The 57,671-nt window shown below is 59.5% G+C and carries 45 protein-coding genes (2 of these 45 only partly in view); 23 read left to right on the top strand and 22 right to left on the bottom strand.

What is annotated here, in order from left to right; genetic code table 11:
• The 7 genes from QYH43_RS01830 to QYH43_RS01800 form a co-directional block, all read left to right on the top strand.
• On the top strand, window positions 1-318 hold the 3' portion of the coding sequence (locus QYH43_RS01830) for a glutamate/aspartate ABC transporter substrate-binding protein (RefSeq protein ID WP_095058663.1). The gene continues 597 nt to the left of window position 1, outside the view; only the last 318 of its 915 coding nucleotides appear in the window; the start codon falls outside the window, past its left edge; its stop codon occupies window positions 316-318.
• Window positions 319-512: 194 nt separating this feature from the next.
• Window positions 513-1,259: an amino acid ABC transporter permease gene (locus QYH43_RS01825; protein ID WP_053162189.1), complete on the top strand. Its 747-nt coding sequence runs from the start codon at window positions 513-515 to the stop codon at window positions 1,257-1,259.
• Window positions 1,259-1,930: an ABC transporter permease subunit gene (locus QYH43_RS01820; RefSeq protein WP_095058662.1), complete on the top strand. Its 672-nt coding sequence runs from the start codon at window positions 1,259-1,261 to the stop codon at window positions 1,928-1,930. Before QYH43_RS01825 ends, QYH43_RS01820 begins: the two co-directional genes overlap by 1 nt.
• On the top strand, window positions 1,927-2,661 hold the full coding sequence (locus QYH43_RS01815; protein ID WP_007975082.1) for an amino acid ABC transporter ATP-binding protein: 735 nt from the start codon (window positions 1,927-1,929) through the stop codon (window positions 2,659-2,661). Before QYH43_RS01820 ends, QYH43_RS01815 begins: the two co-directional genes overlap by 4 nt.
• 156 nt (window positions 2,662-2,817) lie before the next feature.
• Window positions 2,818-4,713, top strand: coding sequence for a sensor histidine kinase (locus QYH43_RS01810; protein WP_095058661.1), 1,896 nt, complete (start codon window positions 2,818-2,820; stop codon window positions 4,711-4,713).
• Window positions 4,710-6,038, top strand: a complete 1,329-nt coding sequence (locus tag QYH43_RS01805; RefSeq protein WP_095058660.1) for a sigma-54 dependent transcriptional regulator — start codon at window positions 4,710-4,712, stop codon at window positions 6,036-6,038. The genes QYH43_RS01810 and QYH43_RS01805 overlap by 4 nt, the downstream gene beginning before the upstream one ends.
• A 158-nt stretch (window positions 6,039-6,196) precedes the next feature.
• A complete protein-coding gene (locus QYH43_RS01800) occupies window positions 6,197-11,446 on the top strand; it encodes a DUF6543 domain-containing protein (protein ID WP_095151978.1) in 5,250 nt (1,749 codons plus the stop codon).
• Window positions 11,447-11,490: 44 nt separating this feature from the next.
• Here QYH43_RS01800 and QYH43_RS01795 read toward each other — a convergent pair whose 3' ends face one another.
• The 3 genes from QYH43_RS01795 to metE all read right to left on the bottom strand — a co-directional run bounded on the left by QYH43_RS01795 (window position 11,491) and on the right by metE (window position 15,895).
• Window positions 11,491-12,156, bottom strand: a complete 666-nt coding sequence (locus QYH43_RS01795) for a DsbA family oxidoreductase (RefSeq protein WP_095151977.1) — start codon at window positions 12,154-12,156, stop codon at window positions 11,491-11,493.
• Between the two features lie 181 nt (window positions 12,157-12,337).
• Complete coding sequence (locus QYH43_RS01790; RefSeq protein WP_095151976.1) at window positions 12,338-13,372, bottom strand: alpha/beta hydrolase; 1,035 nt, start codon at window positions 13,370-13,372, stop codon at window positions 12,338-12,340.
• Window positions 13,373-13,582: 210 nt separating this feature from the next.
• Window positions 13,583-15,895: a 5-methyltetrahydropteroyltriglutamate--homocysteine S-methyltransferase gene (metE, locus tag QYH43_RS01785; protein ID WP_301156055.1), complete on the bottom strand. Its 2,313-nt coding sequence runs from the start codon at window positions 15,893-15,895 to the stop codon at window positions 13,583-13,585.
• Window positions 15,896-16,002: 107 nt separating this feature from the next.
• Between metE and metR the strand changes: the two genes are divergently transcribed.
• Entirely contained in the window at window positions 16,003-16,920 is a 918-nt protein-coding gene (gene metR, locus QYH43_RS01780; protein WP_095058655.1) for a transcriptional regulator MetR, read from the top strand.
• 120 nt (window positions 16,921-17,040) lie between these two features.
• On the opposite strand, the gene QYH43_RS01775 is transcribed toward metR, so the two are convergent.
• Together QYH43_RS01775 and QYH43_RS01770 are read right to left on the bottom strand one after the other, a co-directional pair.
• Entirely contained in the window at window positions 17,041-17,679 is a 639-nt protein-coding gene (locus QYH43_RS01775) for a LysE family translocator (protein WP_095058654.1), read from the bottom strand.
• Between the two features lie 22 nt (window positions 17,680-17,701).
• Entirely contained in the window at window positions 17,702-18,136 is a 435-nt protein-coding gene (locus tag QYH43_RS01770) for an NUDIX domain-containing protein (protein WP_095151973.1), read from the bottom strand.
• A 262-nt stretch (window positions 18,137-18,398) separates the two neighbouring features.
• Here QYH43_RS01770 and QYH43_RS01765 point away from each other — a divergent pair, with 262 nt between their 5' ends.
• Entirely contained in the window at window positions 18,399-20,018 is a 1,620-nt protein-coding gene (locus QYH43_RS01765; RefSeq protein ID WP_095058652.1) for an FMN-binding glutamate synthase family protein, read from the top strand.
• Between the two features lie 18 nt (window positions 20,019-20,036).
• Here QYH43_RS01765 and QYH43_RS01760 read toward each other — a convergent pair whose 3' ends face one another.
• Genes QYH43_RS01760 through QYH43_RS01750 form a run of 3 tightly spaced genes read right to left on the bottom strand, consistent with a single transcriptional unit; the run spans window position 20,037 to window position 22,859 of the window.
• Window positions 20,037-21,545: a glucosyltransferase domain-containing protein gene (locus tag QYH43_RS01760; RefSeq protein WP_095058651.1), complete on the bottom strand. Its 1,509-nt coding sequence runs from the start codon at window positions 21,543-21,545 to the stop codon at window positions 20,037-20,039.
• A gap of 1 nt (window position 21,546) precedes the next feature.
• On the bottom strand, window positions 21,547-22,488 hold the full coding sequence (locus tag QYH43_RS01755) for a glycosyltransferase family 2 protein (RefSeq protein WP_095151970.1): 942 nt from the start codon (window positions 22,486-22,488) through the stop codon (window positions 21,547-21,549).
• Window positions 22,485-22,859 carry a GtrA family protein gene (locus QYH43_RS01750; RefSeq protein WP_095151969.1) on the bottom strand — a complete coding sequence of 125 codons (375 nt, stop codon included), beginning with the start codon at window positions 22,857-22,859 and terminating at the stop codon, window positions 22,485-22,487. Before QYH43_RS01750 ends, QYH43_RS01755 begins: the two co-directional genes overlap by 4 nt.
• Before the next feature lie 241 nt (window positions 22,860-23,100).
• Here QYH43_RS01750 and QYH43_RS01745 point away from each other — a divergent pair, with 241 nt between their 5' ends.
• From QYH43_RS01745 to QYH43_RS26880, 4 genes are all read left to right on the top strand, one after another.
• Entirely contained in the window at window positions 23,101-24,261 is a 1,161-nt protein-coding gene (locus QYH43_RS01745) for an OpgC family protein (protein ID WP_301156052.1), read from the top strand.
• 295 nt (window positions 24,262-24,556) lie between these two features.
• Window positions 24,557-25,015 (top strand): transposase, encoded by a 459-nt coding sequence (locus tag QYH43_RS01740; RefSeq protein WP_301156050.1) that lies wholly within the window; start codon window positions 24,557-24,559, stop codon window positions 25,013-25,015.
• Window positions 25,016-25,279: 264 nt separating this feature from the next.
• Window positions 25,280-28,393: a transglycosylase domain-containing protein gene (locus QYH43_RS01735; RefSeq protein ID WP_301156048.1), complete on the top strand. Its 3,114-nt coding sequence runs from the start codon at window positions 25,280-25,282 to the stop codon at window positions 28,391-28,393.
• A 171-nt stretch (window positions 28,394-28,564) separates the two neighbouring features.
• Window positions 28,565-29,248, top strand: a complete 684-nt coding sequence (locus QYH43_RS26880) for a DUF6543 domain-containing protein (protein ID WP_367316860.1) — start codon at window positions 28,565-28,567, stop codon at window positions 29,246-29,248.
• 886 nt (window positions 29,249-30,134) lie between these two features.
• On the opposite strand, the gene QYH43_RS01720 is transcribed toward QYH43_RS26880, so the two are convergent.
• Window positions 30,135-32,657: a CS1-pili formation C-terminal domain-containing protein gene (locus tag QYH43_RS01720; RefSeq protein ID WP_301156045.1), complete on the bottom strand. Its 2,523-nt coding sequence runs from the start codon at window positions 32,655-32,657 to the stop codon at window positions 30,135-30,137.
• Between the two features lie 81 nt (window positions 32,658-32,738).
• Window positions 32,739-33,230, bottom strand: coding sequence for a CS1 type fimbrial major subunit (locus QYH43_RS01715; protein WP_159953396.1), 492 nt, complete (start codon window positions 33,228-33,230; stop codon window positions 32,739-32,741).
• Window positions 33,231-33,744: 514 nt separating this feature from the next.
• Here QYH43_RS01715 and QYH43_RS01710 point away from each other — a divergent pair.
• Both QYH43_RS01710 and QYH43_RS01705 read left to right on the top strand, forming a co-directional pair.
• A complete protein-coding gene (locus tag QYH43_RS01710) occupies window positions 33,745-34,320 on the top strand; it encodes a PadR family transcriptional regulator (RefSeq protein ID WP_301156042.1) in 576 nt (191 codons plus the stop codon).
• Window positions 34,317-35,099 (top strand): siderophore-interacting protein, encoded by a 783-nt coding sequence (locus tag QYH43_RS01705; RefSeq protein ID WP_301156040.1) that lies wholly within the window; start codon window positions 34,317-34,319, stop codon window positions 35,097-35,099. The genes QYH43_RS01710 and QYH43_RS01705 overlap by 4 nt, the downstream gene beginning before the upstream one ends.
• A gap of 100 nt (window positions 35,100-35,199) precedes the next feature.
• Here the strand turns inward: QYH43_RS01705 and QYH43_RS01700 are convergent, their stop codons facing one another.
• Together QYH43_RS01700 and QYH43_RS01695 are read right to left on the bottom strand one after the other, a co-directional pair.
• Window positions 35,200-35,841: a Pr6Pr family membrane protein gene (locus tag QYH43_RS01700; RefSeq protein ID WP_301156036.1), complete on the bottom strand. Its 642-nt coding sequence runs from the start codon at window positions 35,839-35,841 to the stop codon at window positions 35,200-35,202.
• 2 nt (window positions 35,842-35,843) lie between these two features.
• Complete coding sequence (locus QYH43_RS01695; RefSeq protein WP_007975135.1) at window positions 35,844-36,074, bottom strand: VF530 family DNA-binding protein; 231 nt, start codon at window positions 36,072-36,074, stop codon at window positions 35,844-35,846.
• A 317-nt stretch (window positions 36,075-36,391) separates the two neighbouring features.
• Here QYH43_RS01695 and QYH43_RS01690 point away from each other — a divergent pair, with 317 nt between their 5' ends.
• From QYH43_RS01690 to cmoB, 7 genes are all read left to right on the top strand, one after another.
• A complete protein-coding gene (locus tag QYH43_RS01690) occupies window positions 36,392-37,774 on the top strand; it encodes a carbohydrate porin (protein WP_095151962.1) in 1,383 nt (460 codons plus the stop codon).
• 213 nt (window positions 37,775-37,987) lie between these two features.
• Window positions 37,988-40,396, top strand: a complete 2,409-nt coding sequence (locus tag QYH43_RS01685) for a glucose/quinate/shikimate family membrane-bound PQQ-dependent dehydrogenase (protein ID WP_301156031.1) — start codon at window positions 37,988-37,990, stop codon at window positions 40,394-40,396.
• A 296-nt stretch (window positions 40,397-40,692) separates the two neighbouring features.
• Window positions 40,693-43,110, top strand: coding sequence for an endopeptidase La (gene lon / locus QYH43_RS01680; RefSeq protein WP_095058634.1), 2,418 nt, complete (start codon window positions 40,693-40,695; stop codon window positions 43,108-43,110).
• Window positions 43,111-43,326: 216 nt separating this feature from the next.
• On the top strand, window positions 43,327-43,719 hold the full coding sequence (locus tag QYH43_RS01675; protein WP_095058633.1) for a protease inhibitor I42 family protein: 393 nt from the start codon (window positions 43,327-43,329) through the stop codon (window positions 43,717-43,719).
• Window positions 43,720-43,721: 2 nt separating this feature from the next.
• A complete protein-coding gene (locus QYH43_RS01670; RefSeq protein ID WP_095058632.1) occupies window positions 43,722-44,363 on the top strand; it encodes a lysoplasmalogenase in 642 nt (213 codons plus the stop codon).
• Window positions 44,364-44,526: 163 nt separating this feature from the next.
• Window positions 44,527-45,270 carry a carboxy-S-adenosyl-L-methionine synthase CmoA gene (gene cmoA / locus QYH43_RS01665; protein WP_301156028.1) on the top strand — a complete coding sequence of 248 codons (744 nt, stop codon included), beginning with the start codon at window positions 44,527-44,529 and terminating at the stop codon, window positions 45,268-45,270.
• Window positions 45,267-46,223: a tRNA 5-methoxyuridine(34)/uridine 5-oxyacetic acid(34) synthase CmoB gene (gene cmoB, locus QYH43_RS01660; RefSeq protein ID WP_301156026.1), complete on the top strand. Its 957-nt coding sequence runs from the start codon at window positions 45,267-45,269 to the stop codon at window positions 46,221-46,223. Before cmoA ends, cmoB begins: the two co-directional genes overlap by 4 nt.
• A 113-nt stretch (window positions 46,224-46,336) precedes the next feature.
• Here the strand turns inward: cmoB and tadA are convergent, their stop codons facing one another.
• Complete coding sequence (tadA, locus tag QYH43_RS01655) at window positions 46,337-46,834, bottom strand: tRNA adenosine(34) deaminase TadA (protein WP_301156024.1); 498 nt, start codon at window positions 46,832-46,834, stop codon at window positions 46,337-46,339.
• Complete coding sequence (locus QYH43_RS01650; protein ID WP_095058628.1) at window positions 46,834-48,210, bottom strand: multicopper oxidase family protein; 1,377 nt, start codon at window positions 48,208-48,210, stop codon at window positions 46,834-46,836. Before QYH43_RS01650 ends, tadA begins: the two co-directional genes overlap by 1 nt.
• Window positions 48,211-48,560: 350 nt before the next feature.
• Here QYH43_RS01650 and QYH43_RS01645 point away from each other — a divergent pair, with 350 nt between their 5' ends.
• The gene (locus tag QYH43_RS01645; protein WP_301156022.1) at window positions 48,561-50,633 is read left to right on the top strand and encodes a TerD family protein; all 2,073 of its coding nucleotides are present in this window, start codon (window positions 48,561-48,563) and stop codon (window positions 50,631-50,633) included.
• A 173-nt stretch (window positions 50,634-50,806) separates the two neighbouring features.
• Here QYH43_RS01645 and guaA read toward each other — a convergent pair whose 3' ends face one another.
• From guaA to QYH43_RS01605, 8 genes are all read right to left on the bottom strand, one after another.
• Window positions 50,807-52,384, bottom strand: a complete 1,578-nt coding sequence (gene guaA / locus QYH43_RS01640) for a glutamine-hydrolyzing GMP synthase (RefSeq protein WP_095058626.1) — start codon at window positions 52,382-52,384, stop codon at window positions 50,807-50,809.
• A 99-nt stretch (window positions 52,385-52,483) separates the two neighbouring features.
• Window positions 52,484-53,953: an IMP dehydrogenase gene (gene guaB, locus QYH43_RS01635; protein WP_095058625.1), complete on the bottom strand. Its 1,470-nt coding sequence runs from the start codon at window positions 53,951-53,953 to the stop codon at window positions 52,484-52,486.
• A 207-nt stretch (window positions 53,954-54,160) separates the two neighbouring features.
• On the bottom strand, window positions 54,161-54,709 hold the full coding sequence (locus tag QYH43_RS01630) for a sugar ABC transporter ATPase (protein ID WP_301156019.1): 549 nt from the start codon (window positions 54,707-54,709) through the stop codon (window positions 54,161-54,163).
• A gap of 186 nt (window positions 54,710-54,895) precedes the next feature.
• Window positions 54,896-56,077, bottom strand: a complete 1,182-nt coding sequence (gene purT, locus QYH43_RS01625) for a formate-dependent phosphoribosylglycinamide formyltransferase (protein WP_301156017.1) — start codon at window positions 56,075-56,077, stop codon at window positions 54,896-54,898.
• A gap of 87 nt (window positions 56,078-56,164) precedes the next feature.
• Entirely contained in the window at window positions 56,165-56,632 is a 468-nt protein-coding gene (locus tag QYH43_RS01620) for a VUT family protein (RefSeq protein ID WP_301156015.1), read from the bottom strand.
• Window positions 56,633-56,778: 146 nt separating this feature from the next.
• Complete coding sequence (locus QYH43_RS01615) at window positions 56,779-56,994, bottom strand: DUF1289 domain-containing protein (RefSeq protein ID WP_053162270.1); 216 nt, start codon at window positions 56,992-56,994, stop codon at window positions 56,779-56,781.
• The gene (locus tag QYH43_RS01610) at window positions 56,991-57,515 is read right to left on the bottom strand and encodes a gamma carbonic anhydrase family protein (RefSeq protein ID WP_095058621.1); all 525 of its coding nucleotides are present in this window, start codon (window positions 57,513-57,515) and stop codon (window positions 56,991-56,993) included. The genes QYH43_RS01615 and QYH43_RS01610 overlap by 4 nt, the downstream gene beginning before the upstream one ends.
• Before the next feature lie 54 nt (window positions 57,516-57,569).
• Window positions 57,570-57,671, bottom strand: the 3' end of a protein-coding gene (locus tag QYH43_RS01605) for a CoA pyrophosphatase (protein WP_095058620.1). 498 nt of this gene lie beyond the right edge of the window; the window shows 102 of its 600 coding nt (coding positions 499-600); its start codon lies beyond the right edge, outside the window; the stop codon is at window positions 57,570-57,572.

Below are 57,671 nucleotides of genomic sequence, written 5' to 3'. Positions count from 1 at the left end.
TTCATGATGGACGACGCCCTGCTGGCCGGTGAAGCGGCCAAGGCCAAGAAAGCCAGTGACTGGGCCGTGACCGGCACGCCACAGTCGTACGAAATCTACGGCTGCATGGTGCGCAAAGGCGACGAGCCGTTCAAAAAGGCTGTGGATGACGCCATCAAGGCCACCTACGCATCGGGCGAGATCAACAAGATCTACGAAAAATGGTTCATGCAGCCAATCCCGCCAAAAGGCCTGAACCTGAACTTCCCGATGAGCGACGAGCTCAAGGCCCTTATCGCCAATCCGACTGATAAAGCGGCTGACGACAAGAAGTCCTGATTTCTGACTAACCTTATCTCCTGAGAGGGCCTGCGTCCTTTCAGGAGGTTGTCACTCCCTGCTGGCATTTCTGGAAACACTCGGACCGGTGGCTGTCGAGCCGATCGTGTGTGCCTGATCTTCAAGGTTCAGGCGGGAACGGAGCTTCCCCCAAGCGGGCATTTGTATATCGATCGATCTGAGGGGAGACCCTAATGAATTACAACTGGGACTGGGGCGTGTTCTTCAAGTCCACCGGCGTGGGCAGCGAGACCTATCTCGACTGGTACGTGACCGGTCTGGCGTGGACCATCGGCATCGCCATCGCGGCCTGGATCATCGCCCTGACACTGGGTTCGATCCTGGGCGTCATGCGTACCGTGCCGAACCGCATCGTATCGGGCATCGCCACCTGCTACGTCGAACTCTTCCGTAACGTGCCGCTGCTGGTTCAGCTGTTCATCTGGTACTTCCTGGTACCTGACCTGCTGCCGGCCGACTTGCAAGAGTGGTACAAGCAGGATCTGAACCCGACCACCTCGGCCTTCCTCAGCGTCGTCGTGTGCCTGGGCCTGTTCACTACCGCCCGCGTTTGCGAACAGGTGCGCACCGGTATCCAGGCGCTGCCAAAAGGCCAGGAATCCGCGGCCCGCGCCATGGGTTTCAAGCTGCCACAGATCTACTGGAACGTGCTGCTGCCCCAGGCCTACCGGATCATCATTCCGCCACTTACCTCGGAATTCCTGAACGTCTTCAAGAACACCTCCGTGGCCTCGCTGATCGGTTTGATGGAATTGCTCGCGCAAACCAAACAGACCGCCGAGTTCTCCGCCAACCTGTTCGAAGCCTTCACCCTGGCCACGCTGATCTACTTCACCCTGAACATGAGCCTGATGTTGCTGATGCGTCTGGTCGAGAAGAAAGTCGCCGTACCGGGCCTGATTTCCGTAGGGGGTAAATGATGGAATTCGACTTCTCGGGCATCATCCCGTCCCTGCCGGGTCTGTGGAACGGCATGGTCATGACCCTCAAGCTGATGGTCATGGGCGTGATCGGCGGGATCATCCTCGGCACTATCCTGGCGCTGTGCCGTCTGTCGCACAACAAACTGCTGTCGAACCTGGCCGGCGCCTACGTTAACTACTTCCGCTCGATCCCGTTGCTGCTGGTGATCACCTGGTTCTACCTGGCGGTACCCTTCGTGCTGCGCTGGATCACTGGCGAAGACACGCCGATCGGCGCGTTCGCCTCCTGCATCGTGGCGTTCATGATGTTCGAAGCGGCGTACTTCTGCGAAATCGTCCGTGCCGGTGTGCAGTCGATCCCCAAGGGCCAGATGGGCGCTGCCCAGGCGCTGGGCATGACGTACGGCCAGATGATGCGCCTGATCATCCTGCCGCAAGCGTTCCGCAAGATGACACCGCTGTTGCTGCAACAGAGCATCATCCTGTTTCAGGACACCTCGCTGGTCTACGCCGTCGGCCTGGTGGACTTCCTCAATGCTTCGCGCGCCAGTGGCGACATCATTGGCCGCTCCAATGAGTTCCTGATTTTCGCGGGTCTCGTGTACTTCATCATCAGCTTTTCCGCCTCGCTGCTGGTCAAGCGTCTGCAAAAAAGGTTCGCCGTATGATCTCTATCAAAAGCATCAACAAGTGGTATGGGGACTTCCAGGTACTGACTGATTGCAGCACCGAGGTCAAAAAAGGTGAAGTGATCGTGGTATGCGGGCCATCCGGTTCCGGCAAATCGACCCTGATCAAGTGCGTCAACGCGCTGGAACCGTTCCAGAAAGGCGACATCGTGGTCGACGGCACGTCCATCGCCGACCCGAAGACCAACCTGCCGAAACTGCGTTCGCGCGTGGGCATGGTGTTCCAGCATTTCGAGCTGTTCCCGCACCTGACCATCACCGAGAACCTGACCATCGCGCAGATCAAGGTGTTGGGCCGTAGCAAGGAAGAAGCCACCAAGAAAGGCCTGCAACTGCTCGAGCGCGTCGGTCTGTCGGCCCACGCCCACAAGCACCCGGGCCAACTGTCCGGTGGTCAACAACAGCGTGTGGCGATTGCCCGTGCGCTGGCGATGGACCCGATCGTCATGCTGTTCGACGAACCGACCTCGGCGCTCGACCCGGAAATGGTCAACGAAGTGCTGGACGTGATGGTGCAACTGGCCCACGAAGGCATGACCATGATGTGCGTGACCCACGAAATGGGCTTCGCCCGTAAAGTGGCCGACCGCGTGATCTTCATGGACGCCGGCAAGATCATCGAAGACTGCAAGAAAGAGGAGTTCTTCGGCGACATCAGCCACCGCGCCGAGCGTACACAGCACTTCCTCAACAAAATTCTGCAGCACTAAGAAACACACCGCTCCCTGTAGGAGCCAGCTTGCTGGCGATGGCGGTGGTCCAGACGACATCAATGTCCGGGACATCGTCATCGCCAGCAAGCCGGCTCCTACAAGGGTCGGCGGTGGCTTGCAGATTTGTGTGGTGGTTGACCCAAGGCATCTGTGATGAAATGCGACCCCAATCTTTATCGCGCAGCGCCGCCATCACTCGCCGTGAAACCCCGTCTTGTTCGACAGCTGTTCCTGCCGCCGCTGATCATCGCGCTGATGATCGGATTGGGTTACATCGGCTTCTGGGTCAGTGAGCGCTACGGCATCCGCAGCCTCAGCGAAAACGGCCAGCGTCAGCTTGAGCTGCACGCCCGCGCCGTCGAAAGCGAAATCAGCAAATACACCTACCTGCCCAGCCTGCTCGAACTCGAAACCAGTGTTTCGCAGTTGCTGGCCGACCCGACCCCGGAACACCGGCAAACGGTCAACGATTACCTCGAGGGCCTGAACCGGCGCAGCCGCAGTCGGGCCATCTACGTCATGGACACCACCGGTCGCGTCATGGCCACCAGCAACTGGCGCGACTTCGACAGTTATCTGGGTGAAGACCTGTCCTTCCGTGCCTATTTCCAGAGCGCCATACGCGGTCAGCCAGGACGCTTTTACGGCATTGGCAGCACCAACGGCGAGCCCGGTTACTACCTGGCCCATGGCCTGGAAGAACACGGCAAGATCATCGGCGTCGCCGTGGTCAAGGTTCGCCTCGAAGCCATGGAAGAACGCTGGCAGCGAGCGCGCCTGGAAGCCTTCGTCAGTGACGAGAACGGCATCATCATTCTCTCCAGCGATCCGGCCCGCCGCTTGAAGTCCGTGGTGCCGCTGAGCGATGAAACCAAAGAGAAACTGGCCCGTAGCCTGCAGTACTACTGGTTCCCGCTCAACGAACTGCAACCGCTGGCCCGGGAAACCCTGTCCGAGGGCGTGGAGAAACTGACTTTCCCGGCCAACAGCGAACTGGTGTCCGACGATGAGAACATCAGCTATCTGTCGCAAACCCGGCCGTTGAGCGACACGCCGTGGAATTTCACCCTGCTGACGCCGCTGCAGGATTTGCGCCGCGAAGCGATCAACCAAGGGATTCTGGTGGCGGTGGCGTTTGCCCTCCTCGCCTTTCTGTTGATCGCCTGGAATGAGCGGCGCAAGGTGATCGCCACCCGCTTAGCGGCCCGTGAAGCCTTGCAGGAAGCCAACAATCAACTGGAGCGTCGGATTACCGAACGCACCGTCGACCTGCGCGCCAGCAACGAACGGCTCAAGGGTCAGATCCGCGAACGGCGCCACGCCGAAGAGACTTTGCGCCACGCCCAGGATGAACTGGTGCAGGCCGGAAAACTCGCGGCCATCGGCCAGATGTCCACCAGCATCGCCCATGAACTGAACCAGCCGCTGGCGGCGCTGCGTACGCTGTCCGGCAACACCGTGCGCTTCCTCGAGCGCGGGCAACTGGACGTGGCCAGCACCAACCTCAAGACCATCAATGAACTGATCGACCGCATGGGCCGCATCACCGCGAGCCTGCGCTCCTTTGCGCGACGCGGTGACGACAAGGGCCAGGCTTGCCTGGGCAAAGGTGTTGACGCGGCACTGCAATTGCTCGATGGGCGGATGAAACACACCCATCTGCACCGTCATTTCGAAGCGGTGCAGGTCCGGATCGATCAAACTCGTCTTGAGCAGATTCTGGTCAACCTGATCGGCAACGCCCTCGATGCCATGCTGGCCCAGCCACAACCTGAGCTGTGGCTCGAAGGTGAAGAATTCGATGGCAAATACCGCCTGCGTGTTCGCGACAACGGCCACGGCATCGACGCCGAAACGCGCAAGCATCTGTTCGAACCGTTTTTCACCACCAAACCCGGCGAACAAGGCCTGGGCCTTGGCCTGACCCTTTCGGCGAGCCTGGCCGCCGCCACCGGTGGACACCTGGGTGTCGAGCACCCGGCCAGTGGCGGTACCGCATTCGTCCTCAGTTTACCGTTGGTAAGCCCCACTCCCGCGAAGCCAATATGAACAACGACCTTAGTGTATTGATCGTCGAAGACGATCCCCATGTGCTGCTCGGCTGCCAACAGGCGCTGACCCTGGAAGACATTCCCTGCATTGGCGTGGGCAGTGCCGAAGAAGCCCTTGAGCGCGTCGGCGACAACTTTGCCGGCATCGTCATCAGCGACATTCGCTTGCCGGGCATCGATGGCCTGGAACTGCTCGGCCGGCTCAAGGAGCGTGATCGCAGCCTGCCGGTGGTGCTGATTACCGGCCACGGCGACATTTCCATGGCCGTCGGCGCGATGCAGAAAGGCGCCTACGATTTCATGGAGAAACCGTTTTCTCCGGAACGTCTGGTGGACGTGGCCCGTCGTGCCCTGGAACAACGCAGCCTGGCGCGGGAAGTCTCGTCCCTGCGGCGGCAATTGGCCGAGCGCGACTCGCTCGAAGGCCGGATCATCGGCCGTTCACCGGCCATGCAGAAACTGCGCGAGTTGATCGCCAACGTCGCCGACACCTCGGCCAACGTCTTGATCGAAGGCGAAACCGGCACCGGCAAAGAACTGGTCGCCCGCTGCCTGCACGATTTCAGTCGCCGCCACAGCAAACAGTTCGTCGCGTTGAACTGCGGCGGCCTGCCGGAAAACCTGTTCGAAAGCGAAATTTTCGGCCACGAAGCCAACGCCTTCACCGGCGCCGGCAAACGGCGGATCGGCAAGATCGAACACGCCGACGGCGGCACGCTGTTCCTCGACGAAGTGGAAAGCATGCCCCTGCCCTTGCAGATCAAATTGCTGCGGGTGTTGCAGGAGCGCACCCTCGAACGCCTCGGCTCGAACCAGAGCGTAGCGGTGGATTGCCGAGTGATTGCCGCGACCAAGTCAGACCTCGACGAATCGAGCAAGGCCGGCGAGTTCCGCAGCGATCTGTATTACCGCCTCAACGTGGTGACCCTGGAACTGCCGCCGCTGCGCGAGCGTCGCGAAGACATCCTGCAACTGTTCGAGTATTTCTTGCAGCAGTCGTCCCTGCGCTTCGACCGGATCGCACCGGAGCTGGACAACCAGACCGTGTCGAACCTGATGAGCCACGACTGGCCGGGCAACGTGCGCGAACTGCGCAACGTCGCCGAGCGTTTTGCCCTGGGCCTGCCGGCGTTCAAAAAGCCCGGTGCTGGCGGCAGCACTCATGGCCTGGCCTTCGCCGAAGCGGTGGAAGCGTTCGAACGCAATTTGCTCGGCGATGCCTTGCAACGCAGCGGCGGCAACCTCACGCAAGCGAGCCAGGAACTGGGCATGGCCAAGACCACTCTGTTCGACAAGGTAAAGAAGTACGGGTTGAGTCACTGAACGAGCGGATTCTCAACGCACCGTATTCACGCCACAGTGGCCGTCATGAATTGATCCACACCCCATAACTATGTACCGCCAGCACTGAAAGCGTCGCTCTTCTAATGACAGCAACGCCGGGGTTTCCCGGCCTTCCTGTCATTTGGAGCCTCCACATCATGCTTGACTCCGTTCACCCAGCGCCGGTCGACTTCGACCTCCTGCCCTCCCTCGAATCGCCTCCCACCGACCACTGCCTGTTCCTCATCGCCTGCGAACGCCTGGAGGACAGTCGCCGACGCATGCTCGAACTCGTGGCGCAACGCCATACGGACATCGAGCCCCCGCGCATCGACGCGTACTGGCGTGAGCGCGCCCCCGGCACAGCGGTGTCGCGAAAGGATCTGGCTAGCGAATTGTACCGCCAGCATTTCGAAGCAGCCTGTCAGCTGGCTTTTGCCGAGGGACGTCTGAATGTCGAGCAGATGAACGTGCTGCTGGCCATCATCGATCCACCAACCGAAGGCCTGAGGCTTGGCGACCGTACAATCTATGCCGAACAGTTGGCCCTGCAACGGGCTGACAATTCTCGCGCAATATCCGGCGCACTCGTCATCACGGTCGATATGGATCAACCCGTCACCCAGTTTTTGTATTTGCCTGCCCAGCAACCGGCATTAACGGTTTTTGAACAGCGCAGCCAGATGGAAACCTGGCTGCTGCAATATCAGCACCTTGCCGTCGTCTCAACGCAACACGAACAGGTGTTGGTTCACTACACCGCGCTGACTGATTCGCCATTGACGGCGGGGGTCGAACAACTGATTGCGAGCCCGGCGGTGACACTTCTGTCTGGCGCGCCTCCTGCACCACTCGCAGACAGTAAAGAGGTGGAGCCACTCGACGAGACGATCTCACTCTTTGGACTGCTGAACCCGGATATCCCCTTGAGCACCCGCAGACTCAGCCTGGCCCGGCAACGAACGGCGATAGAAGCCCTTTTTCGAGACAGCCTGTGGAATGTCACAGATGACCCCCGCCAGCTGAAATTCAAACAGTCGCTCGATGCGCTGGCAGCAGCCGAACAGGCCAGCCAATCGGCTGCTTCCAGGCTGCTGAATGCCAGGGATGGTCTGCGCATGCTCGAATTGCGGCAAAAACCCAATGAACATTACAGCGCCCTATATCAGGCGCGGTTGGCGGGCCTGCGCGCCGAATCGGACATCCAGTTGTTGTTGAGTCAGATCAGCACCGAGGAGCACGGGATGCTTCAGGCGATTCTCGATCATTCGGATAAAACGCAACGTAGTGCGCCGGTGGTGGTTTTCAGCCTGACCCTCACCTGCCTGAACCACGAGGGAGAAAACACACAACTGCAATCGCGGGAGCTGGAAGGTGTATTGCTCATCGCCCATCCCTCCCTCCTGATTCCCTCCTCTGCACCGCAAAGCCTGCTGCTCTACTGGCCGGGTGAGCTCGGTGGTTTGCAGCGTTTTGCTTCACTGTCGGCGCTGGAGCGCGAGCTGTTCAAGATCACGCCCAATGACAGCGAGCGGGCGCTGCAGCTTTCGGAACAAACGTCAGACCCGTTCGAGCAAAGCCTGCAAAGTCAGCTCTACGCGTGCGAACAATTGGCGGCCAAGGTGATTGCCGACAACCCGGTACCCGCCCGCGCGCAGCACCGTCTGGCGCAAATGGAAAAGTTACGAGAACAAACTCTCACCGACCTGTGCGTTGCGACGCATGCGGCCCGAGACCAGGCCTACAGCCAGATTGTCGAGCAACATCACAGCGGTGTACTGGCGCAAAAACGCCCGCAATGGCTATCCACCCTGACAGACGCGCAGCGCGTTCGACTCAAGGCCATGACCCAGGCTTTCATCGCCGCGATGAAACGGTCTCAGGCGTTACTGGAACGCGAGTTGCCACATCGCAAGGACTTCATCGAAAAGCGCACGGCGGCTCGCCTGCGCCAGGACTTCTCGCTCGAACGTGACTTCGAGATAAAACTGGATCTGCCGGATTCGACCAGTTGGCGCAAAGTAGTCACCGACGGCGCGGCACCAGGCACTCCTCAGGAGCATATTCTGATTCCCAGCAAGAACCGCAGCACCGTATCCATCGCCGAGTTTGTGCTGAACAACATCGACCAATCGACATGGGACAGGTTGGGTTTCATGAAGGTTCTGGTTCAAGCGGACGACCCGATCGAGCGGCACATTCTGCAGACCGGCATCAAACAGCATTACTTGCGCGAAATCGTGCCTGATCTGAACCTGGCGCAAAAGTATGAGGACCTGATCTTCAGTACGTTCATGGGCGCTTCAACGGCCCCGGCGTTCGACAATGCCTATCGCCGCGAATGCCTGATCGAACCCTGGCGCCTGATGCTCAAACTGCAAGGCGAATGCGCCCTCGCACAACGACAGATCAATGCGAAGGGCCGCCAGATACTCGACATCGCCATTGACGCCGACAGTCGCCAAGCCTATGCCATCAATGGCATGAACATTTCACTGCTGCCAGTGAGCCTGACCGTCGGTGGTGCGGATACCCATCAGGAAGGCCCTGCCGGCTTGGCCGGTATCACTTTCATTCATGAACTGAATTCAGGTCTCACCCTGCTTTATCTGCCCGACAGTCCCGACGGCCAACTCCTCAGGCAATACACCAGCCTGGAACATGCCCGGCGCAGCCTGTTCAATCTGTGCCAGCAGACGTCCATGGTCGAATACCTGGCGGGACGCACCTTGCATGGCGACTTTGCGCGTCATGTCAGCCGTATCAACCAGTCAGTGCTGCGGCATTTCGATGCGTTGATCGGGGTCGGCCTGGCTTGGCCAGTGACAACATCGTTGGCAGCCCATCTGCTCAATACGCACATGGGTCGTTTGATCGAGGCCCATCGCTCGACTTCGCGGTCCAACAGGAAGCTGGCGCTGGAACACCATGCGCTGGCGTCCGGTGTGATGCTCAACTATCTGAAAATGGCGCTGGGGATGGTGCCCTTCGTCGGCAGCGCCATCGCTCTTTATGACGCCTGGGACAGCGCCAACCTGAGCGTTGCCGCGTTTTTGCGGGGTGATGTCGGCAACGGACTGGCGCAACTCGAATCGGTGTTGCTGTCACTGATCGACGCCGCAATGGACATACTGCCGGGTGGGAATGCCGCCCCCTCCGCCGCTCGCTCGCTCACCCGGCAGCGGCAACTGTCAGGGCTGGCGAGGAAGGCCGGTACGTTATCCCCCACTACGAAACGAAAGGCCCTGCGCACCGCAGAACGTTTCCAGGGTTACGAATATGAGCACGACCTTTCACTGAGCAATATTCGCCCTGGCAGCAGCGGCCTGTATCGCAACGTGTATCGCCATGAACTCGGCGATTTCATCGTCAGTCAGGGTCGGATCTATCGTGTTGAGCAGAGCGGCAATCCGTCATTTTGGCGCTTGAGCGGCAGCCGCAGCAGAAGCTACAAACAACCCATCGCTCTTGATGAAAACGGTAACTGGAATACGCATTTCGCCGTTTATGGCACGCTGATCGAAGGTGGCGGGCTCGGCGGTGGCGGGGTTCTCGGCCATCATCTGGCCGAGGGCCTCGACCCGCTCTGGCCCGCCGCGATCCGGCGATGGCTGCCGCGTTGGTGGACGGACGCGACATTTCGGCATCGACTGAGGCTGGTCAATTCCGTGGATGCGGACATGCGCCGACTGCAAACGCAAAGAACTGAAATCGAAGCCGAAATCATCGTTTACGAAACAAAAAAACCTGAAGCGCGCCGCGCTCTTCAGCCGGCACTGGAACGCAAATACGTCGACCAGATCGAGCTGGCGGAATCGAACTTCCAGGAATTGAACGAACTATTGCCCCTGACCAGTGGTGAAAATCACACCAAAGTCCAAAAGCTCCGAAGCTTCTGCGCGCAAACCATCTTTGATCGCACGTTAGACCGATTGCAGTTTGCCTTCGCGCGAATTGATTGGCGACTGGAGGAGATTAGTGACCTCCTCAAACTCACGGACGCCACCCCCGCCCACGAAACCCGCCAACATCTGGCCCTGCTGCAAAAACGAAAAGACATCCGCAAGCTCATCATGTTCGAGTTCGAGCAACGAGACCTGTATATCGAACGCCTTAGTGTCTGGAAGGAAAAAATACCCGGCAAGGCGTTGAAAACGGACACGACCAAAGTTGTGCAAGACTTGACCAGCGCTGATCGTGCCGCAACCGTCAGCTACCTTAAAACGGCACATGCCGTGAGAATCATCAACCGGTACGATGTTGTCAGTGATGAGTCCTGGTTCTTTTTTTATGTTCACCACTTGAAGGCACGCGACCACGTCGAACGCGCCCTGCGTACTCAATCCGATCTGCGCAGCGTAGTGAGCAATGTAAACCAGCACAACGCAATCCTTGAAGATTGCCTTGAGGCGTATGCGAAGTTTCGTCGACATCTGATGGCGGCGAATACGGGTTATTCCGAGTATATGGACGCCGGACAGGTCGCGATATTTCTCGGCTATCTTGCAGAGATGGAAGAGTATGCCCGCCGAGCCATCAAAAAACGTCCGGCAATCTCCAACACAAAATCTGCCCGCAAACTGTTCAAGACCGAGGACGACCAGTGGCTGATGGGGAAAGAAGTGGAGGCGTCTGAAACCGCCCCCAAGCATTTCGAGGTTGAAGGTATCGAAGGGCCCGTAGAAAGATGGCTGCCGCATCCCGACGGCAAATACCGTCTCTACCAACCCACCGTTTCTTCACCCGAGACGCCAACCGTGATCAACGTGAAACCCTGGCTGGCAGAAGCCGAAAATCGTCTCGATTCACAGGATGCCTATCGCAGCAAGGTCGAGGAGTATGCCCGACAGAACATGCTGCCGATCAATCTTGAGCACCTGATGACCAGCGAGGCCGAACAGTTGCGTGCACGTGCCGAGCGAATCAAAGCTGTGAAGCCACAAGACCCTGTCATCACGCGATTGACCGACAAGGCCAGAGAGCTGAATGACGCGGGTCGTGCCCTGCGCATCAAACAAACCATGAACAGCCAGACCCCCACGCAACAGTATCTGGACTATCTGGTTGAAATGGGGCTCAAGGACCAGAAGCTCATCGAGATTCGCAAGGTCGGCGACCTGAAAGATTTGGGGCGTGGTACGAATCGTCTTCGCGACTATCTGCAGGAATACGAAGTGCTCGATCTGACGCAGCCTTCGCCCACCCCATTGTGGTACGCCCATTTTCACTACAACTCGGCAAAGTCGACATTCGATGACTTCGTCAAAGCCCATTTGAAGCTGCCGCAGCAACGTAATCTGGGATTGAAGTGGCAACAGGCACAGACTGACAGCGGCGCACAGGTTGAATCCATCTGGCGCGGCGACATTGGCAAGTTACTGGCCAACAAACACTTTGCCGATCTATAAACCGGTACCAGCGGGGCGCGCCCCGCTGACTTGACCGCAAACCATCAGTTGACCGTCCCACCGTTCGCTTCAGCCATGATCTGCCGGATCGCCCTGACGAAACTCTCGACAGGTTGCCCGCCCGTCACCGCGTACTGCCCATTGAACACAACGGTGGGCACCGAACTCACCCCGCGAGACAGCCATAGCTGTTCTTCCTCGCGGGTTTCGTGGGCGAATTCGTCGCACGCCAGTATCGCTTCGGCGCGCTGGTGGTTCAGTCCCACACTGGCGGCAATATTCGCCAATTGCTCAGGATCGGACGGATTGCCGCCATCAGTGAAATACGCTTTGAACAACGCTTCCTTGAGTTGCAATTGCATACCTTCGAGCCCCGCCCAGTACAGCAGGCGATGAGCGTCGAACGTGTTGTAGATTCGGCTGTTGCCGTCGGTGCGAAACGCGAATCCCAATTCAGCGCCACGCTCGCGGATCATTTCGCGGTTCTTTTTCGATTGCTCGGGTGATGAGCCGTACTTTTCGCTGATGTGCTCGGTGATGTTCTGCCCTTCAGGCCCCATCTTCGGGTTCAGTTCGAACGGCTGAAAACGGATCTCGGCGCGGACTTCGTCACGCAAGATGTGCAAGGCTTTGGTCAGCCCATACAAACCCACGACGCACCAGGGGCAGGACACGTCGCTGACGAAATCGATTTTCAATGCAGTACTCATCACCCACCTCGCACGCTGGAAATGCACCGGAAAACCTGCACGATACACCCCGGATTACGAGTACGCAGCAGTTCCCCTGTAGGAGCGAGCTTGCTCGCGATGGCGACACATCAGTCAACATCATCATCGACTGACATACCGCTATCGCGAGCAAGCTAGCTCCTACAGTTGATCTTTGGTGTTAGAGGAGGTTGTGATCGGCCACTGGATCGATCTGTGCCCAGTGTGACGTGTCTTCGCGGTGAGCCCGTAAATACGGCAACACGGCTGCGAGCAATGGCGCCTTGAATGCCTCTTGAAACCTGTGGGCCAACCCCGGAATCAACTTCAGCTCACTGCCACGCAGATGCGCCGCCAGGTGCACGCCATGCATCACCGGCAACAACGGGTCCGCCGTGCCGTGCACCACCAGCGCCGGTACCCGCAACTGGTTGAGCAACGCCACCCGGCTCGGTTCGGCCAGGATCGCCATGATCTGCCGCTTCACGCCTTCGGGATTGAATGCCCGGTCATAGGATTGCGCGGCCTGTTCGAGCAGGGCCTGGCGATCATCGCTGATCGTCGGGCTGCCCAGCGCCGCCAGCAGATCGGCCTGTTGCTCCAGGGCCACTTGCCGGTTCGGCGCACCACGTCGTGCCAGCAATTGCAGCAGCGCCGCACTCGGTGCGGGCAAGCCTTCGGCGCCAGAACTGCTCATGATCAGGGTCAGGCTCTCGACCCGTTGTGGCGCCATGGCAGCCATGTGCTGAGCGATCATGCCGCCCATGCTTGCGCCCAGCACGTGGAATTGCTCGATGTGCAAGGCGTCCATCAGGCCCAGGCCATCGTCGGCCATGTCGGTCAATGAATACGGGGCCGAAACCGGCAATCCGAGTTTGTAGCGCAGGACTTCGAAAGTCAGGTTGGCCTCAGCCGGTGCGTGCCGCCAGGTCGACAGGCCGACATCGCGGTTGTCGTAGCGAATCACCCGAAAACCTTGCTGACACAACGCAACGACCACTTCGTCGGGCCAGTGAATCAACTGCCCGCCGAGGCCCATTACCAGCAGCAGTGCCGGGTCCGATTCACGGCCGATGCTCTGGTACGCCAGGCTCACCTGAGGCAGATCGACCCGCTCGGTCGCCACATTGACGTCACAACGAGCGGCCGCAAAAGTCGGAAGGTTAAACAACAACGCGGCCAGAAAGGCCGCTGTCGATAAAAATCGTGCACACATGACAAAACACCGAAACGCAGAACCCCAGTAGAGCGCGAGTCTGATGATGTTTGTTCAAGCGCGCTGCCACAGTTCCATGACAGTTTGATGAAGAGTGCCGGGCGGTCATTTTTTAAGACCGCGTTATCGCTCATCGCGAGCAGGCTCGCTCCCACAGGGTCTGGCATACGCCGTTAAATTGTAGGAGCAAGCTTGCTCGCGATGGCGTCCTCAAGCCAGTTGACTACGCAACTGCCGCGCCGCCGCCACCATGTTCACCAGCGCCGCTTCCGTTTCCGGCCAGGCGCGGGTTTTCAGGCCGCAGTCGGGGTTGACCCACAAGCGTTCGGCGGGGATACGCTGCACAGCTTTGCTCATCAACTTGACCATCTCGGCCGTGTCCGGCACCCGCGGCGAGTGGATGTCGTAGACGCCGGGGCCGATGTCATTCGGGTAATCGAACGCTTTAAAGGCCTCCAGCAGTTCCATGTCCGAACGCGAGGTTTCGATGGTGATCACGTCGGCGTCCATGTCGGCGATGGCCTTGATCACATCGTTGAATTCGCTGTAGCACATGTGGGTGTGGATCTGGGTTTCGTCACGCACACCGCTGGCGCTCAGGCGGAACGCTTCCACCGCCCAATCCAGATATGCCTGCCATTGCGCCCGGCGTAGCGGAAGGCCTTCGCGAAATGCTGCCTCATCGATTTGCACAACCTTGATCCCCGCGGCTTCCAGATCCACCACTTCGTCACGCAAGGCCAAAGCCAATTGTTGCGCCTGGATTTTGCGCGACACATCTTCACGGGGGAACGACCACATCAGCATGGTCACGGGACCGGTGAGCATGCCTTTCATGACCTTGCCGGTCTGCTGCTGGGCGTAGGTGATCCAGTCGACGGTCATGGCCTTCGGACGGCTCAGATCACCGTAGATGATCGCCGGTTTGACGCAGCGCGAACCGTAGCTCTGCACCCAGCCGAAACGGGTAAACAGATAGCCGTCCAGTTGCTCGGCGAAGTACTCGACCATGTCGTTGCGTTCGGCTTCACCGTGTACCAGCACGTCCAGGCCCAGGCGCTCCTGGATCTGCACGGCGTGGCGAATTTCGTGGCGCATGGCGTCGTTGTAGTCGTTGGCCGACAACCTGCCTTGCTTGAACGCCTGACGGGCGAGACGGATCGAGCCCGTCTGTGGAAACGAGCCAATGGTGGTCGTCGGGAACGCAGGTAATTTCAAGCGCGCACGCTGCTGTTCGATGCGCAGGGCGAAGGGCGATTGACGCTGGCTGTCCCTGGCGCTGATCGCCTTGATCCGCGCCTGCACCTGGGCTTTGTGGATACGCGGCGACTGCGCGCGGCTGGCCTGGATGGCGCGGCTTTCAGACAACGCTTTCTGAACATGGGCGGCTTGCGGATCGTTCAGCGCATCGCGCAACACGGCAATTTCGCCACACTTCTGCACCGCAAACGCCAACCAGCTTTTCAGTTCCGGATCGAGGTGATCTTCACGGCGCAGATCCACCGGGCTGTGCAGCAGCGAACAGGAACTGCTGACCCACAGGTTGTCGCCAAACCGCTCCTGCGCCGGTTGCAGTTGCGCCAGCGCTTGCTCCAGTTCACAACGCCAGACGTTGCGGCCGTTGACCAAACCCACCGAAAGAATCTTGTAGGTCGGCAAACGATCCAGCACCTGGCCGAGTTGATCCGGCGCACGCACCGCGTCGATGTGCAGGCCTTGCACCGGCAGGCTCACGGCCAGGCCGAGGTTGTCTTCCAGGCCACTGAAGTAGGTCGCCACGAGTTTTTTCAGCGGCGAATACTGAAGGATGTGATAAGCGCGTTCGAACGCACTTTTCCACGCTTGCGGCAGGTCGAGGGTCAGGATCGGCTCGTCGATCTGCACCCATTCCACGCCTTGTGCAGCGAGGCGATTGAGGATTTCGTTGTACACCGGCAGCAGGTGTTCGAGCAGGTCGAGTTTGTCGAAATCGTTGCCCTTGGCCTTGCCCAGCCACAGATAGGTCAATGGACCGATGATCACCGGCTTGACGTTATGGCCCAAGGCTTTGGCTTCGTCGACTTCGTCGAACAGTTGTTCCCAGCTCAGTTTGAATTGCTGGTCAGCGCTGAACTCCGGGACCAGGTAGTGGTAGTTGGTGTCGAACCATTTGGTCAGTTCTTGTGCATATTGCGCTGTGCCGTGTTCGCCACCGCAGCAAGTCGATGTGGCGCCACGGGCCATGGCGAACAGGGTGGCTAGGGTCGGACGGCCATCGGCATCTTTAGTGTTGTCGAAACGCTCGGGGATTACGCCGAACGTCAGCGAATGGGTCAGCACCTGGTCGTACCAGGCAAAGTCACCCACCGGCAACAGGTCGATGCCGGCCCCCTTCTGCAATTGCCAGTGCATGGCGCGCAGTTGGCGGCCGACGCGATTCAGGCTGTCCTGATCAATGTCACCCTTCCAGTTGGCTTCGAGGGCTTTTTTCAGTTCGCGGTCGGCGCCGATGCGCGGGAAACCAAGGGTGTGGGCCAAAGCCATGGTGAGATGCTCCCTGTAATGATGGCGCTATTGTCGACAGCCAAACCAACATGAGACAAACTCAACCTTTTCGTGTTGATCACAAGTTTTCCTCATGGAGCTCCCCGGTGCTTGAAATCCGTCACCTCAAGACCCTGCACGCCTTGCGCGAAGCCGACAGCCTGGTGGACGCCGCCGACCGCCTGCACCTGACGCAGTCGGCCCTGTCCCACCAGTTCAAGGAACTGGAGGAGCGCATGGGCATGCAGCTGTTTGTGCGCAAGACCAAACCGGTGCGTTTCACCAGCGCCGGTTTGCGTCTGCTGCAACTGGCCGATGCCACCCTGCCGCTGCTGCGAGCGGCCGAGCGCGACATCAGCCGTCTGGCCGGTGGCACTGCCGGGCGCCTGCACATGGCCATCGAATGCCACAGTTGCTTCCAATGGCTGATGCCGACCATCGACCAGTTCCGCGATGCCTGGCCGGAAGTCGAGCTGGACTTGGCGTCGGGCTTCTCTTTCGCGCCGCTGCCGGCCCTGGCCCGGGGTGATCTGGACCTGGTGGTGACGTCCGACCCGGTGGATCTGGTTGGCATTACCTATGTGCCACTGTTCACCTATGAAGCGATGCTCGCGGTGGCCAACCAACACAAATTGGCGAGCAAGGCCTACATCGTTCCCGAAGATTTGCTCACCGAGACCTTGATCACTTACCCGGTAGAACGGGATCGCCTGGATATCTTCACCCGCTTCCTGGAGCCGGCCGACATCGAACCGGCCCAGGTCCGCACTTCGGAACTGACGGTGATGATGATGCAGTTGGTGGCCAGCGGTCGCGGCGTGTGCGGCATGCCCCATTGGGCGCTGCATGAATACAGTTCACGGGGTTATGTGAAGGCCAAGCGGCTGGGCGAGAAAGGCTTGTTTGCGACGCTGTATGCGGGGATCCGCGCCGACATGCTGGATGCGCCGTACATGCGCGATTTCCTGCTGACGGCCAAGGACACATCGTTTTCGACACTCGATGGTGTCAGCGCCGTTCGTTAAAGCAATACATCCCCCTGTAGGAGCGAGCTTGCTCGCGATAGCGGTCTGACATTCAACCTCTTCACTGACTGACACACCGCCATCGCGAGCAAGCTCGCTCCTACAGGGGATTGTGTCGGGTCAGGCCATGCGTTTTTGCTCAAGCATCAGGCGTACCGCCAGCGCCGACAGCACAAAACCCATGAGGTAACGCTGCATCGCCAGCCAGGTCGGGTTGTTGACGAACCACGAAGCAATGCCCGCGGCAAACACCGCGATCAGCAGATTAACGCTGAAACTGACGCTGATCTGGGTCAGGCCCAGGATGATGCTCTGGCTGAACACCGAACCGTGTTCAGGCGAGATGAACTGTGGAAATATCGAAAGATAGAACACCGCGATTTTCGGGTTCAACGCGCTGGTCAGAAACCCCATGGTGATCAGTTTGCGCGAGGAGTCCGGCGGTAACTGTTGCGCCTCGAACGGCGAACGCGCACCGGGTTTGACGGCCTGCCAGGCCAGCCACAACAGGTACAGCGCGCCAGCCCACTTCAACACTTCATACGCCATCGGCACCGCCAGGAACACCGCCGTCAAACCGGCCGCGGCAGCGAACAGATGTACGAAGAATCCCGCCACCACACCCAGCAACGAAATCACCCCGGCCTTGCGTCCCTGGCAGATCGAACGGGAGATCAGGTAGATCATGTTCGGCCCCGGCGTGAGCACCATCAGCAGTGCGGCAGCAGCGAAGATCAGCAAGTCCTGGAGCGGAATCATGGCGGTTCCTTGGCGTGGATGGTCAGGCGATCGCGGTCAGCGAAGCTCGATAAAACGGCAGAATCAGGTCCCGTGTCAATGGCGCCAGCGTGACACCACCGTCGCTGGCCGGGTCGATCCAGATCACCTCTTCGATTTCCGCCGCCGGGGTGACGCCTGCATCGATGGTCAGTTGAAAGATCTCTGCCTGAACGACAAATCCTGGCTCATTGGCGGCGGGGGCCGAGAACTGTCCGAGGAAAGTGGCCTGCGCCGGATCAATCTCCAGACCCAGCTCTTCTTCCAGCTCCCGGGCCAGTGCGTGAACCGGCAACTCATGGGCTTCGATCTTGCCACCCGGCTGCATGAACGCCTGCGTACCGCGCTTGCGCACCAACAGGGTTCGGCCATCGGGACCGATCAACAGGGCGGCGGCAATGCGGATAAGTCCAGTGGACTGCTCAGGAAACGTCGACATGGAAAAAGGCCTTAGACTCAAAACGACAAGGATCACATGTCCGCCGCCCGCGAGCAAAGCGAACGGCCTCATCACAGACCTTCACATTGTTTAGGTTTCCTCGGGGCACTAAATCCTGACATAACATTGAAGTGCTTTCCTGCAGGAGCAAGCTTGCTCGCGAAAGCGGTGGTTCAGTAACAATGACGTCGACTGACACTCCCTCACCGCAAGAAAGCTCGCTCCCACAGGTCACTGATAAGTCCGAACCCAAGGAAACCGTATGAGCCTGTCACTCCTGAGCCGCTACGCCTTCTTTGCCGCGTGCGTCATTTTCACCCTCGCCAGCCTGCCCTTTCTTGAACATGACTGGCTCTGGCCGATCACTGCCGTCACCGCTGTTCTCAGCCTCGTCGGCCTGTTCGACCTGCTGCAAAGCCCCCACGCGGTGCGCCGCAACTATCCGATCCTGGGCAATATCCGCTATCTGGTCGAAGGCATCCGCCCGGAGATTCGCCAGTACCTGCTCGAATCCGACAGTGATGCTCTGCCCTTCTCCCGGGCGCAGCGCTCGCTGGTCTATTCCCGAGCCAAGAACGAAACCGCCGACAAACCCTTCGGCACGCTGATTGATGTGTATCAGTCGGGCTTCGAGTTCATCGGCCACTCCATGCGCCCGGCACCGTTGAGCGACCCAAGCAGTTTCCGGGTCACCGTCGGCGGCCCGCAATGCACACAGCCGTACTCGGCGTCGGTGTTCAACATCTCGGCCATGAGTTTCGGTTCGCTCAGCGCCAACGCGATTCGCGCGTTGAACCAGGGCGCCAAGCTCGGCAACTTCGCCCATGACACCGGCGAGGGCAGCATCAGCCCTTATCACCGCGAGCACGGTGGCGACCTGACCTGGGAACTGGGCAGCGGCTACTTCGGCTGTCGCACTGCCGACGGCCGTTTCGATCCGGAACGCTTCGCCGCACAGGCGCAAACGCCTCAGGTGCGGATGATTGAAATCAAGATGAGCCAGGGTGCCAAACCTGGCCACGGCGGCATCCTGCCCAAGCACAAGGTCACCCGGGAAATCGCCGACACCCGCGGCATTCTCATGGGCGAAGACTGCGTGTCACCGTCGCGGCACAGCGCGTTTTCCACGCCTGTCGAAATGATGCATTTCATTCAGCAACTGCGCGAACTGTCCGGCGGCAAACCGGTGGGCTTCAAGTTCTGCCTCGGCCATCCGTGGGAGTTCATGGGCATTGCCAAGGCCATGCTGGAGACGGGCATCCTTCCGGATTTCATCGTCGTCGACGGCAAGGAAGGCGGCACCGGCGCCGCCCCCGTGGAGTTCACCGACCACATCGGCGTGCCAATGCGCGAGGGCCTGCTGTTCGTGCACAACACGCTGGTGGGCCTGAACCTGCGGGACAAGATCAAGCTCGGTGCCAGCGGCAAGATCGTCAGCGCTTTCGACATTGCCAGTGTGCTGGCCATCGGTGCCGACTGGGCCAACTCGGCACGCGGCTTCATGTTCGCCATCGGCTGCATCCAGTCGCAAAGCTGCCACACCAACAAATGCCCGACCGGTGTCGCCACCCAGGACAATCTGCGTCAACGGGCGCTGGTGGTGCCGGACAAGGCTCAGCGGGTGTTCAGTTTCCACCGCAATACCCTCAAGGCCCTGGCAGAAATGCTCGCCGCCGCCGGCCTCGATCACCCTTCGCAACTGTCGGCCAAGCACTTGGTGCGACGCATGTCGGCGACCGAGATCAAGTTGTTCTCGCAGCTGCACGTGTTCCTCAAACCCGGTGAATTGCTGACCGGGGAAGTGAGCGGCGAGTTCTATTCGCGGATGTGGCAGATGGCGCGGGCTGACAGCTTCGAGCCCAATGACGTAGAAGCGGCATAAGCTGAACGGCCCCGGGTTTCACCAGCGCAATGATTTGATCGGGGCCGGCTCTTTCATCACGATGAAACCGTAATCGCCAATCAGGAAAATCCGGTAGTACTGGTTCTCCACCAGCGCCGGATAACCCTGATAGCCAACGCGCGTCGCGTTGCGTCGCTCCTTCTCTGCCACCACGTTGGTGATGCCGACTTTCGGCAGGTTTTCGGCCAGCATGTAGAAGTCGATGTTGAGCAGATAGTGCAACACCGGCAGTTGCTTGTACGAGCCGGCCGCGCCCGTCAACCAGTGATCGGAATACGTCACCGACAAGTAAATGCGCTTGGCGTCGCGCAATGGCGGGTGGTTGGCGATGTCGCGTTCAAGGTTGAACAAGGCACTGGTCGCGAAGGTTTTCTGCACGGTCAACACACGCCCATAGGCGAACGACAGCGACAGCATCGCCAATAGCGGCACAACCAGCAGCAGCGGCAATCGCTCATGCACGGGCGCCAGCGCCAGATAACTCAGATAGAACAGCAGCACCAGCAACACCGCAAAACCCATCAGGGTCCGGGCGCCTTCGTTGAAGTCGCGAAAGAACAGCGCCACACCCGACACCAACAGCACCACGACCGGCACGGTCAGCAAACACAACAGACCGATCAGAAGCTTGTTCCTGGTGCGCTCTTCGCGCTGCGCCACGGTCATGCCGAGGCGGACCGCACCGGCAGTGGCGCACAACACCAGCCCGGCAAACACCCAGGCGAATCCGCCGTCAAATAGCAGCACAACCTTTTCCAGCACCCGGGCGATATTGGTGTGGACTTGCAGCCAGGGATGCACTGCCCAATTCAGTAACAACGTGCGGTTTGAGCCCATGAACAGGTAGGCGCTGACGCAGTAGATCAACCAGCCCAAGGTGATCTGTGCCAGTTTCCAGCCAATCAGACCAGGCCATTGCGACCAGGCCATTTTGTCGTTGGCAGCGCGCAATACCTCCAGGCAACACAGACCCAGAAACACATTCAGGCTGACTTGATAAAGCCCAAGCGCCAGCGCGATCAGGAAGGACGGCACCAGCCATTGCACGCTGCGTCTGGGGTGACGAAAAGTAATCGCATAAATCACCGCCACAACACTCAACGCCATGGGTGCGCCGTCGTATTGATAAGACAGGTTTTGCAGGAAGAACGGGTTGTACCAGAGGGGCAACAGCACCAGACAACAGGCGATGGTCGGCTGGCGAAAGTAATGAAAGGTCAGACTGGTGAGCGCCGCCGTCATGGCCAGTGAGGCGATCAACAGGGGCAGCGGAAAGATGTTCGGTGCCGCATCGGTGAATGTCAGAACGTTGTAGAACAGCTGGGCGAACAATCGTCCTTGCGCCGCCCAGGCCATGCCCGCAGACAGCGAGCGCCAGTTGTCATCGATGTAGGGATAGTCCGCAAGGATCAACGGCAACACATACACCAGGGTCGCCAACAGAAAAAACAACCCGACCTGGCGCCGCCCCAGTTCACGAACAAAAAAGTCGCTGAACCGGCCCATGTCAGGGCCCGACCCGGTTTTGACCACGGATGATGTCTTTGACCACGTAGCGCGGCCGGTGCTTGGCTTCAATGTAGATGCGGCCGATGTATTCGCCGAGGATGCCGATACCGATCAATTGCACACCGCCGAGGAACAGGATCGCCGTCATCAGCGACGGGTAACCGGGCACGCTGTTGCCGAAGAAAATCTTGTCCAGCACCATGTACACCGCATACAGCACGGCGAAAATCGAAACCGCGCCACCGACATACGTCCATAAGCGCAAGGGCACGGTGCTGAACGAGGTCACGCCTTCCAGCGCCAGGTTCCACAGTTTCCAGCCATTGAACTTGCTGCTGCCGGCCACCCGCCCAGCCCGCTCGTATTCCACCACTGCCGTGTTGAACCCGGCCCACGACAACACGCCCTTCATGAACAATTGATGCTCGGGCAGCGAGCGGATCACGTCCACGACCTTGCGGTCCATGAGCCGGAAATCCCCGACGTTTTCTTCAATGCGGGTGTACGCGATGCGGTTGAGCACGTGGTAGAAAATCGACGCACTGTGGCGCCTGAGGTAACCGTCGGCGGATCGACTGCGGCGCTTGGCGAGCACCACGTCAGCACCGTTCTGCCATTGTTCGATCAACTGCGGGATGACGCTGATCGGATCCTGCAGGTCGACGTCCATCGGGATCACCGCATCGCCGCTGGCGTATTCCAGACCGGCGAACAGCGCAGGCTCCTTGCCAAAGTTGCGCGAGAAGTTGATCAGCATCACCAGATCATCGACCTTCGCCAGCGCCGCAGCTTGCTCGGCGGTTCGGTCGGTGCTGCCGTCGTTGATGAAGACAATTTCGACCTCGATGTCGCCGAGCTGCAACCCGCGCCGAACCGCCTGATAAAACAGGTTGATCGCCTGTTCTTCGTTGAACACCGGGACGATCAGCGAAACCTTCATGCATCACGCTCGCGAAACACCACGTATTTGGAAAACAGGAAGCCGACCACCAGGCTCAGCGCGGAAAACAGCGTCACGGTCAGCAGGCCATGAAAACGCCAGACGTCGCCGGCATGGCCGACGCCCAGGCTCAACGCCCCCATGCCCGTGATAAACAGCACGTAGCCGATCACCGTAGCCTTGGCGTCGAAGGTGTAAAGCGCGTTCATGTAGAAAGAAAACGAGGCGGCCACGCAGAAGGCGGCAAGATTGCTGACAGCCTGACTGAGGCCGGCGGCAACGCTCAGCAGGAAGAAGATCTGCCAGTGGATCAGGGTGTTGGCGACTCCGATCACCGTGTAGCTGGAAAATCCTTTCCACAACCGTCTCATGAAGTGCTCCCGTTACAGAACGATGCAAACATAAGTATTGGAGACGGTCTACTGTCAGAAATCGCAGGTCGTACAACCTTTCAGACCAGCGGTTGAGCGTTGGGGCGACGGTTGAGACATTCGGTAATATCCCGACTTTGCAATCGCCCGCAAATCAGTCCACCCTGCGCGCCGCCGACGGGCACGCCACCTGTGCACCCGCGGCCAATCCCTTTCATCAGCCGTTCACGAGCCTGCCGACATGACGTCAACGCGCGATCACCGGATCGACTTCTTTCGTGGTCTGGCACTGATCTTCATTTTCTGGGATCACGTGCCCCACAACCCTTTGGGCCAAATCACCCTGCGTAACTTCGGCTTCAGCGATGCCGCCGAAGTCTTCGTGTTCCTGGCCGGTTACGCCGCGGTGCTGGCCTACGGCAAAGTCCTGGCGCGGGAAGGCTTCCTGATCGCCTGCGTGAAAATCCTGCGCCGTGCCTGGGTGCTTTACGTGGTGCACATCTTTTTGCTGGCGATGCTGATGGGTATCGTGTTCTTCGCCAACAGCCACGTGGAAACCCGCGATCTGGTCGAAGAAATGGGCATGCACCATTTCATCAGCAACCCGCAGCAAGCCTTGATCGATGAGCTTTTGTTGCGCTTCAAGCCGAACCTGATGGACCCGCTGCCGCTGTACATTGTGCTGCTGGCGGGTTTGCCGCTGGTGTTGCCGTTGCTGGTACGCAAGGCCTGGGTGGTGGTGGCGATGTCGCTGGCGCTGTACCTGATGGTGCCGTTGGCGGGCTGGAACCTGGCGGCGATCAAGGACGGCGTGTGGTACTTCAACCCCGTGGCCTGGCAACTGTTATTCGTCCTCGGTGGCGCTGCGGCGATTCATGGGCAGCGTCCCCGATTGCCCGAGACACGTCCGCTGTTGCGCCAACCGTTGTTTGTGACCGCATCGGCTTATGTCGTACTCGCTGCTGTGCTGACCGTCCTTTGGCGCTGGCCGGAAATTCACGATGCGGTGGTGCCGGACAGCCTGAGAAGTCTGTTGTATCCCATCAGCAAGACCGACCTGTCCCCCGCGCGCCTTTTGCACTTCCTCGCATTGGCCTACGTCACCGCGAAACTGCTGACCGACACCGGCTGGACGCAAAACTGGCTGGCGCAGCAAAGCTGCCGCATGGGGCGTTTTTCGTTGGAGATTTTCTGCCTGGGCGTGTTGTTGGCGCCCTTGGCGGACATGATCAACGCCCTGACCGACGATGCCTTTTCCATGCAGATTTTCACCGCACTGGTGGGCGCCGGGTTGATGGCGTTGCTGGGGGCGTGGCTGGAGTTCAACAAGCGTTTGAACCAGCCATTCAAAAGATCGCAGCCTTCGGCAGCTCCTACAGAATCTGATCGTATTCCCCTGTAGGCGCTGCCGCTGGCTGCGATCTTTTGATATTTAACGCTACCACTTACGAAGCCGAGCGCACCGCACCTTGCGACACATTGGTCGGTTGCAGGACGCCTCGATTGGTTCAGACACACCGCGAACATCTCTTTTACGGCTGCTGCGCAGCCGAACGGGAGCAAGCTCCCTCGCCACAGAAGCACTTCGGCGCTATTGGATTGGTCATCGGGTCGGGAAATTTCACTCAGCAATTGCGGATTCACGTAGGAAAACGAGGCGCTAACGTGTTCAAACAACACTTCAAGGACGCAACGGAATGCCTCCACATCCAAATTCACACCTGCTGCGACGCGGGCGCTACTCGGAATCGGGACGGGGTTATCTGATTACGGCGGTCGTGCATGATCGCCGCCGAATTTTCGGCGACTGGCGGATTGGGCGTCTGTTGGTTGATGAGTTTCGACGGGCTCAAGAACAAAAAAAAGTCAGCTCAATGGCCTGGGTCATCATGCCGGACCACTTTCACTGGCTGGTACAGCTTGAACAGCGATCGCTGGCGCAACTCATGCAGTCAATCAAATCCCGTAGCACACTCACCATCAACCGCGCCCTGAACCAAAGAGGAGCCTTCTGGCAAACCGGCTACCACGACCGAGCCATCCGCGATGGCGAGGATCTGCTTCCTTTCGCCCGCTACATTGTTGCCAATCCCCTGAGGGCAGGACTGGTTAAAAAAATCGGCGACTACCCGCTCTGGGATGCCTGCTGGCTATGAATCCGATTTGTAGACTTACCCCCTTGTGGCGAGGGAGCTTGCTCCCGCTCGCCTGCGCAGCAGGCGCAAAACCGGCGGGTCCGACCTATCAGACCAATCGCAAAAATCATTGGGGCTGCTTCGCAACCCAGCGGGAGCAAGCTCCCTCGCCACAAAAAACGGCAAAAACCCGTCATTTTCCACCACACAATTTTTTCCCCATCGCCAACCACCGTCTAAGCTTCAGACAAGTCCGATCAATCTGCGTGAATGGATCAGTCGACTATGGGCGCTTTGTGGCAAACCGATTCGAGTAAAACTGTGGTCCCGACTGAACGAGTGGATGAAGCGCCAACACCTGAAAAACCCCGTCGCAGTCGGCACGGATGGGGAGCGTTCTGGCTTTTGCTGTTGATTATCGCGGTTGTCGTGGGGCTGGCTGCCGCGAGGGAGATGCGCACCTCGAAGTTTCAGGCCCGGGAAGTCAGCAAATATGCCGCGTCCCTGAGCTATGAACTCAAGCCTGGCCCCAGCGATGCCATCCGCTATCCGGGTGATGGCCCGTTCGACCGGCGTCTGGGTTACAGCTCGCTGGACGAGTTCCTGCCACGTTTGATCAAGCGCGATTTCATCGTTGAAGCGCAAACCCGTTTCTCCCCCGCCTTGATGGATTACAGCGGCAAAGGCCTGTTCGTACCGTATTCAGAAAAAATCCAGGCCGGCCTGTCGATCACCGATTGCCGGGCGGCGCCGTTGTACCAGTACAACTACCCGCAACAGCTTTATTCTAGCTTTGCTTCGATCCCACCCGTGGTGGTCAGCAGTTTGCTCTTCATCGAGAACCGCTTTCTGCTCGATCCGAAGCAGCCCCTGGCCAACCCGGCAGTGGATTGGCCACGATTCGGCATGGCGGCATGGTCCCAGGTCGCCAAGATGTTGCACATCCCCGGCCAATCGGCGGGCGGCAGCACCCTGGCCACGCAACTGGAAAAATACCGGCACTCGCCCGATGGCCTGACCGTCAGTGGCGCGGAAAAAATCCGCCAGATGATTTCCGCCAGCGTGCGTGCTTATCAAGCCGGGCCGCAAACCCTCGAAGCCCGGCAGAACGTGGTTCGCGATTACCTCAACAGCGTGCCCCTGTCGGCTGTACCCGGGCACGGTGAAGTGCACGGCATGGCCGAAGGGTTGCGCGTGTGGTACGGCGCCGATTTCAATAAAGCCAACGAGCGCCTGACCAGCACCGCGACGGATCCAGCCAGCCTGGCGGAAAAAGGCCTGGCCCTGCGCGAGATGCTGTCGCTGATGATCGCCCAGCGTCGCCCCTCCCACTACCTGACCAAGGGGCACAATGAACTGGCCGAACTCACCGACAGCCACATCCGCCTGCTGGCACAAAATGGTGTGATCGACGCTCAATTCGCCGATGCCGCCCTGACCAGCAAAGTGACCTATCGCGACTGGGCGACCCAGCCGACCATTCAACCGATCGAAACCAACAAAGGCATCAGCGTGGCGCGTAGCCGTCTGGCCGGCATGCTCAACCGTCCGCTGTACGACCTCGACCGTCTCGACCTGTCAGCCACCAGCACCCTGCAAGGTGAACTGCAAACCCAGGCCACCGCGTACCTCAAGAAACTCGCGGACCCGGCTTTTGCGACAGAAATCGGCCTGATGGGTGAGCGCCTGTTGACCCCCACCAGCACCGCCCAGGTCCGCTACAGTTTTACCTTGTTCGAGCTGACCCCGGACGGCTCGCGGGTGCGGGTGCAGACCGACAGCACCGACCAGCCGTTCGACATCAACGAAGGCAGCAAACTGGAACTGGGCTCCACCGCCAAGATGCGGGTGATGACGACCTATCTGCAGATCATTGCCGAGCTACACGACAAATATGCCGCCATGAGTGTTCCGGATCTGAAGAAAGCCGAAGTACCGGATCAGGACCGCCTGAGCCGCTGGGTCGTCGATTACATGATCGAGAACAAAGACCGCAGCCTGCCGACCCTGCTGGGCGCCGCGCTGGACCGCAAATACTCGGCCAGCCCCGGCGAAGCGTTTTTCACCGGTGGCGGACTTCACGTGTTCCATAACTTCCGCAAGGAAGACAACGGTCGCATACCGACTCTGCGCGATGCCCTGCGCGAGTCGATCAACCTGCCGTTCATTCGCCTGATGCGTGATCTGGTGCGCTACACGACCTACTCCGGCCCCAACAACAGCGCCGAACTGCTCAAGGACGATCGCGACCCTCGACGCCAGGAATACCTGGCCTCGTTCGCCGACCGCGAGGGCACTTCATTCCTGCTCAAGTTCTGGAAGAAGTACAAAAACAAGGACACTCAGGACCGGCTCGAAACCTTCCTCGACAGCATGCGCCCGACGCCGATCCGCCTGGCCGCGGTGCATCGTTACCTGCTGCCACAGGCCAAACAGGAAACCTTCAATACCTTTGTGCGCTCGCACCTCAAAGGCGCCAAGCTGACGGAAAAACTCACCGACGAGCGCTTGGAACGCCTTTACCAAGCCTACAGTCCCGGCGCCTACGATTTGCCGGACCAGGGCTTCATCGCCAAGGTCCACCCGCTGGACCTGTGGATGATGAGCTACTTGCTCAACCATCCGGACGCCACGTTCCCGGACATCGTCAAGGCCAGCCACTTTGAACGCCAGGAGGTTTACAGCTGGCTGTTCAAGAGCCGACACAAGGGTGCTCGCGACAGTCGTATCCGCACCATGCTGGAGATCGAAGCGTTCCTCGACATTCATCAGCGCTGGCAGCAAGTCGGTTACCCGTTCGATCACCTGGTGCCGTCGCTGGCGACCGCCATCGGCAGTTCCGGCGACCGCCCCGCTGCGCTGGCCGAACTGATCGGCACGATTCTCAACGATGGCATACGCATGCCGACCCTGCGCATCGACAGCCTGCATTTCGCCGCCGACACGCCTTACGAAACGACCCTGATCAACGACCCGGATGTCGGCAAACGGGTCATGCCGTCCGAGGTAGCGGCAGCCATGCGCGAAGCACTTTCGCAAGTGGTCGATGCCGGTACCGCCAAGCGCGTGGCCGGCAGTTTCAAACTGCCTGACGGTACACCGCTGGCCATGGGCGGCAAGACCGGTACCGGTGACAACCGCATCGAGGCCGTCGGTTCGGGCGGACGTATCCTCAGTTCCAAATCGCTCAACCGCACGGCCACGTTCGTGTTCTACATCGGGGATAACCACTTCGGCACATTGACCGCTTTCGTGCCGGGGCGCTCGGCAGAAAACTTCACCTTCACCTCGGCCTTGCCCGTGCAAGTGCTCAAGGGCATGGCACCGATTCTGACGCCGTACCTGCAACCGGGTACGCACACGATGTGCAATCCGGTCACCACAATGGCGAAGCGCTGAACCCAGACCGAAAAACCGCCTGGCATGGCGGTAACTATGTATTTTTCACTCCTGAATTTTGAAAGGTTCGGACCGGTTCAGGCCGTGTTCCGAACCTGTATTTGCGCTTTTTTTGCGCTGGCGGGTTACCTAGGCTGAGCGTTCCAAAGTTGATCAACGGACGATCATGCAATGCCCACTTCTCCCCTGACGATTGTGCAGCCGGATCAGGTTTCACTGGCTGATAAAAGTATTCACTTCGAACACGTCAAAAACGCTCTTCCGAGCTGGTTGGCCCAAGCGACTCCACGACGAATCGATGAACTGAAGACAGCGCGTCTGAACACGCTCGCCTGGCAAAAAGAAGTACCGGATGCACAGCACCAGCTTTTGAAGAAACTGACGGAACACCACTGGACCGCGCAAAACGCGGTAGACCGGATGCTCAGCGGTTTGCAGGATGTCCAGAGCTTTGCCGAGCCGCTGCTGCGAAAGGCACTGGTTGAGCGCTATGGCATCGACGTCGATGTGAAAGAAACCTGGCTGCTGCTGTACGCACCCGCCAAAACATCCTGGTGGGCTCACGATTTCAAGAGAGGCGTCAAAAGCCTCAAGAAGTCCCTGCTCGATGCGGCGCTGCACAATTTTTCCAGCAGCGAAACCTGGACCGCCGATTCGGATTTCATCAGCCGGCCCGATGCCCGCGGGCATTTCCGGGTTGAACCGCTCAGGCAAAAAATCAGCGTCGCACAGTTCATGGCGTTGTGCCGGGAACTGAACATCGGCGCTCAATACCAGAAGCATTTAAATGATTGTTTACTGCCCGCCGATGGGTTGGCTCGCGCCGTCCTGCAAACATTGAAGTCGTCGAGATAAAAAATTCCTGTTCGCGGTAGATTCTCGAGGGCTTGCGTCCGCCGTCGATCCATTGCTGCCAGCCACCTTCAGGTTCAAGCGCAACTTTGTCTGCACCCGCGGGCAAATCGACTTTCAGGGTGTGTTGAACGTCCAGAACAAAATCGAGGGTCAAATTTTGATCATCAGCGACCATCAAATGCCCGAAATCGAAATCCCTGAGAAAGCCGACCGTGTACGCCCTTGAGCCTGTGTACTGCCCGTTCATCATGCCCAGGGGGTTTGGGGTTCGCAGTTGATAGGCAAAATCGAGGGTGTCGAAAGACAGTAACGGTATGTTGTATTCGGCTGTTTTGGTGCAGGGGCCTTCGACAGGTGTGCGCCAGAAAAACCGGTACCTCGTAGCGCTAGAGCCCCCAGCCCCGCCTTCCAGACAAGGGGGGGGAGCGAAAACCCAACTACTTGCCCCGCCGCCCCAAAGCCAATGGTGCCCTTCGCGCACTGATGATGCGCCAGTCAGCTCATCGACCGGGTTGCTCAGAACATACTCGGAGCCTATGCCGACAAACCGTATCTCGACTGTTTCGGCCTGCCCTGTAATCTTGTGGAAAACCGTCGCCTGATGCCAATAGGCCGGTACTTTGATCGAAATCATGTCCCGCGGACGTATTTCGCGGCTAGATCTGAAACTCATGGGTACCCGAATACTGAACATGTTGTATTGAGCACAATCCGCCGGATTGGTCGCGCAATAGCCGCTGACGGGCGTTGTGTTCACAAATTCGTTTTTGCTCGGGCGCCCAGGATCCTGGGCGAACTTCGCCGTAATCGTTTGATTCACCGCCATGGCCGACGGAGCCGCCAACGCCAGCAACAGTCCCAGCCAACAGGTTGTTCGTTTCATTTTTCAGCCCGCCTTCTGGTCGGTGGAAGTGACGTCGGCCAGGGTGTCTGGCGTGCAGCGCAGATCGCCGATCATCAACACGTTGTTTTCGCTGCGATGGCGATCCGCGTCGAGGCGAAACTGGCACAGCAACTGGTTGCCCTGGCGCACTTCCAGCGTCGGCGTACCGGCATGCATCTCCATCGAGAAGAAACCGTCGACCTCCGTTACCCCCCGACTGACGTGGTTGATCACGTGATGCCCTTTGAGCGGCTGCCCCTGGCCGTCGACCAGCCGGCCGAGCACCGTCAGGGTTTTCATGACGGTCACCTTGCGATATTCAATGCCGCCCTTGTTCAGGTGATAGCGCGTTCGCGGCGGGTTTATCGCGGCAGCCGGCGCATGATTGCCCTCGAAATCGAAGCCCACCGAACTGTTCTGGTAAGCGGTGATGGGGATGAAGTTGCGTCCCGGCTTGAGCAACGCGCTGCCGCCACTGAAATCATCGGCACGCAGCACAACGTCATCGACATCCGACTCCACGTCGACAATCAACCCGGCACCGCGCAAGTCGCCTTGACTGGTCAGCATCATTTTCTGAGCGCCGATGGCCAATGTACTGTCCACGTTCAACCCTCCCGTGAAATTGCCGTTGTAAGAGGAACGCTGGATAAAACCATCGCCAGTGATCGCGTCAGTACCGAAGCTTCCAAAACCGGACATGCCCAATCCGTAGGTATCGCTCAGGGCAGTCACCGAAACGCTTTGCAGAACGTGGTCCTTGAGATCCTTGCGCCAGCCCAGCGAAGCATTGTTATCGCGCCCCCCCTCAATGGCGGTGCGGGAACCGATGCTGCCGGTGATCTGCTGACCCGGTCCGCCGAGTGCCAGGTTGATGCTCAGATCGACCCCGCGATTGCGCTCATCGCCACTGCTGTAACTGCCGGGCCGATCGAACAGCGACAACCGCCAGTTGGCATCGCTGCCAAACAGCACCGTGCGCTGGTTCCAGCCCAGGTCCACACCGACACCTTCGGTGTTGCCCTCGCTGTGGGAGACCCGGGCATTGATCGAGCTTTTGCTGTTGAGCCGATGGTTGAGGGCCAGGGACGAATTACTGGTCTCGCCGACAAACACGTTGCGTTGTTTCACCCGAGTGCCGTCCGGCAGGGTGTCGTAGAGGCTGGTGGTGTCCAGCCAACTACGGTTGTGGCTGATGACCAGACTGCCCGAGTCATAGTTGTAGAGGCTTTGCACATCCAGGCCGGTGCCGTGGTCCTGCGTCTGATAGACGTTGGCGTACAGACTCAGGCGATCGGCCAGGGTCCAGTCGACGGAGCTGCCGTATTGCAGCTTGTCGCGAATCTGCCGCGTCGACAGCCCGAGAATGACCCGCGGGTGCATCAGGTAATTCACCGACGCCCCGGCGGTGGCACTGCCGCTTTCCTGCTGGTCCCAGTTGCTGAGCAGCTTGCTTTCCTGGCCGGCAAACAGGTTGTAGCGCCATCGCTCGTCGAGGTTGCGCCAGTTGTTGGGCTTGTACACCAACTCCAGGCTGGTGGAAGTGATCTGCCCGTCCTCGATCAGACGCACTTCGACTTCGTAGATGCCGCCGGGTAATGGCCGGGTGTCGAGGGTCTGTAACCCTGCCGGCACCGACTGGGTATTGATCAACAGGCCGTCACGGTAGATTTCAACCGAACCTTGGCGATTAGCCGTCACATAGATCGGGTAAACACTCGGTTTGGGACTGTTGATTGCCAGACTGTCGGAGCTGCCGTACATCAAACCGACCGCCGTGTCAGGGCTGCTGCCGAACGTGCGGGGCTGGCGGGTCAAACCTTCGGAACTGGGCGTGAAATAGCCCAATCGCAGGAAACTGCCTTGCAGTTCTCGCTGGGTATAAAGCTCCTGGACAGCATGGTAGAACTTGTCGTCCGGACCACCGAGGCGCGCCACTTGCAGATTGAGCGCCTGGCTCCAGTTACCCAGACTGGCGCTGGCTTCAAGGCCAAAACGTCCGCCAAGGTCTTGATCCTGACCGCCGTTGAGATTGAGTTGATTGCGCACCATCAGGCCAGTGCTGCCACCCAGGGGCTGGTCATGGAAACGCTTGGCCTCGAGATCACGCTCGGCGTTTTCGCTGAGGATCGATACCAGCGAGTTTTCCAGGTTGTAGTGCACCGCCAGCATCTGATTCGGGCATGAGCCAGCGCAATTGCCCAGCGGTACTCCTTGTTTGAGATATCCCGCCCACTTTTCGCGCTCGAGGGCGCCGTAGCGGTTTTCGCTGGTATCGGTAAATTCAAGTAGCGAAATACGGTCGTCTCGGGACAACACCACCATGGCTTCGCCCAGGGGTTGTTGATCGAGTTCCACACGTACCGCCAAAGGCACATCAAAAAAGTGCTCCTCGAAATCGGCCGGCAAACCCTTGGCCTGGGCCAACAGACTCCGCGGTGTCGTTGCAGCGGAATCGGGTGCCGCGAGTGCACTGGCACAAAACAACAGCGCAAGCGCGGCCGCGATGGGTGTCATCGGGAACATGAAAACGTTCTCTGGTTTCGAACTCGGTAAAAACCATCGGGGCAATCCACGCGGCTTGCCCCGACGAATCACATGGGAAAATTAGAGCGAAGTAATTTCTGGTTCAAAGAGCATTTTTACATCACCACTGTAATCACCTGACGCCACCGGTCCAGCGACTTTAGTTGTGATATTCAGCAGGGCACGAAAATTATCGTTAGAATCCGCCTCATTGACAATTTCCTCCGAATTCAAAGTCATTTCTTTATTGTTTACCGTGACTTTCAACAGAACTTGCTTGTTGCTGTTCATGGCGTAGAGCACGGGCGAACTGATCAGCTTTCCAACAATCTTGGCCCCCGTAGCACGCATGTCGAAGTGACCGTTGATATCTTTCAATGCGCCATCTTCCGATTGTGGGCTCATGTCCTGAATCTGGTCGGTCAACCCTGGGCTCGGTCTCACGTAGAAAGAGGTCGTTGGTACTTTGGCGATAATGTTGATGGTCTGGCGGGATTCATCGGCACCGAAGGCCATGGAAGAACCCAGCGCCAGGATTGCCAGTGGCGCGGCGAATGCGATTTTCTTGAACATCATTTAAGTACCTGTCTTTTTAAAAGGATCGATTCATTGAACGTTCAAGATTGGCATCAAGTGTCACGAGCACGTGATGACAACGTTGAACTTTCAATGCCGGCAATGATCCGGCATTCCTTCTTGAAAGTAAGCAGGCAAGTTCCGACAACCACGTAGCCCAAGAACGATCTACTCGGCAGGAAGAATTCTGAAATAACGGAAAAGTCACTGTTTAGCTGTAAGAGAGAGACTACAAACCCAATAACAAACGACGCATCTAAAACACAATGTCACAGCAACTTCTGTAAGACCAATACCACACACCCAACAAACAATAGTGCAAAACTCGCAATTAGAGAGTTAACACTAATTTCTAGTTATTTACTCTAATTAAAAATTGTTCGCTTTCGTAGATTTCAGGGCTCAGCCCTCATCGCGTTGACCTGCTTGACACCCACCGTTGGTCAGAAGCCCTTGCTCTCTCGCAAAGATATATCTTAAGTTGTATCTAAACACGACGAGAGAAGACGAAATGAGAGACCATCATTCCCCCCACCGCGAACACGGCGACGGCCGCGACGGCTTCGAGAAACGCCCCGGCCGCGAGCGCGGTGGCCGCGGTCCACGAGTATTTGCCCCCGGCGATTTGAAGCTGCTGCTGCTGGCCTTGATCGCCGAACAACCGTGCCACGGCTACGACCTGATCCGCCAGATCGAAGGCCTGTTCGACGGCGCCTACAGCCCAAGCCCCGGTGTGATTTACCCGACCCTGACGTTCCTCGAAGAAAGCGAGTTGATCCAGGGTGACGCCGAAGGCGGAAAAAAACGCTACACAATTACCGACGCCGGACGTCTTTCCTTGCAGGACCAAGCCGTTGCGCTGGATGGCGTGCGCATGCGCATCGAGGTGAGCAAACGTTCGTTGCGCGGGCATGATCGACCGCCGGAAATCCATGAGGCGGTGCACAACCTGCGCCACGCATTGCAGCTACATCACGGACGCTGGAGCCCCGAAGAAATCCTGCGGGTGCGCGACCTGCTCAACAACACGGCCAAAGCTATTGTCGACGGCCCCGCCGTTCAACCCGCTCAGGAGCAAGCCGAATGACTGAAGTGATTCAAACCATTCACCGCGTCATGCACGAAATCAAACGCCGTCGTCTGGAAGTGCTGCGGGTGGTTGACCTGACGCCGCGCATGCGTCGCATCACCCTGGGCGGACCAGAGCTTGCGGGCTTCGTCAGCCTGGGCACCGATGATCACGTCAAACTGATGTTCCCGCAGAACGCCGAGCAAGCCGCCGCGCTGGAGACATTGGTGCTGGGGGCAGGCAAGGACAACGGCCCGATGCCGGAAATGCGCGACTACACCCCGCGGCGCTATGACCTGAATACGTTGGAGCTGGACATCGATTTTGTCCTGCACGGCGACGGCCCTGCGTCGACCTGGGCGGAACAGGCGAAACCGGGGCAGTTCCTGTACATCGGCGGGCCTCGGGGTTCGATGATCGTGCCGGATATCTTCGACAGCTATTTGCTGATCGGCGACGAAACCGCCCTCCCCGCCATCGCCCGGCGTCTCGAAGGCCTGGCGGCCAATCGACGTGCATTGGTGATCATCGAGGTGGAGAACGGCAAGGAACAGCAAGTGCTGCAAAGTGCTGCCGAGGTCAATGTGATCTGGGTGCTGCGCGAAGGTGGGCAAGACCATTTGCTGACCACCGTGCGCCAGATGCAGGTGCCCGCTGGCAGTCTGTATGCCTGGGTGGCGACGGAGAGCAAAGTCTCGCGGCAGATTCGTCGGGTGTTGCTGGATGAGCATGGACTGGACGATCAGTACGTCAAAGCCGTTGGCTACTGGAAGCTGGATAGCAGCGACGCGGAGTAGCAACCTGTAGGAGCGAGCATGCTCGCGAAAAACCTGAGAACGCCGCGGGGTGCCAGGCTCGAAGCGTTATCGTTGACGTCCATCGCGAGCAGGCTCGCTCCTACAAAGAGCGGGCGCGCCAGCGATCCAAGCCGATCACCACCAACCCAATCACCACAAACCCCACCATCAACCCGCCGGCATTCACAAACACCTGTGGATAACCCAACTTATCCACATCGATGAACGGATAGGGATAAACCGCCAGCAAATGCCCGCGCCACATCGAATAGGCGAAGTACACCAGCGGATAAATCAACCACACCGAAATATGCCAGACACGCAAAGTGCCCTTGGGCACGCAGCACCACCAATAGCCCAGAAACAGCAGCGGCATCACGTCATGCAACAACTCATCGGCCAGCCATTGCCAACCTTCGGGATGCCACAAGTGGCGTAGTAGCACGTTGTAGGTGAGGCTCACCACCGCGATGCTCACCGCAATCGCACTGCTGACCCAGGGTTGCAAAAACCAGCGCCGTGCCGCCGAATCGCGGGACGTGAGTTCACAGGTCAACACCGTCGCCACCAGGGTATTGCTCAGCACCGTGAAGTAGCTGAAGAAGCTGACCAGACCACCGATCAGACTCGCGTCCAGCGTCCAGCGCGAGTGGAAGATCAGGTACATCTGAATGCTCAATCCCACCCAGCCAAGCACGGCCGCCACCGCCACAAAACGACGCCGCACCGACGGATTGACCATGTTCAGAGTGGACGCTTGGTGCGCATCAGCTTCACGTACAGACGCTCGACTTTCTCCCGCGCCCACGGCGTTTTGCGCAGGAACGTCAGGCTCGACTTAATGCTCGGGTCACTCTTGAAGCAGCGAATATCGATGCGCTCGGCAAGCCCCGACCACTCGTAATGTTCAACCAGCGCATTGAGGATCTGTTCCAGCGTCACGCCATGCAGCGGATCAATGTTGTGTTCGGTCATGCCGGGCCTTCGAGCAGTGTGAGGATTGGGAAGTCGCGCACCTTACGTCAAATGTAGGTGAAACGGAAAAGATCGCAGTCTCGCTTCACTCGACAGCTTCTACATTGGAATGCGTTCACCTGTTGGAACTGTCGAGTGAAACGAGGCTGCGATCTTTTCCCGCTGACTGTTACCAAATCCGAAACGCTCCATGTCAGCAAAAGCCCTTTCTCTATTTGTAACAGAACATTATCCTTGCGCCCGCCTTAGCTGAAACGCTTCATCCATCAACTGCACTTCCCGATTACTTCCAGAAAAAGATCAAGAATCTCTTCCCTATGCCTTACGTAAAAAGCTTGCGAGACAGCGCTGTCTTACCATCTGTTGCCCATCGAAACGTCATGAATCTGCTCAGTGGGTTCACCGCGCTTGGCGTCGCCACTTGCGCACAAGCGGCGCCGGCCTTCGACAGCGACTCGCCGTGGATGCTCGGCGACTGGAACGGCACTCGCACAGAACTCGCGGAAAAAGGCTACGACTTCAAAGTCGATTACACCGGCGAAATGGGCAGCAACCTGCATGGCGGCTACGACGACGATCGCACTGCGCGTTACAGCGACCAGTTTGCCCTGGGGACCCACCTGGACTTGCAGAAAATCCTCGGCTGGAACGACGCCGAATTTCAGCTGACCATCACCGAACGCAGCGGCAACAACATCAGCAACGACCGCATCAACGATCCGCGTGTCGGCGGCTTCACGTCCGCCCAGGAAGTCTGGGGGCGCGGCCAGACCTGGCGTTTGACACAGATGTGGTATCAGCAGAAGTTCCTCGATCAAACGCTCGACATCAAGGTCGGCCGTTTTGGCGAAGGCGAAGATTTTAACAGCTTCCCTTGCGACTTCCAGAACCTGGCGTTCTGCGGCTCTCAGGTCGGCAACTGGGCGGGCAGCATCTGGTACAACTGGCCGGTCAGCCAGTGGGCGATGCGGGTCAAATATCACCTGACGCCGGAGCTGTACGCGCAAGTCGGCGTGTATGAGCAAAACCCGTCGAACCTTGATCGCGACAACGGGTTCAAGCTCAGTGGCAGCGGCACCCAGGGCGCGATCCTGCCGGTGGAGCTGGTGTGGACGCCGAAGCTCAATGGTCTGCCGGGCGAGTACCGCGCCGGCTATTACTACAGCAACGCCGACGCCACCGATGTCTACAAAGACAGCAACGGCCAGCCTGCCGCCCTGAGTGGCGAGGCCTACCGCAGCGCATCGAGCAAGCACGGCATGTGGCTCGGCATCCAGCAGCAAATCACCAGCCTCGCCAGCGACCATTCGCGCGGTCTGAGCGTATTCGCCAACGGCACGATGCACGACAAAAAGACCAACGCCATCGACAACTATGTCCAGGCCGGCGTCGTCTACAAAGGTGTGTTCGACGCACGCGCCAAGGACGACATCGGCTTCGCCATGGCCCGCGTCCACGTCAACCCGGCTTATCGCAAGAACGCTGAGGCGACCAACCAGGCGCGCGCCGTCTACGACTATGACGATCCGTCCTACCTGCCACCCCAGGACACCGAATACAGCGCCGAGCTGTATTACGGCGTGCACGTCACAAACTGGCTGACCGTGCGCCCGAACCTGCAATACATCCGCCATCCCGGTGGCGTGAACGAGGTTGATGACGCACTGATCGGCGGGATCAAGATCCAGTCATCGTTCTAAAAAACACCAAAAACCCTGTAGGAGCCGGCTTGCCGGCGATGGCGGTGTATCAGTCGACACACATGCCCGCTGACACACCGCCATCGCTGGCAAGCCAGCTCCTACAAGGGATTGCGTCAACCCAATCGGTTTTATCTGAACCATGCCCCAGCAAGATCGTCATCTACAGTGAACTTGCGCGGGACTCTTTGAAACATCACGGAGAATCACACTATGAGCACAGATAGTGCCTTGAGTCGAAGCCGTCTATTGCCGACCCTGCTCGGCATTTTGCTTCTGCTGATGGGCCTGGCCATGCTGGCCGGGGGGATCAAGCTGAGCATGCTCGGCGGCTCGCTGTATTACCTGCTGGCCGGTATCGGCCTGGCATTGACCGGCGCGTTGTTGATCGCCGCTCGCCGCGCAGCGCTGGGCCTGTACGCACTGGTGCTGTTCGCCAGCACCGTGTGGGCATTGTGGGAAGTCGGCCTCGACTGGTGGCAACTGGTGCCGCGTCTGTCGCTGCTGTTTGGACTGGGCATCGTCATGTTGCTGCCTTGGTTCCGCCGTCCGCTGCTGCTCAGCGGCGCTGCACCGATGGGCACGGGCGCACTGAGCGTCGCCGTGGTGCTCGCGGGCGCGACGGCACTGGCCAGCCAGTTCACCAACCCCGGTGAAATCAAAGGCCAACTGGACCGCGACAGCGTGCCGGGCATGACCAACACCGCCCCGGCCATGCCCGACGGTGACTGGAACTCCTACGGCCGCAGCGCCCACGGCGACCGTTACTCGCCGCTGGCGCAGATCACGCCGCAGAACGCCCACAAACTGGTCGAAGCCTGGTCTTATCGCACCGGCGACCTGCCAGGGCCGAATGACCCGGGCGAAACCACCGCCGAAAATACCCCGCTGAAAGTCAACGGCATGCTCTACGTGTGCACGCCGCACAGCCAGGTGATTGCACTGGACCCGGACACCGGCAAGGAAATCTGGCGTTTCGATCCGAAGCTCTCCACGCAGAACGCGGCGAACTTCAAGGGTTGGGCGCACATGACCTGCCGTGGCGTGACCTATCACGATGACGCCGTGTATGCCTCCGAGCAGAGCCCGACCGGTTCGGCCAGCCCGGCCCCGGCCAACGCTTGCCCGCGCCGCATCTTCCTGCCGACCGCCGACACCCGTCTGATTGCCCTTAACGCCGACACCGGCAAGATGTGCGAAGACTTCGGCGACAAGGGCCAGGTCGACCTGCGCGCCAACATCGGCGGCTTCACGGCCGGCGGTTACTACTCCACTTCGCCACCCGCAGTCACCAAGGACCTGGTGGTGATCGGCGGTCACGTCACCGACAACGTCTCCACCGACGAGCCAAGCGGCGTGATCCGCGCATTCGACGTGCACACCGGCAAACTGGTGTGGAACTGGGACAGCGGCAACCCGGACGACACCACGCCGATTGCCGAAGGTGAGGTCTACACCCGCAACTCGCCGAACATGTGGTCCATGTTCGCCGTCGATGAAAAACTCGGCATGCTTTACCTGCCGATGGGCAACCAGACCCCGGACCAGTTCGGTGGTGATCGCACCCCTGAATCGGAACTGCACGCAGCCGGCCTGACTGCCCTGGACATCGCCACCGGTCAAGTGCGCTGGCACTTCCAGTTCACTCACCATGACCTGTGGGACATGGACGTCGGCGGCCAGCCGACCCTGATGGACCTGAAAACCGCTGACGGCGTCAAACAAGCGGTATTGGCATCGACCAAGCAAGGCAGCATCTACGTGCTGGACCGCAGCACCGGCCAGGCCATCGTGCCGATCAATGAAGTGCCGGTGCCGCAGGGCGCAGTGGAAGGCGACCACACCTCGCCGACCCAACCGAAGTCCGACCTCAACCTGATGCCGCCGCCGCTGCAAGAGCGCGACATGTGGGGCGTTACACCGTTCGACCAACTGATCTGCCGGATCGACTTCAAATCCATGCGCTACGACGGCCCGTTCACACCGCCATCGCTGCAGGGTTCGATTGTGTATCCGGGTAACTTCGGTGTGTTCGACTGGGGCGGTATCTCGGTTGACCCGGTGCGTCAGATCGCATTCGTGAACCCGAGCTACATGGCGTTCAAATCGAAAATGATCCCGGCCGCTGAAATCGCCGCCCAAGGCCCGCGCAAAAGCGAAACCGAAGGCGTGCAGCCGAACAAAGGCGCGCCATACGGCGTAGTCCTTGAAGCGTTGCTGTCGCCAATGGGCCTGCCATGCCAGGCGCCAGCGTGGGGTTACGTGGCAGCGGTCGACCTGACCACCCAGCAGATTATCTGGAAGCACAAGAACGGCACCGTGCGCGACAGCTCGCCGGTTCCGATTCCGTTGAGCATGGGTGTGCCAAGCCTGGGCGGCACCTTCACCACCGCCGGTGGCGTCGGTTTCCTCAGCGGCACCCTCGACCAGTACCTGCGTGCCTACGACGTGAAAAACGGCAAGCAGCTGTGGGAAGGCCGCCTGCCGGCCGGCGCGCAAACCACGCCGATGACCTACACCGGCAAGGACGGCAAGCAATACGTGCTCGTCGTCGCCGGCGGCCACGGTTCGCTGGGCACCAAGCAGGGTGACTATGTGATTGCGTACAAACTGTCCGAGTAAGATTTAGCGACAGAAAAACCAAAGGCGACGCCCTCACAGGCGTCGCCTTTTTTTGATCGTGTGAAAAACACTGTAGGAGCCGGCTTGCTGGCGATGGCGTGTCAGGCGACATCACCGCAGCTGACACACCTTCGCCAGCAAGCCGGCGCCTACAGATGAATTCATCTGTCACAGTCTCCAGCCAACCTGTCTGTGCGCTGAACACTCCGTCAAAACACCCTCTTGCACAAATTGACCGTTGAAACCACCGCCAACCTGCCCCATCTAAGACCCATACCCATTGCGCAGGTGCCCCCATGAGCGACCAGCAAGAATTCCCCGAAGAGCCGAGCGAATACGCCGATCCAGAGAACGCCGAACACCACACCACCGGCAAAGGCCTCGCCCTGCCTGGCCAAAACCTGCCGGACAAGGTCTACATCATCCCGATCCACAATCGCCCGTTCTTCCCGGCCCAGGTGCTGCCGGTCATCGTCAATGAAGATCCGTGGGCCGAGACGCTGGATCTGGTGGCCAACTCCGAACACCACACCCTGGCCCTGTTCTACATGGACACGACCCAGGAAGACCCGCGCCATTTCGACACCTCGGCCCTGCCGCTGTACGGCACGCTGGTCAAGGTGCACCACGCCAGCCGCGAAAACGGCAAACTGCAGTTCGTCGCCCAGGGCCTGACCCGCGTCCGCCTCAAGACCTGGCTCAAACACCATCGCCCGCCGTACCTGGTGGAAGTCGAATACCCGCACCAGCCGAGCGAGCCGACCGACGAGGTCAAGGCCTACGGCATGGCGTTGATCAATGCGATCAAGGAACTGCTGCCGCTCAACCCGCTGTACAGCGAAGAGCTGAAGAACTACCTCAACCGCTTCAGCCCCAACGACCCATCGCCGCTGACCGACTTCGCCGCGGCCCTGACCTCGGCCACCGGCAGCGAGTTGCAGGAAGTGCTCGACTGCGTGCCGATGCTCAAGCGCATGGAGAAAGTCCTGCCGATGCTGCGCAAGGAAGTCGAAGTCGCGCGTCTGCAAAAAGAGATTTCCGCCGAAGTGAACCGCAAGATCGGCGAGCATCAGCGTGAGTTCTTCCTCAAGGAACAGCTCAAGGTCATTCAGCAGGAACTGGGCCTGACCAAGGACGACCGCAGCGCCGACATCGAACAGTTCGAACAGCGGCTGGTCGGCAAAGTCTTGTCACCCCAGGCACAGAAGCGCATCGAAGAGGAAATGAACAAGCTGTCGATCCTCGAGACCGGCTCGCCGGAGTATGCGGTCACGCGCAACTACCTCGACTGGGCGACCTCGGTGCCGTGGGGCGTTTTCGGCGAGGACAAACTCGACCTCAAGCACGCCCGCAAGGTGCTGGACAAACACCATGCCGGCCTCGACGACATCAAGGACCGCATCCTCGAATTCCTCGCGGTCGGTGCCTATAAAGGCGAGATCAGCGGATCCATCGTTTTGCTGGTGGGGCCACCGGGCGTGGGCAAGACCAGCGTCGGCAAATCCATCGCCGAATCCCTCGGTCGGCCGTTCTATCGCTTCAGCCTCGGCGGCATGCGTGACGAAGCCGAGATCAAGGGCCACCGCCGCACCTACATCGGCGCGCAACCGGGCAAACTGGTGCAGGCGCTCAAAGACGTCGAAGTGATGAACCCGGTGATCATGCTCGACGAGATCGACAAGATGGGCCAGAGCTACCAGGGCGACCCGGCCTCGGCCTTGCTGGAAACCCTCGACCCGGAACAGAACGTGGAATTCCTCGACCACTATCTGGATCTGCGGATGGACCTGTCGAAAGTGCTGTTCATCTGCACCGCCAACACCCTGGACTCGATCCCCAGTCCGTTGCTCGACCGGATGGAAGTAATTCGCCTGTCCGGTTACATCACCGAAGAAAAAGTCGCCATCGCCAAGCGCCACCTGTGGCCCAAGCAGCTTGAGAAAGCGGGAGTGTCCAAAGGCAGTCTGAGCATCAGCGACAATGCCTTGAAGGCGTTGGTCGACGGTTATGCCCGTGAAGCCGGCGTACGTCAGCTGGAGAAAAACCTCGGCAAACTGGTGCGTAAAGCGGTGATGAAACTGCTCGACGATCCAAAGGCCGTGATCAAGCTCGGCACCAAAGACCTCGAAACGTCCCTCGGCAAGCCGGTGTTCCGTAACGAGCAAGTGCTGTCGGGTGTCGGCGTGATCACCGGTCTGGCCTGGACCAGCATGGGCGGCGCGACTTTGCCGATTGAAGCGACACGTATCCATACGCTCAACCGTGGCTTCAAGCTCACCGGGCAATTGGGCGATGTGATGAAAGAATCGGCGGAAATCGCCTACAGCTACGTCAGCTCGCACCTGAAGATGTTCGGCGGCGATGCGAAGTTCTTCGATGAGGCTTTCGTGCACTTGCATGTGCCGGAAGGTGCGACCCCCAAAGATGGCCCGAGCGCCGGCGTGACCATGGCCAGTGCCCTGCTGTCGCTGGCCCGCAACCAGCCGCCGAAAAAAGGCGTGGCGATGACTGGCGAACTGACGTTGACCGGGCATGTACTGCCGATTGGCGGCGTGCGCGAGAAGGTCATTGCGGCGCGGCGGCAGAAGATTTTTGAACTGATCTTGCCTGAGGCCAACCGCGGGAGCTTCGAAGAGCTGCCGGAGTATTTGAAGGAAGGCATCACCGTGCATTTCGCCAAGCGGTTTGCGGATGTGGCGAAGGTGCTTTTCTGATGTGCCTCTAGCGCCTGCATTACCGCCATCGCGAGCAAGCTTGCTCCTACAGTGATTGGGGGTGCTCACAGATTATGTGTCCACCGCAAAACCCTGTAGGAGCTGGCTTGCCAGCGATGGCGTCGGCACTGACAACGCCGACTTCCCTGACTGTCACAATTTGTCTCAACTCGGTTATGCTCGCCGTTCGTCGTGAACGCCGGAGCCACTGACCTTATGTCCCCCACTCGCCTGTTGATCCCCCTCGCCCTCGCCTTGCTGGCCGGATGCGCCACGCAACCTGCACAGAACGTGACCGTGGAAAAACAAAGCGAATGCCCGGTGCAGCTCAGCAACGGACAAAACCTGATCCTGACCCTGCCGAGCAACCCCACCACAGGTTACCGCTGGGCCGTCCAGGATTCAGCCGGTGGCGTATTGCACGCATTAGGTCCAGAGGTTTACCGAAATCCGGAGGATGCCGGCGTCGTGGGCGCGGCAGGTGTGTCGACCTGGCGCTTCCAGGCCTTTGCTCCCGGCAACGGGCGCCTGCGCCTGACCTCGCAACAGCCTTGGGCGCCGGAAGTGTTGCCGGTGGAAACCTTCGACTGCGCGATCTCGGTTAACTGACCGTGGGCTGGCTGATTCTGGCGCTGATGGGCGCGGTGACCTTTCTCTACGGCCTGAGCGTCCATGCGTCTCTGCTGTGCCTGCTGGTCAAGCCGCTGCCGGTGCTGGCCCTTCTCGGCTGGCTACACGACGCGCCACCCAGCGATTACCGGCGCTGGATCAGTCTCGGATTGATTTTCTCCCTGCTCGGCGATGTGCTGCTGGCGTGGCCCGGGGATTTGTTTGTGTTCGGCCTCGGGGCGTTTCTGGTCGCGCATCTGGCTTATCTGAAAGCCTACTTGAGCGACTGTCGGCGTCTGGCGCTGTTGCCGCTGATCATCGCCCTCGGCGTTGGCGCGGTGTTGTTGGGGATTCTGATTTCCCACGGGCTTGGGCCATTGCTGGTGCCGGTGATTGTCTATGGCCTGGCGATCAGCGCCATGCTTTGGCGCGCACTGGCCCGGCTCGGGACCGAGGTGCCCAAACGTTCGGCGCTCTTGGCGGCAGCAGGCGCGGTGGCGTTTGTGTTTTCCGATAGCGTGATTGGCATCAGTCGTTTCGTGGTGCCGTTTGATGCCGCGCCTTACGTGATCATCCTCAGCTACTGGCTTGGGCAATGGGGGATCACCGCTTCGGCTTTCAGCCAAAAAACGCATTCAGCATAAAAAAGATCGCAGCCTGCGGCAGCTCCTACGGGGATCGGGTTTCCAATGTAGGAGCTGCCGCAGGCTGCGATCTTTTGATTTTGCGCTTTATCAGACAACCCGCGCATCCCTGCGCCAACTTGGCTAAAATGCCGGCCTTTTCACCGATACCGCCGGAACCGCCGTGAGCAAAGAATCCGATCGCCTTTTCGCCCAGCCTTTGACCCAGGTGCCTGACTTCGCCTTCAACGAGGACGTGGTGCGGGTGTTCCCGGACATGATCAAGCGCTCGGTGCCCGGTTATCCGACCATTGTGGAAAACCTCGGCGTGCTCGCCGCGCAATTCGCCCAGCCCAATAGCGTGCTCTACGACCTCGGCTCGTCCCTTGGCGCCGTGACCCAGGCCCTGCGCCGTCATGTGCGCACCGACGGTTGCCGCGTCATCGCTGTGGATAACTCCGCCGCCATGGTCGAGCGCTGCCGCGAATACCTCAACGGTCAGGATTCGATGTTCCAGGAGTTGCTGCCGGTCGAAGTGATCGAAGGCGATATCCTCGCCCTGCAATTCCAGCCAGCCTCGGTGGTGGCGCTGAACTTCACCCTGCAATTCATTGCCCCGGATCAGCGCACGGCGTTGCTGTCGCGTATCCGCCAGTCACTATTGCCCGGCGGTGCATTGATCCTCTCGGAAAAACTGCGCTTCGAAGACGAGCAGGAGCACGCGCTGCTCACCGACCTGCACATCGCCTTCAAACGCGCCAACGGCTACAGCGAACTGGAAATCTCCCAGAAGCGCAGCGCCATCGAAAACGTCATGAAACCCGACAGCCTCGAAGAACACCGCGAACGCCTGTTGGCCGCCGGGTTCTCGAAAGTCGTGCCGTGGTTCCAGTGTCTTAACTTTGCCTCGTTGATTGCCTTGCCATGATTGATCTGTCCCCCCTCGCCCGCCGTCTGGCCGGCACGCCGCTGGCCGATTGGGCCAACACCCTGCAAGCACAACTCGACAAGAAAATGGAGAAGGGTCACGGCGACCTGGAGCGCTGGCAGAGTGCGCTGGATGCCTTGCCGAAAATCCAGCCGAGCGAAGTCGATTTGCTCAACGGCTTGAAGCTCGACACCGATTGCGACGATGAAACCCGTGCACAAATGCGCACGGCGTTGATGGGCCTGTCGCCTTGGCGCAAGGGGCCGTTCGACCTGTTCGGCGTGCACGTCGACACCGAATGGCGTTCGGACTGGAAGTGGTCGCGGGTCGCCCAGCACCTCGACTTGAAGGGCAAGCGCATTCTCGATGTCGGCTGCGGCAACGGCTATTACATGTGGCGCATGCTCGGCGCCGGCGCCGGCAGCGTGATCGGCGTCGATCCGAACTGGCTGTTCTTCTGCCAGTTCCAGGCGGTGCAGCGTTACCTGTCAGAGCCGAATGCCTGGCACCTGCCCTTCCCGTTCGAAGACCTGCCGCCGAACCTCGAAGGCTTCGACACGGTGTTTTCCATGGGCGTGTTCTACCACCGCCGTTCGCCCATCGAGCATTTGCTGGCGCTGAAGGATTGCCTGGTCAAGGGTGGTGAACTGGTGCTGGAAACCCTGGTGATCGAAGGCGACCAACAGCAGGTGCTGGTGCCGGAGGACCGATACGCGCAAATGCGCAACGTGTGGTTCTTGCCGTCAGTTCCGGCGCTGGAACTGTGGCTGCGCCGCGCCGGGTTCACCGATGTGAAATGTGTGGACGTCAGCACCACCACAATCGAGGAACAGCGCGGTACGGAGTGGATGAAGTATCAGTCGTTGAGTGACTTCCTTGATCCCGAGGATCACAGCAAGACCGTTGAAGGATTGCCGGCGCCGATGCGGGCGGTGATTGTCGCGAAGAAATGATCCACAAACACCTGTAGGAGCTGGCTTGCCAGCGATATCGGTGGTTCAGTCGACATCGCGGTTGTGTGTGCCGACGCTATCGCTGGCAAGCCAGCTCCTACAGAGGGCGGTGTTTAGTCTGCAGGTTTTGCGCGGCGGGCCTTGAAGAACTCGCTCAACACCGCCCCGCACTCCTCCGCCAACACCCCGCCCTCATACAACACCCGGTGATTCAAAAAGCCCTGGGTGAAAAACTGCCCCTGGCTCTGCACAATCCCCGCTTTCGGCTCCAGCGCGCCGTACACCACCCGCGCAATCCGCGAATGCACGATCAGCCCCGCACACATGCTGCACGGCTCCAGCGTGACGTAGAGCGTGCTGCCCGGCAGACGATAGTTGCTCACGGCCTGAGCCGCATTGCGGATCGCAACCATCTCGGCGTGGGCGCTAGGGTCGTTGCCACTGATCGGGCAGTTGAAACCGCGACCGATGATCTCACCGTCCTGCACCAGCACCGCGCCCACCGGCACTTCACCGAGAGCGGCGCCTTCAGCGGCCAACACCAATGCTTCACGCATGAAATCGCGATCACGGCTGCGATCGATGATCGCGGCGGGACGAATCTGACGCATCACGCCACCTCGATGGCGGCCATCAGGCCGGTTTCCATATGATCGATCACATGGCAATGGAACATCCACACCCCCGGATTATCCGCCACCAGCGCCACTTGAGCGCGCTCGTTCTTGCCCAGCAGATAGGTGTCAGTGAAATACGGAATGACCTTGTGCCGGTTCGAGGCGATCACTTTGAAACTCATGCCGTGCAAGTGAATCGGGTGCTGATACTGAGTCATGTTCTTCAATTCGAAAATGTAGCTCTTGCCCTTTTCGAGCTTGGCAATCGGGCGGTCGGCGCAGGTCTTGTCCGTGATGTCCCAGGCCTTGCCATTGATCTGCCACAGGCTGGGCGGCTTGCCGTTGTCGACGTTGACCGACACCGAGCCGACCCATTCGAAATTGAAGTTGAGTTTCTCGGCGTTGGCCAGGTCCGGCTCGGCGATCGGGTTGGCCGGCAGTGCCGGTGGCCACTCGGTCGGCGCGTCGGTATTGGCCACCGAACGGAACGTGCCCAAGCGCACCGGGCCGTTACGCAACGACAACTCTTCACCGGCCGGCGGGGCCTTGATTGCCAGGCAAATGCGCATGCCGGGACCCAGCCAGTATTCCTTGCCCAGTGGGCGCGGCTCGATGGGATTGCCGTCCAGCGCGTAGATCTGCGCTTCGACGCCGGGAATATTCAGGCGATAGGTCAGCGTGTTATCGAGATTGAGCAAGCGCACGCGGGTGACCTGTCCGGCCGGCAATTCGATCACCGCTTGTGGCACGCCGTTGATCGTCGACAGCCGCCCCGCCGTACCGCCACGGGCCGCTTCTCGGGGAATGCTGAACGCAACGAAGTTACCCACATCGTCGACATGCCAGCTCTTGAGACTCAAGGTTTTTTCGTACCTGAAACCGGTCGGCTCGCGCTCTTCGATGATCAGCGGCCCCACCAGCCCCCGGCCAAGTTCTTCGCTGCTGTTCACATGCGGGTGGTACCAATAACTGCCGGCATCCGGCACGCGAAACTTGTAGTCGAAGTATTCACCCGGCAATACCGGCAGCTGCGACACATAAGGCACACCGTCCATCTCCAGCGGCAGGCGGATGCCGTGCCAGTGAATGGTGGTCGCGACCGGCAGATGATTGATGAAGCGCACCCGCAGCCATTCACCCTGGCGCACACGCAATTCGGTGCCCGGTGCCGATGGGCCGAAGGCCCAGGCCGGCGTCTTGTGCCCGGCCACCAGTTCGACGTCCAGCGGTGCCGCGATCAGTTCGTAATCGTGACCCGCCTCGGCGTCAGCCATCTTGCCCAGCCAGTAGCGCGACGCGCCCCCAGCACCGACACCAACGACAACAAGACCGGCCAGGCCACCGAGGATTTGGCGACGGGTAAACGACATGAACTCAACTACCTCACGTATCAGCAACAGGCCCGGAGGGCCGCAAAAGGCAAATACGATACACCTGCAACTGCGAAACAGTAAGGAATCCTGGATGAAAAAACGCAGGCACTTTGCTTGCCCGGCATGGTGAAGCAGCTTGTTACTGTTGCGATGTACAGCAACCTGACAAACAGGAACAGCCTCCCGTAGAATCCCTTCGTGGCTATGGAACACCTTCCTTCTAAACCTCCTATGACCTAGGGGTTCCGCTCTCCACACCGCGCCTGCTTCTTGCAGGCGTTTTTATATCGGCTGTAGACACGATGCTGCAGCTCGTTCACGACGGAGGCCAAGGGAGAAAATCAAGGATGAATCAGGAGCTGTTCCTGCGTCGCCGTACCAAAGTTCACGTCCCGATGGGCACTGGCGGTGCCACGCCCGCTCAGGTCGCGTCGGCTGTCCGGGAAGTCGCTGCATTCCGATGTGTACTATCAGAGCCTCTGATTGAGCAAATCGGCATGTTGTCAGCGACAGAACTCAAGCACTGGCTGCGCGACATTGTCGGAGTGCTTCGGCGGGAGACTGGCGCTCATGTGCACCACCGGCCGTTTTATCCTGACTTTCCGGAGCAAGTTCTGACGGCCTCAGAGGCGCAGTTGTACCTGAACGCCGTCATCCACTGCCTCACGCTTTGGCGTTTACCACCGACTGGACACTCTCGACCTGCATTGCTTGAAGGCAACTTCATTTCCCGCGTTATCGAACCGGGAAGCGTCTTTGAGTTCGAGTCACTGCTCGAGCCGCTGGTTTCATCGCGTACCTCGCTCTCCGAAGAGGAAGCTGCCGATGTCGTCTGGTTTATTCGAGAGTACAAAAGCGATGTGTTCCGTCTGCTGCCTGAGACCATCCCATTTCGGGAGATCCGTGCACGGGTTGGCGGCGCACTGATCCTGCATGTCGCCAGTGACGCACGGGTGGACGCATTCCTGGAGCGAAACGTCGAAACGGCGACTGACGTGCTACGGCTGGCGGTCGCGCTGAATGGAGGAGACGTGTCGCTGACGACAACTTCGACACGTTTCACCGCGATGAAGCGCTCAATGCGCCGTCTCCTGTTGCGCCTGCTCGAGCACATACCCAACGCTGTAGAAGACGTGATGCGCCATGCTGAGCGCTGGAAACGTCTGGCTGAAGTACTGCATCCGGGCGACTACGCCGATAAGTACCCACGAGCGCTAGCCGCCATCACGGCAGCGCGTCGCAACGAAGCGCCAGCCTCATTTGGATCACGTGTCGAAACATTGCTTGCCCAGCGTCACATCGCCACGCTTATGCCAATACTTCAGAGCCGTCCTGGTGAGTTCGCACGACGGCTGGACGCGACCCTGCGGCGCGCGACGGAACCAGAGTCGGTTCTCGACGCGTTCGAGGCTGTAGCGACACAAGTGTCGTCACCTGTCCTGCTGCAGTTGCTGGCCCAAGTACGCTCTCCGCGCCCCCTGCCCCTGCGGGCCTTCACACCGAAAGGTTCATTCGCCAAAATCTATGGCATCAAGGATCGACGCGAACCGCTCACACCCGACGTGTTGGCTCGTGCAGCCCGAATCTGCGAAGACGCTCTCGTAAAACGTTTTGCGTCGCTGCCGCCACTAGGCCGCTGTTTCATCGATCCAGCATTACGCGAATACCGGGTGCCGCTGGCGCAGCGTGCCTCATCGAAATCGCTACGTACGCTGGTGCGGGGCAGTCGGTTGCCTATACCTGACACACGTTTCATTCGTCTGTTCCTGTGGTGGAAAAATGGCTGTGAACGCACGGACATCGACTTGTCCGCCGCATTTTTCGACGCCAACTTCGTGTTCACACAAACGGTCGCGTACTACAACCTGAAGGGTTTCGGTGGCTACCACAGCGGCGACATCGTCGACGCGCCCGACGGGGCTTCGGAGTTCATCGACCTCGACCTTAATGTCCTCGTCAAGAAAGGTATCCGCTACGTCGTCACGTCTATCAACTCATACACCGAGCAGCCGTACTGCGATCTTCCAGAATGCTTCGCTGGCTGGATGGCCCGCGCCGACGCAGCATCGGGTGAAGTATTCGAGCCGCGCTCCGTGTTCGACCGTATCGATATCGCATCCGACACACAGATCTGCCTGCCATTTGTTTTGGACTTGCAGGAACGACGCGTGATCTGGGCCGATCTGGGGCTGACTTCATCTCCCCGGTGGAACAATGTCGAGAACAACCTCAGTGGGATATCGTTGATGCTGCGGGCTTTGGTGCATACACCACGGCCTGATTTGGAAACTCTGTTCGACTTGCATGTTCGAGCACGGGGGGAACGAGTGGCTTCGCCGCAGCAGGCACAGGCGGTGTTTGCGCCTGATCAAGGGATAACGCCGTTCGATACGGATTTGATTCGATCACAGTTTCTCTAAAAACTACGCCAGCCTTTGCCATCCACCGAAAACGACGAATCTTGCTTCGGCGCTTTCCACCCAAAAACAAAAATGCCAGTCAGCAAAACTGACTGGCATTGGCTAAAACCCTCCTGCGCCCCTCCGAATCTAACGTTGAACTCTAGAGGGTGCCGGCTTTGTGGGTCGCCTCATCATTCCCACTCAATGGTCGCTGGCGGCTTGCTCGACACGTCGTAAGTAACGCGGGAGATGCCTTCGATTTCATTGATGATGCGCCCGCTGACGGTTTCCAGCAGTTCGTAAGGCAGGTGTGCCCAACGCGCGGTCATGAAGTCGATGGTTTCCACGGCACGCAGGGCCACGACCCAGGCGTAACGACGGCCATCGCCGACCACGCCAACCGATTTCACCGGCTGGAACACCACGAAGGCCTGGCTGACCTTGTGGTACCAGTCGGCTTTGCGCAGTTCTTCGATGAAGATGTGGTCGGCGCGACGCAGCAGGTCGGCGTATTCCTTCTTCACTTCACCGAGGATGCGCACGCCCAGGCCCGGGCCCGGGAACGGGTGACGGTAGACCATGTCGTACGGCAGGCCCAGCTCCAGGCCCAGACGACGGACTTCGTCCTTGAACAGTTCGCGCAGTGGCTCGACCAGTTTCAGGTTCATTTCTTCCGGCAGGCCGCCCACGTTGTGGTGCGACTTGATCACGTGAGCCTTGCCGCTTTTCGCGCCAGCCGACTCGATCACGTCCGGGTAGATGGTGCCCTGGGCGAGGTACTTGATGTTGTCCAGTTTATTGGACTGGGCATCGAACACGTCGATGAAAGTACGGCCGATGATCTTGCGCTTCTTCTCCGGGTCGGCTTCGCCGGCCAGGTTGTTCAGGAACTGATCTTCAGCATTGGCGCGGATCACCTTGACGCCCATGTTCTCGGCGAACATGGCCATCACTTGCTCGCCTTCGTGCAGACGCAGCAGGCCGTTGTCGACGAAAACGCAGGTCAGTTGGTCGCCGATGGCCTTGTGCAGCAGCGCGGCAACCACGGACGAATCCACGCCGCCGGACAGGCCGAGCAGGACGTTGTCGGTGCCGACCTGGGCGCGAACCTGGGCGATGGCGTCTTCAGCGATCTTCGACGGAGTCCACAGCGCTTCACATTCGCAGATGTCGAGGATGAAGCGCGACAGGATGCGACCGCCCTGCTTGGTGTGGGTCACTTCCGGGTGGAACTGCACGCCGTAGTAGCCGCGAGCATCGTTGAACATGCCGGCAATCGGGCAGCTCGGGGTGCTGGCCAGGATGTGGAAGTCTTCCGGCATGCGGGTAACTTTGTCACCGTGGCTCATCCACACGTCGAGGCCGAACAGGCCATCGGCGTCGATGTGGTCTTCGATGCCGTCGAGCAGGCGGCTCTTGCCGACCACGTCTACGCGGGCGTAACCGAACTCACGCAGCTCGGAACCTTCAACCTTGCCGCCCAGTTGCTCGGCCATGGTCTGCATGCCGTAGCAGATACCGAAGACCGGTACGCCGAGGTCGAAGACTGCTTGCGGACAGCGAGGGCTGTTGGCTTCGTGGACCGACTCTGGGCCGCCAGCGAGGATGACGCCTTTAGGAGCGAATTCGCGGATCGCATCTTCGTCCATGTCGAACGGGTGCAGTTCGCAGTACACGCCGATTTCACGCACGCGGCGGGCGATCAGCTGGGTGTACTGGGAACCGAAGTCGAGGATCAGGATGCGGTGGGCGTGAATGTCGAGGGCCATGATTCAGTCTCGTCTAAAAAATTCGGAAACAGTCGTGATTCAGAAACAACTCGGGGCTGAATAGAACAGCCCCGGTTGCTTAGCTTGTTGCTTGAAGGCTCAACCTACGCGGTAGTTTGGCGCTTCTTTGGTGATCTGCACGTCGTGAACGTGGGACTCGGCCATGCCTGCGCCGGTGATCCGCACGAACTCAGGCTTGGTGCGCATCTCTTCGATGTCGGCACTGCCGGTGTAACCCATCGAGGAACGCAGGCCGCCCATCAGCTGGTGGATGATCGCGCTCAGGGTGCCCTTGTACGGAACACGCCCTTCGATGCCTTCCGGAACCAGCTTCTCGGCGCCTGCCGAAGAGTCCTGGAAGTAACGGTCGGAGGAACCTTGAGCCTGGGACATGGCGCCCAGCGAACCCATGCCGCGATAAGCCTTGTACGAACGACCCTGGAACAGTTCGATCTCGCCCGGCGCTTCTTCAGTACCGGCGAACATCGAGCCCATCATCACGCAGGAAGCACCAGCCACGATGGCCTTGGACAGGTCACCGGAGAAACGGATGCCGCCGTCGGCGATCAACGGAACGCCTGTGCCTTCAAGGGCAGCGGCGACGTTGGCGATGGCACTGATTTGCGGGACGCCGACACCGGCGACGATACGGGTGGTGCAGATCGAGCCTGGGCCGATACCGACCTTGACGGCGTCAGCGCCGGCTTCGGCCAGGGCCTTGGCAGCAGCGCCGGTGGCGATGTTGCCGCCGATGACCTGCACTTCAGGGAAATTCTGTTTGACCCAGCGGACGCGGTCGATCACACCTTTGGAGTGACCGTGGGCGGTGTCGACCACCACCACGTCAACGCCGGCGTTGACCAGGGCGGCAACGCGGTCGCCGGTGTCTTTACCGGTACCGACAGCAGCGCCCACGCGCAGACGACCTTGATCGTCCTTGCTGGCCAGCGGGTAAGCCTTGGCTTTTTCGATGTCGTTGACGGTCATCATGCCTTTGAGGGCGAACTTGTCGTCGACGATCAGCACGCGCTCGATGCGGTGCTTGTGCAGCAGTTCACGCACATCGTTCTTGTCGGCGCCTTCCTTGACCGTGACCAGGCGCTCTTTAGGCGTCATCACTTCACGGACAGTGGCTTCCAGACGGTTCTCGAAACGCACGTCACGGGAGGTGACAATGCCGACCAGGTCGCCATCGTGCAGCACCGGAACGCCGGAGATGTTGTGCATGCGGGTCAGGTCGAACAGTTCGCGCACGGTAGCGTCGGCGTCGATGGTGATCGGATCCTTGACCACACCGGCTTCGTAACGCTTGACCTTGCGCACTTCGGCAGCTTGCTGCTCGATGGTCATGTTCTTGTGGATGATACCGATACCACCTTCCTGAGCCATGGCGATTGCCAGACGGGCTTCAGTGACGGTGTCCATGGCGGCGGAGACCAATGGAATATTCAGTTCGATGCCACGGGTAAGGCGGGTCTTGAGACTGACTTCGTTAGGAAGCACCTCGGAATAACCGGGCACTAGGAGAATGTCGTCGAATGTCAGAGCTTCTTGGCTGATACGCAGCATCGCGGGGGCTCCCGAGCGGGAAAATGGAAGCGCGCCATTATAGTCAGACACCCTCTCGGGTTCAATGTAAAACTCTGTCTATTATCGACGCGGTGATCGACGGGAGATTTGAAGAGCATCGCCAGCAAGCCGGCTCCTACGGATTTGGGGTGATCTTGTAGGAGCCGGCTTGCTGGCGATCAACGATAACGCGGTCCATCAGACGCGCTACAACTCGACCTTCACCCAACTGACCGGCTGATCGAGCCAATCGGCAAACTCATCGAGAAAGCTCTGCTTGAAGCCGGCTTCGGCCCAGTTATTGAAGATGAAACCGAGGTTGGAGAAGCCGCATTCCTGCAGGAACAGAAAGCCGTTGATGTCGTCTTCATGCCCGCATTCCGGGCAGGTGAAGTTATCGGTGCGCCCCGGCATCCAGTCTTCCAGGCTTTCAAACAAGGCCTCGCCCACTTCCTTGCGACACTCGGCGCAGCCCGCTTCTTCAAGGAAACCCTTGGCTGGCGTATAGATGCAACGCTTGGTGACGATCTCCAGGCCGTTGACCGGTTCGCCGAACGGCAGCGCCTCCGGGTGCAGGACCACCGCGCGGGCACCGTCGGCGATGGCATAGGCCATGCGATTGCCGGTGCGTCCACAAGTGGTCAGTTCTTCCTGGATGATGTTCTTGCGCACCAGCCAACGCACGATCGCCCGGGCCCGGGGCTCGTGCACCGGCAGCGTGGAGATTTTCGGGACGATGATGCTTTGCGAATTCATGGGGTACAGGCCTGGAGCATGGATAAATGTCCTGTAGGAGCGAGCCTGCTCGCGATGGTCGTTAACGAAAACGCGGGGGAATCTGGTTCCCCGCGGTGTTCTTGAGTCCATCGCGAGCAGGCTCGCTCCTACAGGTAGAGCAATGGCGCGATGCCCATAGAAGGTATAGGCCCGCCGGAGAGGTTTTTACAGCTCGACAACAACCGCCTGCGAAGCACGGGTCGCCTTGGCGCGAGCGGCTTCGATCGACTCGTCGCGCGCCAGGGCCACGCCCATGCGGCGCTGGCCGTTGACTTCAGGCTTGCCGAACAGGCGCAGCGCGGTATCCGGCTCGTTCAACGCAGCACCCAGGTTGGCGAATGCGGTCTGGGTCGACTGCCCTTCCACCAGGATCACCGCCGAGGCCGAAGGCCCGAACTGACGAATCAACGGAATCGGCAGGCCGAGAATGGCGCGAGCGTGCAGGGCGAACTGCGACAGGTCCTGAGAAATCAGGGTCACCAGACCCGTATCGTGCGGGCGCGGCGAGACTTCGCTGAACCACACCTGATCGCCCTTGATAAACAACTCAACGCCAAACAGACCACGGCCGCCCAAGGCTTCGGTGACTGCTTTGGCAACGCGCTCGGATTCCGCCAAGGCAACCGGGCTCATGGCTTGCGGCTGCCAGGATTCCTGATAGTCGCCCTTCTCCTGACGGTGGCCGACCGGCGCACAGAACGTAGTCCCGCCGACGTGACGCACGGTCAGCAGGGTGATTTCGTAGTCGAAGTCGATGAAGCCTTCGATGATCACGCGACCCTTGCCGGCGCGTCCGCCTTCCTGAGCGTAATCCCAGGCTTGCTTCACGTCATCGGCGCTGCGCAACAGGCTTTGGCCTTTGCCCGAGGAACTCATGACCGGCTTGACCACGCACGGGAACCCAAGGTCTTCGACAGCCTTGCTGTAGTCCTCGAAGGTGTCGGCGAAGTGGTACGGCGAGGTCGGCAGGTCCAGCTCTTCGGCAGCCAGGCGACGGATACCTTCGCGGTTCATGGTCAACTGCGCGGCGCGGGCAGTCGGGATCACGGTGAAGCCTTCGGCTTCCAGCTCCACCAGGGTCGCCGTGGCGATGGCTTCGATCTCCGGCACGATGAAGTGCGGCTTCTCGGCTTCGATCACCGCACGCAGGGCTGCACCGTCGAGCATGTTGATCACGTGGCTGCGATGGGCAACCTGCATGGCCGGCGCATTCGCGTAGCGGTCCACGGCAATCACTTCAACGCCCAGGCGTTGCAGCTCGATCACCACTTCCTTGCCCAACTCGCCACAGCCACACATCAATACGCGGGTCGCGGTCGGCGACAATGGAGTTCCGATACGGGTCATCTGAAGGTCCTCAAGATGCGGATCATCAAGGGTCGCGTCGCCATGCGCGCTTCCCATGGGGAGAAAGCGCGGCATTTTACATGAACTTCAGCTGACGACAGCCTGTTTGCGCAGGCGCCAGGCCATGATCAACCACACAGCCGTGACACCGGCGAACTTTGAACCGAGGGCAGTGAGGATCACACCCGGCGTCAGCGCGTCGATCATGCCGAAGAAGATGAGGGTATCGAGGGGAATGCTCAGGGCCGAACTTATCCACAGGCGGTCGTGCAACGGGCGTTTGGTGATGCTGAACACCAGCCAGTCGATGCACTCGGACACCGCGAACGCCGTGGCGCTGGCCAGGGCGATGGATGGATCGGACGTTGCATAGGACAGCACCAGCGCCGCCAGCATCGCCACAATCGCGCCATGGCCGAAGCGGGTCTGCACCATGTCGCGCAGGATAAACACCAGCCCACCCCAGGCCGACCAGATGATGTCGAGATGCGGGGCGGTGGAAAAGGCGTAGTTGATCAGCACGACGCTGCTGATGTAGGCGATCAGGAAGAGCATGGAAATACCTGTCAGATTGGCGCACAGGATACTGTAGGAGCGAGCATGCTCGCGATGGTCGTGAACGATAACGTGGCAATCCTGACACCCTGCTGCGTTCACGGGTTCATCGCGAGCATGCTCGCTCCTACAGTGAAAGCCGTTCGTCAATTCCCGGGTTTTGCGCCGATCATCCAGACAAGCCCACTGGCCTTCGCCCGCTCATGACACAACCCCAACACCTTGCGGCGCTCGTCGTTGTCCATGCGGCTCCAGCGGGTAATCTCTTCCACGGTACGCTGGCAACCGGTGCAGATGTCATCGTCGTCCAGCGCGCAAATGTTCACGCAGGGCGATGCGACCGGGCGTTCGTTAGTGGTCATTCTTCCTGCTCGGCCAGATCGCGGGCATAGCGCTGGGCGTTGTGCACGTAGTGAGCCGCACCCGCCTCGAGCATTTTCTTCTGCGCCTCGGTCAGTTCACGCACCACCTTGCCGGGCGAACCCATGACCAGCGAACCGTCGGGGATCTCCTTGCCTTCACCGATCAGCGCATTGGCGCCGATGATGCAGTTCTTGCCGATCTTCGCGCCATTAAGCACGACCGCGTTGATGCCGATCAGGCTGTTATCGCCTACGGTGCAGCCGTGGAGCATCGCGTTGTGGCCGATGGTCACGCCGGTGCCGATGGTCAGCGGATAACCCATGTCGGTGTGCATCACCGTGCCGTCCTGGACGTTGCTGTTCTTGCCGATCAGGATCAGCTCGTTGTCGCCACGCAGCACGGCGTTGAACCAGACGCTGGCACCCTCTTCCAGTTTGACCCTGCCCACCAGCACGGCATTGGGTGCCACCCAGCTTTGCGGGTGAGTTTCGACGCGGGCGTCGCCCAGGCGGTATTTCATCTTGTTGTCCTCAAGGCTCAGGCAGCCGCGATGTCAGCCATTCGAATGATGGCTTCAGGTATTGATAAAACTTTTGGGAGGCTGGTGCAGACTGATTTTCGCGTCATACAGCAGGTTGATCAACTCGACGATCATGATGGCCGTCAGGCCCCAGAT

This window comes from Pseudomonas sp. C32, from assembly GCF_030417915.1.
Lineage (GTDB): Bacteria > Pseudomonadota > Gammaproteobacteria > Pseudomonadales > Pseudomonadaceae > Aquipseudomonas.
Note: the sequence above shows the minus strand (reverse complement) of the source record. Positions and strands in the feature narration are given on the sequence as shown.

Bases quoted from the DNA above. Each gene is read 5' to 3' on its own strand.
- QYH43_RS01825 (WP_053162189.1), top strand. From the start codon at position 513: ATGAATTACAACTGGGACTGGGGCGTGTTCTTCAAGTCCACCGGCGTG.
- QYH43_RS01820 (WP_095058662.1), top strand. From the start codon at position 1,259: ATGGAATTCGACTTCTCGGGCATCATCCCGTCCCTGCCGGGTCTGTGG.
- QYH43_RS01815 (WP_007975082.1), top strand. From the start codon at position 1,927: ATGATCTCTATCAAAAGCATCAACAAGTGGTATGGGGACTTCCAGGTA.
- QYH43_RS01810 (WP_095058661.1), top strand. From the start codon at position 2,818: ATGAAATGCGACCCCAATCTTTATCGCGCAGCGCCGCCATCACTCGCC.
- QYH43_RS01805 (WP_095058660.1), top strand. From the start codon at position 4,710: ATGAACAACGACCTTAGTGTATTGATCGTCGAAGACGATCCCCATGTG.
- QYH43_RS01800 (WP_095151978.1), top strand. From the start codon at position 6,197: ATGCTTGACTCCGTTCACCCAGCGCCGGTCGACTTCGACCTCCTGCCC.
- QYH43_RS01795 (WP_095151977.1), bottom strand. From the start codon at position 12,156: ATGAGTACTGCATTGAAAATCGATTTCGTCAGCGACGTGTCCTGCCCC.
- QYH43_RS01790 (WP_095151976.1), bottom strand. From the start codon at position 13,372: ATGTGTGCACGATTTTTATCGACAGCGGCCTTTCTGGCCGCGTTGTTG.
- metE (WP_301156055.1), bottom strand. From the start codon at position 15,895: ATGGCTTTGGCCCACACCCTTGGTTTCCCGCGCATCGGCGCCGACCGC.
- QYH43_RS01775 (WP_095058654.1), bottom strand. From the start codon at position 17,679: ATGATTCCGCTCCAGGACTTGCTGATCTTCGCTGCTGCCGCACTGCTG.
- QYH43_RS01770 (WP_095151973.1), bottom strand. From the start codon at position 18,136: ATGTCGACGTTTCCTGAGCAGTCCACTGGACTTATCCGCATTGCCGCC.
- QYH43_RS01765 (WP_095058652.1), top strand. From the start codon at position 18,399: ATGAGCCTGTCACTCCTGAGCCGCTACGCCTTCTTTGCCGCGTGCGTC.
- QYH43_RS01760 (WP_095058651.1), bottom strand. From the start codon at position 21,545: ATGGGCCGGTTCAGCGACTTTTTTGTTCGTGAACTGGGGCGGCGCCAG.
- QYH43_RS01755 (WP_095151970.1), bottom strand. From the start codon at position 22,488: ATGAAGGTTTCGCTGATCGTCCCGGTGTTCAACGAAGAACAGGCGATC.
- QYH43_RS01750 (WP_095151969.1), bottom strand. From the start codon at position 22,859: ATGAGACGGTTGTGGAAAGGATTTTCCAGCTACACGGTGATCGGAGTC.
- QYH43_RS01745 (WP_301156052.1), top strand. From the start codon at position 23,101: ATGACGTCAACGCGCGATCACCGGATCGACTTCTTTCGTGGTCTGGCA.
- QYH43_RS01740 (WP_301156050.1), top strand. From the start codon at position 24,557: ATGCCTCCACATCCAAATTCACACCTGCTGCGACGCGGGCGCTACTCG.
- QYH43_RS01735 (WP_301156048.1), top strand. From the start codon at position 25,280: ATGGGCGCTTTGTGGCAAACCGATTCGAGTAAAACTGTGGTCCCGACT.
- QYH43_RS26880 (WP_367316860.1), top strand. From the start codon at position 28,565: ATGCCCACTTCTCCCCTGACGATTGTGCAGCCGGATCAGGTTTCACTG.
- QYH43_RS01720 (WP_301156045.1), bottom strand. From the start codon at position 32,657: ATGTTCCCGATGACACCCATCGCGGCCGCGCTTGCGCTGTTGTTTTGT.
- QYH43_RS01715 (WP_159953396.1), bottom strand. From the start codon at position 33,230: ATGTTCAAGAAAATCGCATTCGCCGCGCCACTGGCAATCCTGGCGCTG.
- QYH43_RS01710 (WP_301156042.1), top strand. From the start codon at position 33,745: ATGAGAGACCATCATTCCCCCCACCGCGAACACGGCGACGGCCGCGAC.
- QYH43_RS01705 (WP_301156040.1), top strand. From the start codon at position 34,317: ATGACTGAAGTGATTCAAACCATTCACCGCGTCATGCACGAAATCAAA.
- QYH43_RS01700 (WP_301156036.1), bottom strand. From the start codon at position 35,841: ATGGTCAATCCGTCGGTGCGGCGTCGTTTTGTGGCGGTGGCGGCCGTG.
- QYH43_RS01695 (WP_007975135.1), bottom strand. From the start codon at position 36,074: ATGACCGAACACAACATTGATCCGCTGCATGGCGTGACGCTGGAACAG.
- QYH43_RS01690 (WP_095151962.1), top strand. From the start codon at position 36,392: ATGCCTTACGTAAAAAGCTTGCGAGACAGCGCTGTCTTACCATCTGTT.
- QYH43_RS01685 (WP_301156031.1), top strand. From the start codon at position 37,988: ATGAGCACAGATAGTGCCTTGAGTCGAAGCCGTCTATTGCCGACCCTG.
- lon (WP_095058634.1), top strand. From the start codon at position 40,693: ATGAGCGACCAGCAAGAATTCCCCGAAGAGCCGAGCGAATACGCCGAT.
- QYH43_RS01675 (WP_095058633.1), top strand. From the start codon at position 43,327: ATGTCCCCCACTCGCCTGTTGATCCCCCTCGCCCTCGCCTTGCTGGCC.
- cmoB (WP_301156026.1), top strand. From the start codon at position 45,267: ATGATTGATCTGTCCCCCCTCGCCCGCCGTCTGGCCGGCACGCCGCTG.
- tadA (WP_301156024.1), bottom strand. From the start codon at position 46,834: ATGCGTCAGATTCGTCCCGCCGCGATCATCGATCGCAGCCGTGATCGC.
- QYH43_RS01650 (WP_095058628.1), bottom strand. From the start codon at position 48,210: ATGTCGTTTACCCGTCGCCAAATCCTCGGTGGCCTGGCCGGTCTTGTT.
- QYH43_RS01645 (WP_301156022.1), top strand. From the start codon at position 48,561: ATGAATCAGGAGCTGTTCCTGCGTCGCCGTACCAAAGTTCACGTCCCG.
- guaA (WP_095058626.1), bottom strand. From the start codon at position 52,384: ATGGCCCTCGACATTCACGCCCACCGCATCCTGATCCTCGACTTCGGT.
- guaB (WP_095058625.1), bottom strand. From the start codon at position 53,953: ATGCTGCGTATCAGCCAAGAAGCTCTGACATTCGACGACATTCTCCTA.
- QYH43_RS01630 (WP_301156019.1), bottom strand. From the start codon at position 54,709: ATGAATTCGCAAAGCATCATCGTCCCGAAAATCTCCACGCTGCCGGTG.
- purT (WP_301156017.1), bottom strand. From the start codon at position 56,077: ATGACCCGTATCGGAACTCCATTGTCGCCGACCGCGACCCGCGTATTG.
- QYH43_RS01620 (WP_301156015.1), bottom strand. From the start codon at position 56,632: ATGCTCTTCCTGATCGCCTACATCAGCAGCGTCGTGCTGATCAACTAC.
- QYH43_RS01615 (WP_053162270.1), bottom strand. From the start codon at position 56,994: ATGACCACTAACGAACGCCCGGTCGCATCGCCCTGCGTGAACATTTGC.
- QYH43_RS01610 (WP_095058621.1), bottom strand. From the start codon at position 57,515: ATGAAATACCGCCTGGGCGACGCCCGCGTCGAAACTCACCCGCAAAGC.